This window comes from Pseudomonas sp. SJZ103 (assembly GCF_007828335.1).
Classification (GTDB): domain Bacteria; phylum Pseudomonadota; class Gammaproteobacteria; order Pseudomonadales; family Pseudomonadaceae; genus Aquipseudomonas.
On record NZ_VIUN01000017.1, the window covers coordinates 56,303 to 113,973 of the forward strand.

44 protein-coding genes (1 of these 44 cut by a window edge) are annotated in these 57,671 nt (G+C 60.5%); 12 read left to right on the plus strand and 32 right to left on the minus strand.

What is annotated here, in order from left to right; all coding sequences use genetic code 11:
- Window positions 1–33: 33 nt before the first annotated feature.
- The gene (locus FBY10_RS27215; RefSeq protein ID WP_256663595.1) at window positions 34–5,760 is read left to right on the plus strand and encodes a membrane-targeted effector domain-containing toxin; all 5,727 of its coding nucleotides are present in this window, start codon (window positions 34–36) and stop codon (window positions 5,758–5,760) included.
- A 94-nt stretch (window positions 5,761–5,854) separates the two neighbouring features.
- Here the strand turns inward: FBY10_RS27215 and FBY10_RS27220 are convergent, their stop codons facing one another.
- A complete protein-coding gene (locus tag FBY10_RS27220; RefSeq protein WP_145338400.1) occupies window positions 5,855–6,166 on the minus strand; it encodes an NGG1p interacting factor NIF3 in 312 nt (103 codons plus the stop codon).
- Between the two features lie 4 nt (window positions 6,167–6,170).
- On the minus strand, window positions 6,171–10,067 hold the full coding sequence (purL, locus tag FBY10_RS27225; RefSeq protein ID WP_145338399.1) for a phosphoribosylformylglycinamidine synthase: 3,897 nt from the start codon (window positions 10,065–10,067) through the stop codon (window positions 6,171–6,173).
- A gap of 286 nt (window positions 10,068–10,353) precedes the next feature.
- Here purL and mltF point away from each other — a divergent pair, with 286 nt between their 5' ends.
- The gene (mltF, locus tag FBY10_RS27230) at window positions 10,354–11,814 is read left to right on the plus strand and encodes a membrane-bound lytic murein transglycosylase MltF (protein WP_145338398.1); all 1,461 of its coding nucleotides are present in this window, start codon (window positions 10,354–10,356) and stop codon (window positions 11,812–11,814) included.
- A 49-nt stretch (window positions 11,815–11,863) separates the two neighbouring features.
- On the opposite strand, the gene FBY10_RS27235 is transcribed toward mltF, so the two are convergent.
- The 5 genes from FBY10_RS27235 to treP all read right to left on the minus strand — a co-directional run bounded on the left by FBY10_RS27235 (window position 11,864) and on the right by treP (window position 19,151).
- Complete coding sequence (locus FBY10_RS27235) at window positions 11,864–12,142, minus strand: PTS transporter subunit EIIB (protein ID WP_131697967.1); 279 nt, start codon at window positions 12,140–12,142, stop codon at window positions 11,864–11,866.
- Between the two features lie 2 nt (window positions 12,143–12,144).
- Window positions 12,145–14,670: a phosphoenolpyruvate--protein phosphotransferase gene (gene ptsP / locus FBY10_RS27240; RefSeq protein WP_145338397.1), complete on the minus strand. Its 2,526-nt coding sequence runs from the start codon at window positions 14,668–14,670 to the stop codon at window positions 12,145–12,147.
- A 61-nt stretch (window positions 14,671–14,731) separates the two neighbouring features.
- Window positions 14,732–15,952 carry a carbohydrate porin gene (locus FBY10_RS27245; RefSeq protein ID WP_145338396.1) on the minus strand — a complete coding sequence of 407 codons (1,221 nt, stop codon included), beginning with the start codon at window positions 15,950–15,952 and terminating at the stop codon, window positions 14,732–14,734.
- A 54-nt stretch (window positions 15,953–16,006) separates the two neighbouring features.
- Entirely contained in the window at window positions 16,007–17,653 is a 1,647-nt protein-coding gene (treC, locus tag FBY10_RS27250) for an alpha,alpha-phosphotrehalase (protein WP_131697970.1), read from the minus strand.
- A 55-nt stretch (window positions 17,654–17,708) separates the two neighbouring features.
- Window positions 17,709–19,151, minus strand: a complete 1,443-nt coding sequence (gene treP / locus FBY10_RS27255; RefSeq protein WP_131697971.1) for a PTS system trehalose-specific EIIBC component — start codon at window positions 19,149–19,151, stop codon at window positions 17,709–17,711.
- 239 nt (window positions 19,152–19,390) lie between these two features.
- Here treP and treR point away from each other — a divergent pair, with 239 nt between their 5' ends.
- From treR to FBY10_RS27285, 6 genes are all read left to right on the plus strand, one after another.
- Window positions 19,391–20,095 carry a trehalose operon repressor gene (gene treR, locus FBY10_RS27260; RefSeq protein ID WP_131697972.1) on the plus strand — a complete coding sequence of 235 codons (705 nt, stop codon included), beginning with the start codon at window positions 19,391–19,393 and terminating at the stop codon, window positions 20,093–20,095.
- Between the two features lie 65 nt (window positions 20,096–20,160).
- A complete protein-coding gene (locus FBY10_RS27265) occupies window positions 20,161–22,041 on the plus strand; it encodes a dermonecrotic toxin domain-containing protein (protein ID WP_145338395.1) in 1,881 nt (626 codons plus the stop codon).
- A gap of 53 nt (window positions 22,042–22,094) precedes the next feature.
- A complete protein-coding gene (locus FBY10_RS27270; protein WP_145622940.1) occupies window positions 22,095–23,216 on the plus strand; it encodes a membrane-targeted effector domain-containing toxin in 1,122 nt (373 codons plus the stop codon).
- Window positions 23,217–23,444: 228 nt separating this feature from the next.
- Window positions 23,445–25,517: a TerD family protein gene (locus FBY10_RS27275; RefSeq protein ID WP_145338393.1), complete on the plus strand. Its 2,073-nt coding sequence runs from the start codon at window positions 23,445–23,447 to the stop codon at window positions 25,515–25,517.
- Between the two features lie 198 nt (window positions 25,518–25,715).
- Window positions 25,716–26,495 carry an alpha/beta hydrolase gene (locus FBY10_RS27280; protein ID WP_131698012.1) on the plus strand — a complete coding sequence of 260 codons (780 nt, stop codon included), beginning with the start codon at window positions 25,716–25,718 and terminating at the stop codon, window positions 26,493–26,495.
- Window positions 26,496–26,825: 330 nt separating this feature from the next.
- The gene (locus FBY10_RS27285; protein WP_145338392.1) at window positions 26,826–29,129 is read left to right on the plus strand and encodes an autotransporter outer membrane beta-barrel domain-containing protein; all 2,304 of its coding nucleotides are present in this window, start codon (window positions 26,826–26,828) and stop codon (window positions 29,127–29,129) included.
- Between the two features lie 182 nt (window positions 29,130–29,311).
- On the opposite strand, the gene guaA is transcribed toward FBY10_RS27285, so the two are convergent.
- The 4 genes from guaA to FBY10_RS27305 form a co-directional block, all read right to left on the minus strand.
- Window positions 29,312–30,889: a glutamine-hydrolyzing GMP synthase gene (gene guaA / locus FBY10_RS27290; RefSeq protein WP_053257860.1), complete on the minus strand. Its 1,578-nt coding sequence runs from the start codon at window positions 30,887–30,889 to the stop codon at window positions 29,312–29,314.
- 81 nt (window positions 30,890–30,970) lie between these two features.
- Window positions 30,971–32,440, minus strand: coding sequence for an IMP dehydrogenase (gene guaB / locus FBY10_RS27295; RefSeq protein ID WP_131697981.1), 1,470 nt, complete (start codon window positions 32,438–32,440; stop codon window positions 30,971–30,973).
- Window positions 32,441–32,544: 104 nt separating this feature from the next.
- Window positions 32,545–33,093, minus strand: a complete 549-nt coding sequence (locus FBY10_RS27300; RefSeq protein WP_065924854.1) for a sugar ABC transporter ATPase — start codon at window positions 33,091–33,093, stop codon at window positions 32,545–32,547.
- 137 nt (window positions 33,094–33,230) lie between these two features.
- Window positions 33,231–33,998, minus strand: coding sequence for a sulfite exporter TauE/SafE family protein (locus FBY10_RS27305; protein ID WP_145338421.1), 768 nt, complete (start codon window positions 33,996–33,998; stop codon window positions 33,231–33,233).
- A gap of 99 nt (window positions 33,999–34,097) precedes the next feature.
- Here FBY10_RS27305 and FBY10_RS27310 point away from each other — a divergent pair, with 99 nt between their 5' ends.
- The 4 genes from FBY10_RS27310 to leuA all read left to right on the plus strand — a co-directional run bounded on the left by FBY10_RS27310 (window position 34,098) and on the right by leuA (window position 39,208).
- Window positions 34,098–34,988 (plus strand): LysR family transcriptional regulator, encoded by an 891-nt coding sequence (locus FBY10_RS27310; RefSeq protein WP_145338391.1) that lies wholly within the window; start codon window positions 34,098–34,100, stop codon window positions 34,986–34,988.
- A gap of 10 nt (window positions 34,989–34,998) precedes the next feature.
- The gene (xseA, locus tag FBY10_RS27315; RefSeq protein ID WP_131697984.1) at window positions 34,999–36,378 is read left to right on the plus strand and encodes an exodeoxyribonuclease VII large subunit; all 1,380 of its coding nucleotides are present in this window, start codon (window positions 34,999–35,001) and stop codon (window positions 36,376–36,378) included.
- A 3-nt stretch (window positions 36,379–36,381) separates the two neighbouring features.
- The gene (locus tag FBY10_RS27320; protein ID WP_145338390.1) at window positions 36,382–37,203 is read left to right on the plus strand and encodes a M23 family metallopeptidase; all 822 of its coding nucleotides are present in this window, start codon (window positions 36,382–36,384) and stop codon (window positions 37,201–37,203) included.
- Window positions 37,204–37,528: 325 nt separating this feature from the next.
- Window positions 37,529–39,208 carry a 2-isopropylmalate synthase gene (gene leuA / locus FBY10_RS27330; RefSeq protein ID WP_145338389.1) on the plus strand — a complete coding sequence of 560 codons (1,680 nt, stop codon included), beginning with the start codon at window positions 37,529–37,531 and terminating at the stop codon, window positions 39,206–39,208.
- A gap of 117 nt (window positions 39,209–39,325) precedes the next feature.
- Here leuA and FBY10_RS27335 read toward each other — a convergent pair whose 3' ends face one another.
- The 21 genes from FBY10_RS27335 to trmJ form a co-directional block, all read right to left on the minus strand.
- Entirely contained in the window at window positions 39,326–40,117 is a 792-nt protein-coding gene (locus FBY10_RS27335) for an amidohydrolase (RefSeq protein ID WP_131697987.1), read from the minus strand.
- Window positions 40,105–41,253 (minus strand): pyridoxal phosphate-dependent aminotransferase, encoded by a 1,149-nt coding sequence (locus FBY10_RS27340; RefSeq protein ID WP_145338388.1) that lies wholly within the window; start codon window positions 41,251–41,253, stop codon window positions 40,105–40,107. Before FBY10_RS27340 ends, FBY10_RS27335 begins: the two co-directional genes overlap by 13 nt.
- A gap of 135 nt (window positions 41,254–41,388) precedes the next feature.
- The gene (der, locus tag FBY10_RS27345) at window positions 41,389–42,858 is read right to left on the minus strand and encodes a ribosome biogenesis GTPase Der (protein WP_053135513.1); all 1,470 of its coding nucleotides are present in this window, start codon (window positions 42,856–42,858) and stop codon (window positions 41,389–41,391) included.
- A 139-nt stretch (window positions 42,859–42,997) separates the two neighbouring features.
- The gene (gene bamB / locus FBY10_RS27350; protein ID WP_131697989.1) at window positions 42,998–44,149 is read right to left on the minus strand and encodes an outer membrane protein assembly factor BamB; all 1,152 of its coding nucleotides are present in this window, start codon (window positions 44,147–44,149) and stop codon (window positions 42,998–43,000) included.
- Window positions 44,142–44,783 (minus strand): YfgM family protein, encoded by a 642-nt coding sequence (locus tag FBY10_RS27355; RefSeq protein WP_131697990.1) that lies wholly within the window; start codon window positions 44,781–44,783, stop codon window positions 44,142–44,144. The genes bamB and FBY10_RS27355 overlap by 8 nt, the downstream gene beginning before the upstream one ends.
- A gap of 41 nt (window positions 44,784–44,824) precedes the next feature.
- A complete protein-coding gene (gene hisS / locus FBY10_RS27360; RefSeq protein WP_053135507.1) occupies window positions 44,825–46,114 on the minus strand; it encodes a histidine--tRNA ligase in 1,290 nt (429 codons plus the stop codon).
- A 21-nt stretch (window positions 46,115–46,135) separates the two neighbouring features.
- Window positions 46,136–47,245 (minus strand): flavodoxin-dependent (E)-4-hydroxy-3-methylbut-2-enyl-diphosphate synthase, encoded by a 1,110-nt coding sequence (ispG, locus tag FBY10_RS27365; protein ID WP_034115889.1) that lies wholly within the window; start codon window positions 47,243–47,245, stop codon window positions 46,136–46,138.
- 2 nt (window positions 47,246–47,247) lie between these two features.
- Window positions 47,248–48,255, minus strand: coding sequence for a RodZ family helix-turn-helix domain-containing protein (locus FBY10_RS27370; RefSeq protein WP_145338387.1), 1,008 nt, complete (start codon window positions 48,253–48,255; stop codon window positions 47,248–47,250).
- Window positions 48,255–49,013 (minus strand): type IV pilus biogenesis/stability protein PilW, encoded by a 759-nt coding sequence (gene pilW / locus FBY10_RS27375; RefSeq protein WP_145338386.1) that lies wholly within the window; start codon window positions 49,011–49,013, stop codon window positions 48,255–48,257. The genes FBY10_RS27370 and pilW overlap by 1 nt, the downstream gene beginning before the upstream one ends.
- A gap of 12 nt (window positions 49,014–49,025) precedes the next feature.
- Window positions 49,026–50,174, minus strand: a complete 1,149-nt coding sequence (gene rlmN / locus FBY10_RS27380; protein WP_131697993.1) for a 23S rRNA (adenine(2503)-C(2))-methyltransferase RlmN — start codon at window positions 50,172–50,174, stop codon at window positions 49,026–49,028.
- Between the two features lie 29 nt (window positions 50,175–50,203).
- Window positions 50,204–50,629: a nucleoside-diphosphate kinase gene (ndk, locus tag FBY10_RS27385; RefSeq protein ID WP_017846179.1), complete on the minus strand. Its 426-nt coding sequence runs from the start codon at window positions 50,627–50,629 to the stop codon at window positions 50,204–50,206.
- Between the two features lie 91 nt (window positions 50,630–50,720).
- Window positions 50,721–50,921, minus strand: coding sequence for a Fe-S cluster assembly protein IscX (gene iscX / locus FBY10_RS27390; RefSeq protein ID WP_017846180.1), 201 nt, complete (start codon window positions 50,919–50,921; stop codon window positions 50,721–50,723).
- 14 nt (window positions 50,922–50,935) lie between these two features.
- Window positions 50,936–51,277: an ISC system 2Fe-2S type ferredoxin gene (fdx, locus tag FBY10_RS27395; RefSeq protein ID WP_003175958.1), complete on the minus strand. Its 342-nt coding sequence runs from the start codon at window positions 51,275–51,277 to the stop codon at window positions 50,936–50,938.
- 3 nt (window positions 51,278–51,280) lie between these two features.
- A complete protein-coding gene (gene hscA, locus FBY10_RS27400; protein WP_145338385.1) occupies window positions 51,281–53,143 on the minus strand; it encodes a Fe-S protein assembly chaperone HscA in 1,863 nt (620 codons plus the stop codon).
- Window positions 53,144–53,194: 51 nt separating this feature from the next.
- Complete coding sequence (gene hscB, locus FBY10_RS27405) at window positions 53,195–53,716, minus strand: co-chaperone HscB (protein ID WP_027605413.1); 522 nt, start codon at window positions 53,714–53,716, stop codon at window positions 53,195–53,197.
- 8 nt (window positions 53,717–53,724) lie between these two features.
- On the minus strand, window positions 53,725–54,048 hold the full coding sequence (gene iscA, locus FBY10_RS27410; RefSeq protein ID WP_048722793.1) for an iron-sulfur cluster assembly protein IscA: 324 nt from the start codon (window positions 54,046–54,048) through the stop codon (window positions 53,725–53,727).
- A 28-nt stretch (window positions 54,049–54,076) separates the two neighbouring features.
- On the minus strand, window positions 54,077–54,463 hold the full coding sequence (gene iscU, locus FBY10_RS27415; RefSeq protein ID WP_028617851.1) for a Fe-S cluster assembly scaffold IscU: 387 nt from the start codon (window positions 54,461–54,463) through the stop codon (window positions 54,077–54,079).
- Window positions 54,464–54,562: 99 nt separating this feature from the next.
- Window positions 54,563–55,777, minus strand: coding sequence for an IscS subfamily cysteine desulfurase (locus tag FBY10_RS27420; protein ID WP_017530022.1), 1,215 nt, complete (start codon window positions 55,775–55,777; stop codon window positions 54,563–54,565).
- Window positions 55,778–55,827: 50 nt separating this feature from the next.
- Complete coding sequence (gene iscR / locus FBY10_RS27425; protein WP_003194020.1) at window positions 55,828–56,319, minus strand: Fe-S cluster assembly transcriptional regulator IscR; 492 nt, start codon at window positions 56,317–56,319, stop codon at window positions 55,828–55,830.
- 307 nt (window positions 56,320–56,626) lie between these two features.
- A complete protein-coding gene (gene cysE / locus FBY10_RS27430) occupies window positions 56,627–57,409 on the minus strand; it encodes a serine O-acetyltransferase (RefSeq protein ID WP_131697995.1) in 783 nt (260 codons plus the stop codon).
- A gap of 2 nt (window positions 57,410–57,411) precedes the next feature.
- A protein-coding gene (trmJ, locus tag FBY10_RS27435) for a tRNA (cytosine(32)/uridine(32)-2'-O)-methyltransferase TrmJ (protein ID WP_003210307.1) crosses the window boundary here: on the minus strand, window positions 57,412–57,671 show its end. Its footprint extends 511 nt past the window's final position; the window shows 260 of its 771 coding nt (coding positions 512–771); its start codon lies off the right edge, out of view; the stop codon is at window positions 57,412–57,414.

Consider the following 57,671-nt stretch of genomic DNA (forward strand, 5'->3'; position numbering starts at 1 on the left):
CAAGGTTCTTATCCCCGCATGGAGAGCGTACCTGTGAGCACACCCCCCCAGACCTTTGAAGGTATCAAAGGTCACCTCAATCAGATCGGGCACCACCTGCTCCAGATCGAAAAGCCGCTAGTGCCCGAACACACACCGTCTACCGAACTGGCCTACCTGGAAAAAGCCAACGGCATCCTGGCGCGTTACCGCCAGCAGTTCCTGGCCAAGAGCCGCGCCCTCTATCAGGACATCACCCAGAGCAATTTGCTCGCCCGAGTCGAAGCACTCAAGACCACCTTGAATACGTATCTGCTGGCACTTGATCGCAACGAGCAAATCGATGGCAAGCCCCGCAAATCCTTCATGACCTTTGAAGCCGGCTACACGGCCCTGGCCAACGAAACGGCGGTCAGTGCCCAGGACCGCCTGCTGCATCCGCAACAACAGGCCATGCTTGAGCGCGTACCGCTGGGCGCTACGTTGCGTCCAGGCCTGTATGCACTGACCTTTCGTTATCAGGAGCAGACGGTTGAACTGGCCGGTGCCTTTGTCCTGACCGAAAATTCCAGCCCTGTGGTCGCTGATCTAAGCGCTGCGCCGACGGTAGGTGAAGTGATGCTGTTCACGCCCTCACACGGGATCGAGTCCTTCGGCTCGCTGGCGCAACTCAATACGCACGTGCTGCAAGGCATGGAGGATGCCGAGCGGCGACGCGACTTCATGGCGTTGTTGCCCGTGCGTTATCGCGCTGTGACGCCTGCCGCCATGTGGCCGCTGGAACTGACGCCCATCCAGGACAAGCCGCTGTTTGAGCACACCTACAACGCCTTGGTCGACAAGCGCACCCAGGACATCGAGCGCGCCTTGAGCCTGGTGGACAACCCCGCCCACGCGGCGGCTCAGTTGATCGACGCCCTGGACCGTGCCATAGCAGCGGCGTTGCCGGATTTCAGCGCACGCCTGCAATGGCGCAGCCGACGTCTATTGGAGCGGCACCTGCGCCACAGCGCTCCGGACTGGTATCGCAGCGCCACCGAAGCTCGCCGCGCCGCACTCGCCGCTCACCTGGCGAGCTATAACGAGGCCCGCCAGCAGCTTCTCGACGTGCTCGGCCCGGTCACCAGCCCTGAAGCCCTGGCCCATTATCGACTGCTGCAACACCTCAGCGATGAATTGGACATCCACGACCTGGCGCCGGAACACCTGGTGATCAACACGCGCCGCTACGTGGACCCCATCGGCGAATACGAACACGACCGCAACCTGGTTGAGCTGGCCCTGCGCGGGCTGCACGCCGGTGATGACGCGCCGGGTTCGGACTTCCTGACCAAAACCACGCTGACCTACCAGGAGGCACCGCTGCCCGAGGCCTACCAGGACCTGACTCCCGCCTGGCTGGCGCAGGTACTGACCACCTTGCAGCCGCGTATCGAGTTCGGTGAGTTGCAGCAACAGATACATGCCAAACCTGTGGTCAGCCGTGCGATCGAAGCAATGCTCGACCAGCGGATCAACGCACTGGCCTACACCGCGATGCTCCAGGGTCATCTCAGTGAAGAGGACTTTCAGTTGGTCCAGGACGTACGCCTGGGCACCAACACTCGCCTGAGCGCCGCCACCCTGTCATTGCACGAAGCCCAGTTGCAGGACATATGGGTACTGCGCCAACGCGACGCCAGCGGCGCGATCATCCGCCTGTTGCTGTGCACGCCCGAAGCGCCACGGGAACAGCAGTTCCAGGCTTTCGACAGTGAGGTCGCGTGCCAGAATCACATCCTCGGCTGGAGCCTGGACAACGGCGAAAAAAACCCGCAGGGCACCCTCACCGACTACCTGATCAAGCGGGTCGCCCTGCGTTTTCGCAGGGCCATGAAGCGCGTCCTGAGCGGCTTGAGCTTCAAGGTTCAGGACCGCGAGTACACAGCGATCAGCTTTGGCAATGTCGGCAGCCACGCCGACTGCCTCAAGGCCATGTCCGCCCATGTGCTGGCGACCCGCCTCGACGACTACGCGTTCAGCACCCCGACCTGGTACCGCGCGGCCCACCCCGACACCCGCCGCAAGTTGTTGAAACTGGCCGAGGACAGCGAAGGTGCGCTGCTCACCTACCAGGACTTTCCGCTGTCTGACGCGCAGTTTCCCAGCTTCGCTGACTACCTGCATGAACAGGCCAAAAAACGCCTTAACCTGCTGTTGGCACGCCCTCAGAACGATGTCGACCCCGACACCGTCTGGGCCTTCTCACCACCGGCGCTGCTCGGCTCATTAACCCCCGCGCCCATGACCTACACCCAGCTGTACCGCGACGGCTACGCCAACGGTGTGGGGTTTATCGACGAGAAGTTCTCGCGCGCCGCCCGGTTCAAAGGCCCCAAAGGGGTGGACCTGAGTGCGCTGACGGCAGAAAAAGTCGCCCGCTCGATCACCGGCACCTGGGTCGGCCAGCGTTACATCAACGAGGTCAGGCGCCGCCTGCTCAACGTTGGCAACGCGGACTATGACCTGCGGCGCAATGCGACGCTGAGCATCACCCAGCGCCAGATGCAGAGCGCCGCCCTGGAGTGCCGGCTTGAAGGCTACATCGCTGGTGTCGACTGGACCTGGTTGGAGCTCGCCATAGCCAGCATGGGTGACACCGCCACCGACACACGCAACACCTACGCCATTCATCGCCTGCTCATCGATGGCGAATGGGTGATGGGCAATTTCCTCTTCAGCCACGCCACTTTCCCGACGCTGCTCTACACCCCCAATGCCCCGGACGGCATCAGCTTTCGCGAGGCCAGGCAGTTCAACTACCTGCTGAAAAAGGTGCCCGGCATGGTCGGCTATTTCACCCTGCGGGTTGGCGCCCACTCCCAGGCCAAAGTGCGTACCTTTCTCGAAAATGCCAAGGCACAGCTGCCCGAGGACCTGAACAAAACCGACACCAGCCCGGCACGCTACGACACAATCCGTGCACAACCACCGCTGACGGATCTGCGTCGAGCACTGTACGACATGAAGCTGCAGCGCAAGATCGATGACGTTGAAGGCACCACGGCCAATCGCACCCAGATGATCACGGGCATCCTCTGGACCTGCGTGGAATGGGTCACTGCCATTGCTACCGCGCCGTTTCCCACCGTCAGCCTGAGCCTGGGCATGCTGCTGGCGTTCAAGGACGGCATGCTCGCCCTGAACGCGTATGAGCAAGGCGACACCGGAGCTGCCGTGGAACACTTGATCGGTTACGTGCTCAACAGCGCCGGCGCGGCTTTTACCGATCTGCGCCCGGCATTGGTTTCCCTTAGGCAACTGGCAAGACCGGCGCCGCGCGAGGCAGCCAAGAGCGCCGCCGCTGCCAGCGAGGCCGTGAAGCTGGTGCAACCCCTGCAAGCCCAGGCTCTTGCACCGGCAGACATGCAGGCGGTGCTGTTCGATGGCGAGTTGCTTTGGGCGAAGAACACCCCCGACCCGATCGGACGTTATTTGCTGTACCGACTCGATCCGCCTACCGGCAAATTGATCTCCACGACTCGCGTGGCTGCGCCTGATGCACAAGGTGTGTGGCGCCGCACCGGGGTCACGGGCGGCGCGCCCAAGTATGAAAAATTGCCGGACACACCGGAGCCGCTCAAGCCTTACGAGGTACCGGGGAAATACGCCGGCAAGCTGGAGTTGGCCCTTAACCCGCAGGTGCGAGCCGAAATCCTGTCACGTTCCGAATGGGAGTTCGGTACCGCAGACGTCGGTCGGGGAAGTGGCATCAGCGACCTGCGATCCCTGCGCACGGCTTACCTGCAACAGGCCAAACGCTTGGCGACTGACGCCGAGGACTTTTTCAAGCACCTCGACCCGTTGCCGCCCCGTACCGCGCCCCCGGCCCTGGAGGCCAACACATCGTTTGCACAGCTGATTGCCAGCGATGCCTTCAGCGGCAACAAGAACCTGGTCATTGGCGCACTACCGGGCTCCATCGCCAGCAAACAACTGTTGATCACCCAGATAGACGCCTTGATTGAGCGCGGCTTCAAACATGTGTACATCGAGTACCTGCCCACCGATGTATTCCGCCTAAAACTGGAAAAACTCAACAGCGGCAAATCCTGGCAGCATATCGAACGGCACCTCAGGGCCGTCGATAAAACCCTCGGTTTTGCCGAGGATGCCGAGTACTCCTACGTAGCATTGGTGCGCAAAGCCCAGGAAAAGGGCATGAAGGTCAAAGCCCTGGACGCCTCCACGTCCTACCTGCTGGACGATGTGCTGCAAATGGGCGATACCCCACCGACCACGCCACGGGGTAACAGCGTCAGGAACTTCTACTCCCATAAAGTCATTGAGGCCGATGCCCTCAGCGAACAGGATGAACGTTGGATTGCCCTGGTGGATCACTCCCGCCTGCGTACCTTCGAGAAAACGCCTGGCCTGGCGGACCTGCAGGATGCGGTTGCGCTGCGCGTGGTGGATGTGGGCGCGGACCAACCGGTGGGCGTGTGGGTCGACGCCCCCGGCGCCCTGGCGGGTGACGCGCTGGCCAGGGGCGATTACCAGTTGGCCCTGCGAACCTCGTACAAAGCGCCCGAGCCGATAGCATCGTCCAGCACAGTCACGGCGGCGGTGGCACATTACGACGAATACGACATTGCCCGCCCTCTCAGGGAAAGCATCGTCCGTCAGACCGATACCCGGCACGGGCTGGACACTCGCTACTTCCCACAGAACCCTGACCATACCGAGGCCTTCCTGGCGTTTCAAAACGCCAGGGCACGTCTGGTCACCGATGCAGATACCTACCTGGCCAGCCACGTACCACCCGCCAGGCCCGATCCCTCCGTCCTCGCCTCACCGAAAAGCCCGGAGGCGCTGCTGGAGAACGTCCGTCAAAGCGAGTTCTCGGGGCTGGTAATCGGTGAAGGACACAGCGCGCAGTCCAGCAAACGCTGGTTGCGCGACTACATGAAAAAACTCAAGGACCTGGAATTCAAGACCCTGTACATGGAGCACCTGCTGACCGATATCCACCAGGAAGAGCTGGATATTTTTCTGCGCACACAGCGGCTGCCGGACAACCTCAAGCGCTACCTCACCCAGTTGGATCGCGGCCATATGCCGGGCTACAAAGGTAACGATACCTACACTGAGGTGATCCAGGCGGCGGCCAAACAGGGCCTGCGCATCCGGGCCCTGGACTGCACCGCCAGTTATCACGTCAAGGGCCTGGGGGATGCGGACGTCTCGCGCAACCAGCTGTTCAGTTACTTCGCCAACCAGGTAATCACGGCCGACCAGGCGGCACAGGGATCTCACAAGTGGCTTGCCTTCATTGGCAGCACCCACACCAATACGCACCTGGGCGTGCAAGGCCTGGCGGAACTGCAAGGTGCGGTCAGCCTGCATGTCCGGGGCACCGCCCCCGCGCTGGCCCGGAATATTCGTCCGGGTGCCTGGGAGTCGTTTGCCGAAGGGATGAGTCCGTACAGGAAAGCCTTGCGCAGCGACTTCATCCTGGACGCCGGTGTTGCCGGTATCAACGCCCCCGCCCCGTTCGTTGCGGTGGACAGGGCACGACTGAACCGGCCCGGCCTGTTCCTGATCGAACGCCCGTCGCCGTCGCAGAACAACGTGCTGCATCGCTCGCGCAGCGGGGAGATCGTGTCGACGCCAATCAAGGTCGACAACAACGGCCTGTTTTATGTCGAACGCTGGGAGCCGATGCAGGGCAAGCGTTTCAGCTACGAAAACATCTTGATCGATGCGTTGAAGGCGGAAGTGGGGTTGGTTCCGGCCCCCTGAGCCACTGAGGCTTTGACCCGGGGTTCGTGACCGTCAACAAAAAACCCGCTGGCCAAACTGGCCCAGCGGGTTTCTTGTCTTTACCGTCGGCGGATCAGAAGTCCGCCAACTGCCACACGTCATAAGCCGGTGTTTCATAGGGGTGGCTGAGCTTCAACGCGGCGACCACCGTGCTGATCAACTCATCGGCCACTACCAGCTCAACCTTCCATTCTTCCACCACTTCAACCTGGCCAACCTGCCCGATAAACGGCTGGCTGCCGTCCAACGCGCGAAACTGGCCCTGGCCCAGCACTTGCCAGGCGCAGCTGTCGTAGTCGCCGATGCGCCCGCCGCCAACCGCGAAGACGGCGGTTTTCACCGCCTCCACATGGCTGTCGGGCACAAAGAAGGCAAGCTTGTACACGGCCTTAGTTCACCCACACGCGGGCGTTGCGGAACATGCGCATCCACGCACCGTCTTCGTTCCACTCTTCCGGGCGCCACGAGTTCTGCACGGCGCGGAATACACGCTCCGGGTGCGGCATCATGATGGTGACGCGACCGTCGCGGCTGGTGAGGCCGGTGATCCCGCGCGGCGAGCCGTTCGGGTTGGCCGGGTAGCTTTCGGTGACCTTGCCGTGGTTGTCGACGAAACGCATGGCCACGCAACCGGACAGGTCGGCTTCGAGCAAGGCTTCTTCGCTTTCGAACTCGGCATGACCTTCACCATGGGCGATGGCGATCGGCATGCGCGAACCGGCCATGCCTTGCAGGAAGATCGAGTTGGATTCCTGCACCTGCACCATGGCGACACGGGCTTCGAACTGCTCGGAACGGTTACGCACGAAGTGCGGCCAGAACTCGCTGCCCGGGATCAGTTCGTGGAGGTTGGACATCATCTGGCAACCGTTGCACACACCCAGGGTGAAGCTGTCGTTGCGTTCGAAGAAGCCCTGGAACGCATCGCGGGCACGGCTGTTGAACAGGGCCGATTTGGCCCAGCCTTCGCCGGCACCGAGCACGTCGCCGTAGGAGAAACCACCGCAGGCCACCAGGCCTTTGAACGCGTCGAGGTCAACGCGACCGGCGAGGATGTCGCTCATGTGCACGTCAATCGCATTGAAGCCGGCGCGGTCGAACGCGGCCGCCATTTCCACCTGGCCGTTGACGCCCTGCTCACGCAGTACGGCAACTTGTGGGCGGATGCCTTTCTTGATGTACGGCGCGGCGATGTCCTGGTTGACGTCGAAGCTGAGCTTGGTGCTCAGGCCCGGGTTGTCTTCTTCCAGGATCACGTCGAATTCCTGCTCGGCGCAGTCGGCGTTGTCACGCAGGCGTTGGATCTGGTAGCTGGTCTCGGACCACTGGCGTTGCAGCAAGCGGCGCTGGCCGGCAAACACGGTGTCGCCGTTGAACGAGATGTTGATCTCGCCGTTGTTGATCGGCTGGCCGATCACCGCGACGCAGTCGTCCAGGCCAGCGGCGCTGAACTGTGCGAGGACGTCCGGAGTAGCGTCCTGGCGAACCTGGATCACGGCGCCCAACTCTTCGTTGAAGAGGATGCCGTTGATTTCCGAGGCATCCTCGGCAACGCTGTCGAGCACGATGTTCAGGCCGCAGTGACCGGCAAACGCCATCTCGACCACGCTGGTCAGCAAACCACCGTCGGAACGGTCGTGGTAAGCCAGCAGGTGGCCGTCGGCGTTGAGGCCCTGGATCACGGCGAAGAAGGCTTTCAGGTCTTCGGCGTCATCCACGTCCGGCGCGTGTTTGCCGAGCTTGCCGTGGGTTTGCGCGAGGATCGAGGCGCCCATGCGGTTCTGGCCACGGCCCAGGTCGATCAGGATCAGGTCGGTGGTGCCCTTGTCCATGCGCAGTTGCGGGGTCAGGGTCTGGCGGATGTCGGTGACCGGCGCAAAGCCGGTGACGATCAGCGACAGCGGCGAGGTGACGCTCTTGTCCACGCCTTCATCGTTCCAGCGGGTGGCCATGGACATGGAGTCCTTGCCCACCGGAATGGTGATGCCCAGCTCCGGGCACAGCTCCATGCCGACCGCTTTTACCGTGTCGTACAGACGCGCATCTTCACCTGGGTGACCGGCGGCGGACATCCAGTTGGCCGACAGCTTGATGTCGGACAATTTACCGATACGCGACGCGGCGATGTTGGTGAGGGTTTCACCAATGGCCATGCGGCCCGACGCCGGGGCGTCCAGCAGGGCCAGCGGCGTACGCTCGCCCATGGCCATGGCTTCACCGGTGTAGACGTCGAAGCTGGTGGCGGTGACGGCAACGTCGGCCACCGGTACCTGCCATGGGCCGACCATTTGGTCACGGGCCACCAGGCCGGTGATGGTGCGGTCGCCGATGGTGATCAGGAAGCTTTTGCTCGCCACGGCCGGGTGGTGCAACACACGTTCGATGCTGTCGGCCAGGTCCAGGGCGCTTGGGTCGAAATCATCGCCCAATTCGGCTTCACGTACCGCCGAACGGTGCATGCGCGGGGCCTTGCCCAGCAGCACTTCGAGGGGCATGTCCACGGGGCTGTTGCCGAAGTGGCTGTCGGTGACCGTCAGTTGCGGCTCGGCAGTGGCTTCGCCGACCACGGCAAACGGGCAACGCTCGCGTTCGCAGATGGCCTGGAAGCGCGCGAAGTCTTCAGGGCCGACCGCCAGTACGTAACGTTCCTGGGATTCGTTGCTCCAGATTTCGTGCGGGGCCATGCCCGGCTCGTCGTTCGGAATGTTGCGCAGTTCGAAGCGGCCACCGCGGTCGCCATCGTTGACCAGCTCCGGGAAGGCGTTGGACAAACCGCCGGCGCCGACGTCGTGGATGAAGCTGATCGGGTTCTTGTCACCCAACTGCCAGCAACGGTCGATGACTTCCTGGCAGCGGCGTTCCATCTCAGGGTTTTCGCGCTGTACGGAAGCGAAGTCGAGGTCTGCCGAGCTGGTGCCGGTGGCCATGGAGGAAGCCGCGCCGCCGCCCAGGCCGATCAACATCGCCGGGCCGCCGAGGACGATCAGCTTGGAGCCGACCAGAATCTCGCCTTTCTTGACGTGTTCTTCACGGATGTTGCCCATGCCGCCAGCCAACATGATTGGCTTGTGGTAGCCGCGCACTTCATCGCCACGCGGGGTGGTGATGGACTGTTCGAAAGTACGGAAATAACCGGTCAGCGCCGGACGGCCGAACTCGTTGTTGAACGCGGCGCCGCCCAGCGGGCCTTCGATCATGATGTCCAGCGCAGTTACGATGCGCTCAGGCTTGCCGTACGGCACTTCCCATGGCTGTTCGAAGCCCGGGATCTGCAGGTTGGACACGGTGAAACCGGTCAGGCCGGCCTTTGGCTTGGCGCCACGGCCGGTGGCACCTTCGTCGCGGATCTCGCCGCCGGAACCGGTGGCTGCGCCCGGGAACGGGGCAATCGCGGTCGGGTGGTTGTGGGTCTCGACCTTCATCAGGATGTGCACCGGTTCCTGCACCGCGCCGTATTGGCGGGTTTCAGGGTCCGGGAAGAAACGGCCGGCAACCGAGCCGACGATCACCGAGGCGTTGTCCTTATAAGCCGACAGAACGCCTTCGCTGTGCATCACGTAGGTGTTCTTGATCATGCCGAACAGGCTTTTTTCCTGGCTCTCGCCGTCGATGTCCCAACTGGCGTTGAAGATCTTGTGACGGCAATGCTCGGAGTTGGCCTGGGCGAACATCATCAGTTCGATGTCGTGGGGGTTGCGCTTGAGACCGGTGAAGGCGTTGACCAGGTAGTCGATTTCGTCTTCGGCCAGGGCCAGGCCCAGTTCGGTGTTGGCCTTCTCGAGGGCGGCGCTGCCACCGCCAAGCACGTCAATCGCGGTCAGCGGCTTGGGCTCGGCGTGGCTGAACAGACCGGCAGCCTGTTCCAGCTGGCTGACGATGATCTGGGTCATGCGGTCGTGCAGGCTGCTGGCGATCAGCTCGGCCTCGGCATCGCTGAACTGGCCGGCAACGTAGAAGGCGATACCGCGCTCCAGACGCTGGATTTTTTCCAGGCCGCAGTTGCGGGCGATATCGCTGGCCTTGCTCGACCAGGGCGAGATGGTGCCGAACCGTGGCAGAACCAGGAACAAGCGGCCAGTCGGCTCTTGAACGGGAACGCTGGGGCCGTACTTCAGAAGGCGTGCGAGCACTTGCTGTTCGTCGGCGGTCAAGACGCCGGTAACGTCGGCGAAGTGAGCAAATTCAGCATACAGGCCTGTAACCGCTGGAACCTTCTGGCTCAGTTGCTCAAGGAGTTTGCTGTGGCGAAAGGCAGAAAGGGCAGGAGCGCCGCGCAGGATCAACATCTTCGGGACAGCCTCGGGAAGGGGTGTGCTTTGAGGCCGTGCATTCTAGCGTAAACCTGCGCCAACGGCACCCGAAACGGCACCGCTGGCTGCTGCCGAACGTCAGTTGGCACGGTTTGCACGCTATCGGGGCGTTATCTAAGGCATTCCGCGCAGTTATTTTAACCGTCACAATCGGGCGCCAAGCCACGTTTCTGCGGGCTGCAGCACAGTTTTGGCGGCGCTAGCAGACAAGTCCGCCGCTGTCGAGATATGGCGCCGTGGGCCGTTTGCGTATACTGCGCAGATGTTCTCCCCAACTGCTTTGCGCCCGCGATGCGCCAGATGGCTCATCGCAACCGGACTCTTCCTGATGCTCAGCGCCTGTGTTGATAAACCCAGCACGCTCGAGCGAATCAAGGAGGATGGCGTATTGCGGGTGATAACCCGAAACAGCCCGGCGACTTACTTCCAGGACCGCAACGGTGAAACCGGTTTCGAATACGAACTGGTCAAGCGTTTTGCCGATGACCTGGGCGTGAAGCTGGAGATCGAGACCGCCGACAACCTCGACGACCTGTTCGGCCAGTTGGGCAAACCCAACGGCCCGGTGCTCGCCGCCGCCGGCCTGGTCAGCAGCGAGCAGCGCCAGCAACAGGTGCGGTTCTCCCACCCTTATCTTGAAGTCACCCCGCAGATCATCTACCGCAACGGCCAGTCACGGCCGACGAACGCGGCAGACCTGGTGGGCAAGAAGATCATGGTGCTCAAGGGCAGCACCCACGCCGAACAACTGGCGGCGCTTAAAAAGCAGAACCCGGCCATCGAATACGAAGAATCCGACGCCGTTGAGGTGGTCGACCTGCTGCGCATGGTGGACGAGGGCCAAATCGACCTGACCCTGGTGGACTCCAACGAAGTGGCGATGAACCAGGTGTACTTCCCCAACGTACGGGTGGCGTTCGACCTCGGCAATGCCAGCAACCAGAGCTGGGCCGTGGCGGCCGGCGACGACAACAGCCTGCTCAACGAGATCAACAGCTACCTGGACAAGGTGGAAAAGAACGGCACCCTGCAACGCCTTAAAGACCGCTATTACGGGCATGTCGATGTCCTCGGCTATGTCGGCGCCTACACCTTCGCCCAGCATTTGCAGCAGCGACTGCCCAAATACGAGAAGCACTTTCGCGCCTACGCCAAGGAAGAAAAAGTCGACTGGCGCCTGCTCGCGGCGATCGGCTATCAGGAATCGCTGTGGCAACCGACGGTCACGTCAAAGACCGGCGTGCGCGGCCTGATGATGCTGACCCAGAACACCGCCCAGGCCATGGGCGTGTCCAATCGCCTGGATGCCAGGCAAAGCATCATGGGCGGCGCCAAGTACCTGGCCAAGATCAAGGACGAGCTGGACGACAAGATCGCCGAGCCCGACCGCACCTGGTTCGCCCTCGCCGCTTATAACGTCGGCACCGGCCATCTGGACGACGCGCGCATTCTGGCGAAGAAGGAAGGCCTGAACCCGAACAAGTGGCTGGACGTGAAGAAGATGCTGCCGCGCCTGTCGCAGAAGCAGTGGTACAGCAAGACCCGCTACGGCTACGCCCGAGGCGGCGAGCCGGTGCACTTTGTGGCGAACATCCGGCGTTATTACGACATCCTGACCTGGGTGACCCAGCCGCAGCTGGAAGGCAACCAGGTGGTGGAGGGCAACCTGCATGTGCCGGGTGTGGACAAGACCAAGCCGCCGGAAGACACCCCGCAGCTGTAAAACTGATCCTCCCAACACCGCCCCTCCCACATTTTGATCTCTACTTGGGTTAGAGGCCGGTGATCAGGTGGACCACTCCTCCCGCCAACACCATCACACCCGGCACACCCGCCGCTTTCAACGCCGCCTCATCCAGCCGGCCCGCATCCTGCAATTGCACCCTCACCCGCGTCAGCGCCACACGCTGTTGCGACTTGAGGTTATCCGCACCTCCCAACGCACTCAGCACCTCGGCCGACAACAGCCCCTGCGTCGGAGTCACCACCGTCTCGGCAATCAAATCCGGGGTCAGGGCTTTCCAGAACGCCCGCTGCAATTTCTCGAACATGCTCAGTGCTCCACGACAGGTGAGGTTTCAACGGTGGCCGCGTGATACAGGCGCAAGGCCTCGCGCACCTGGGCGGCTTCTTCCAGGCCCAGTACCTGACGGGCGATGGTCTGGCAGTCGACCAGGTCCAGCTCGCGCACGGTGGCCTTGATGGTGGGAATCAGCGGCACACTGACAGACAGCTCATCCACGCCCAGCCCGATCAACACCGGCACCGCCAGCGCTTCGGAGGCCAGTGCACCGCATACGCCCACCCACTTGCCATGGGCGTGGGCGGCCGTGACGGTGGTGGCGATCAGGCGCAGCACCGCCGGGTGAAAGCTGTCGGCCTGGCTGGCCAGGCGCGGGTGATCGCGGTCCATGGCCAGGGTGTACTGGGTCAGGTCGTTGGTGCCGATGGAGAAGAAATCCACATGGGGCGCAAACACATCCGCCATCAAGGCTGCCGACGGCACCTCGATCATGATGCCCAGTTTGGGCAACTCGCTGAGCCCGAGGGATTGCGCTTCTTCTTCCAGAATCTTGCGCGCCAGATGCAGCTCCGACAGCAGGCTGACCATCGGCAACATGATATGCAGGCGTGCCAGCCCGGCACTCGCAAGGATCGCGCGCAACTGTTCACGCAACAGCTCCGGGCGCTCCAGGCACAGGCGTATACCGCGCAGGCCCAGGAACGGGTTGGTTTCGCTGTCCATCGGCACATACGCCAGCGGTTTATCGCCGCCGACATCCAGGGTGCGCACCACCAGATTGCGCTCGGTGCCCAGGGCACGGGCGATGGCGCTGTAGGTTGCGGCCTGCTCATCCACGCTTGGGGCGCGATTGCGATCCAGGTACAGGAACTCCGAGCGCAGCAGGCCGACGCCTTCACCCCCGAGGGCCAGGGATTGCTCCACCTCCTGCAACGACGCGACGTTGGCGGTCACCTCGACGTGATGGCCGTCGCGGGTGATCGCAGGCACGGAGGCCTGCGCCACGTCACGCTGGCGTCGCAGTATTTGCTGTTGGCGCGCAGCCTCCAATTGTTCGATCTCGGCCAGGTTGGGGTCCAGGTGCAACTCGCCCTTGTCGGCGTCGAGCAGGACCTGTTTGCCGTTGGCCAGCGCCCGCACTTCAGGCCCGACCCCACACATGGCAGGCAGGCCCAGGGCACGCGCCAGGATCGCGACATGGCTGGTTGCCCCGCCGCCGACGGTGACAAACCCCAGCACCTTTTGGGTATCGAGGCTGGCGGTTTGCGAAGGCGTCAGTTGTTCGGCGATCAGGATCGCGCGGTCGGGCAGGTCCCAGGCGCGGTCTTGAATACCGAGGATCAGTTTCAGCACGCGTTGACCGACATCCGCCAGGTCCGCCGCACGTTCGGCCAACAGGGCATTGCCCAGGCCCTGGAACAGTTGGGCGGTGGCGACCGTGGCGCTGTTCCAGGCAAACGCGGCGCTCTTGCCTTCGGCCAGCAAGCCGTGGGCTTGTTCCAGCAGCGTCGGGTCTTCGAGCAATTCCTGATGGGCACGGAAAATCTCCGCCTGGGCACTGCCTGCCGCCTGGGTTTGCAAGGCTTGCAGCGCTTCGTTTGCAGCCAACAGGCCACGCGCCAACGCAGCGCGTTCGAAGGTTTCTCCCGCCCCCTGTTCAGTCACCTTTAACTCGGGCTCAGCGACCTGAACCACTTGGCCAAACGCCGACCCCGGCGATGCGCAAACGCCTCGCAGCAGCGTCGTCGACGATACCGGCACGCGCGCTTCGAGCTGTGCAGCCGGCGCCGCAATGGCCTCGCCGCAGCCTTCAGCCAACAGCGCAACCAGCACATTGATTGCTGCCTCGGCATCCTCCCCGGCTGCGCTGACTTGCAAGGTATCGCCCTGTACGGTTTGCAGCGCCATGATCGCCACCAGCGACTTGGCGTTGACACTCTGGGTTTGCTTGTGCAGGTAAATGCTCGCGTTAAAACCTTTCGCCGCCTGGGCAAATACCGCTGCCGGGCGCGCGTGCAAGCCATTGGCGTTGGGCAAGGTCAACGGCTTGGAGAAGCGTGCATCGCCCTCCTCCTCATCGGCCTCCTCTACCCGGTTGCCGGGCGATACCTGCAACACCGGTTGGCCCCGTTCCACCAGGCCGCTTGCCAACGGCGTGAACGGCTCGCCGCTGACCACCAGCATCAAGGTCAGCAAACTGCGCGCGTTGAGCGCCACGTAGTCGGCATCGAATTCGATCAGTGCTTGCCCGGCTTCCACCCGCTGGCCTTCCTCGACCAGGCGGGTGAAGCCCTTGCCCGCCAGGCTCACGGTGTCCAGGCCGATATGCATCAGCACCTGCACGCCGTTGTCGTCGGTGACGCTGACCGCATGCCCACTGTCCTGGATATTACTGATCACTCCGGCCAGCGGCGCACACAGGGTCTGCGAAGTGGGATCGATGCACAGGCCGTCGCCAATCATGCGGCTGGCGAACACCGGGTCAGGCACCTGGTCCAGTGCCAGCAGCACGCCGGATAAAGGCGCGAGCAATTCCAGGGGTTGAGTTGCGGTCATGACGTCACCTGCTGTTTTGTTCTGTAAAAATCCTTGGGTGGATGCCTATCCCACGGATGACTTATTTCCACCAGTATTCAACCTGCACGCCAACGTTCGACCCATGCCGCGCGGTGCCATAGGCGCCGGTGTCGGACAACGCCGAGCCCGCCGCCAGTTCATTCGCTGCACGCTTGGCCGCTTCGTTCCAGGTCGCATAGGTGTAGTACAACCGCACTTCCGGCCGCGCCCAGAAATCCGGCCCCTTGGGCGACCAGGTCGGGGCGAAGGTAAATTTGCTCAGTTTGCGCGTGCCGCCTGTGGCATCGACCTGATCGTGCCCGAGTTCGGTGACCAGTTTGAATTGTTCGCTGATCGCATACGCAGGGCGAACACCGATGGACATCCAGGTCTGGTCCTGGCTGCCGGGGCGAATATCCTTCTGGTACACCGCTTCGATCTGCCCACCAAAGCGCGGGGTCACTTGCCAGTCGAAGAACTCCACGGCGCGATAACTTTTGCTGCTGTTATCCAGGAAGGTATTGCCGGTGTAGCCCAGGCCGGTGCCGGGACCTTCGCCGTACTGCAGGGCGAATTTGTTCTTGCCGCCCAGAAAGGGTTTTTGCACATGCTGCGCGGTGAGCGCCCAACCGCTGTTGGTGTCGCGCCCGCCGGCCTTTTCGATATAGCTCAAGCCCAGCTCCAGCTCGCCGCCGGGGTTGGTCTTGAAGCCCGCCACGTTGAAGTCGTGACGGGTGGCGTATTCCTTCTGGTACAGGTTGTCCTTGCGCGAGAGCGCGTAGCTGTATTTCAGGTCGCCGATCAGCACGTCCTCAATACCGCCACCGGTGGCGCTCTGGTTCCAGTAGTAGAAGTCGGAAATATGGATGTCATTGCGTTTGTAGTAGCGCCGACCGGCCCACAGCGAACCGCCATTGAGGGCCGGCAGGTTCGACCACTGCGCATACATCTGCGGCATGCGCGCCGAACCGTTGTCTTCGCCCTGGAATTTAAGGGCGCGGTCGTATTTGTTGTAGAGGGATGCCATGGCGTCGACGCTGAGCACTGAGCCATCGTCGAGGGTCAGCAGGTCCTGACGCAGTTCCAGTTCGGCGTACTGCTCGCATTCGTTGCCCAATCGGTATTTGGTTTGCGCCCCCGGCAGTTGGAAACATTGCTGCTTGCCACTGCCCGTTGAAGTCCCCGCACCGCTGCGCAAGTAACCTGCAAATTCCAGGGCCTGCGCACCGAATGGCAGGCTCAGGCAGGAGGCAACGAGGCCCAGCTTTATTGTTGTTTTCATGAAGCACTCCGATATTTTTATTATGTTTTTTTTGAAGCACCCTGCGCCCGGGGTTTAGTCCTTCAGATACAGCACGAACGATTCGTAGGGACGCAAGACGACCGTGGCCGTGCGTTGCGGGCAGTCGGGGTAATTGCTGATCAGCAGGCGTTGCTCGGTCGCCGCGCCGATCACGTCGTCAGGCAGTTGGATCTCACAGGGCTGGCGGTAGAAATTATTCAGCACCAGCAAGCGCTCGCCGTGGCCTTCACGCAGGTACGCCCAGACCTGCAGATGGTCTTGCAGCAGTTGGCGGTAAACACCCGCTTGAATCAGCGGTTCATGACGACGCAAGGCGATCAGCGCACGGTAGTGATGCAGCACGGAGTCGGGATCATCGAGTTGGTGTTCAACGTTGATCTGCGCGGCATTCGCCGGGATGCCGATCCACGGCTCACCGGTGCTGAAGCCCGCATTGGGTTGCGCGCTCCACTGCATCGGCGTGCGGCCGTTGTCGCGCGACTTCTGCATGATCGCCGCCATGCTCGCCGCTTCGGATTCACCGGCATCGCGCTTGAGGCGGAAGATGTTCAGGGTCTCCACATCGCGGTACTGATCGATGCTGGCGAAGCCCGGATTGGTCATGCCCAGCTCTTCGCCCTGATACACAAACGGCGTGCCCTGGAGGAAGTGCAATGCGGTGGCGAGCATCTTGGCCGAGACCACGCGGTACTCACCGTCGTCACCAAACCGCGAGACCACCCGGGGCTGATCGTGGTTACACCAGAACAGCGCATTCCAGCCGCCACCGGCTTGCATACCCAGTTGCCAGTCGGAAAAAATCTGCTTGAGTTGCAGGAAGTCGAAGTCGGCCTTCACCCACTTTTGCAGGTTCGGGTAATCAACTTTCAGGTGATGAAAGTTGAAGGTCATCGACAGCTCTTTCGACTCCGGTCGCGAGTAGCGAATGCAATGCTCCAGGCTGGTGGACGACATCTCGCCGACGTTGATCAGGTCATGGCCTTCAAAGACTTCGCGGTGCATCTCCTGCAGGTATTCATGCACGTTCGGGCCGTCGGTGTAGAAGCGGCGGCCGTCACTGTTGTCTTCGGGGAAATCGGCGGGCTTGGAGATCAGGTTGATCACATCCAGACGGAAACCGCCCACGCCCTTGTCACGCCAGAAGCGCATCAACTTGAACACTTCGGCACGCACCTGGGGGTTGTCCCAATTGAGGTCAGCCTGGGTGTGGTCGAACAAGTGCAGGAAGTACTGGCCGGTTTGCGCCTCGTATTCCCAGGCCGAACCGCCGAACTTGGATTCCCAGTTGTTGGGCTGGTCGCGCCAGATGTAGAAGTCGCGGTAGGGGTTGTCGAGGCTGCTGCGCGCCTGCTGGAACCACTCATGCTCAATGGACGTGTGGTTGACCACAATGTCGAGCATCAGCTTGATGCCGCGCTTGGCCGCTTCGCTGATCAGCAGGTCGCAGTCGGCCATGGTTCCGTAGCTGGGGTCGATGGCGTAGTAGTCGCTGATGTCGTAGCCGTTGTCCCGTTGCGGCGAACGCAGGAACGGCGTGATCCACAGGCAATCCACGCCCAGCCACTTGAGGTAGTCGAGTTTGTCCACGATACCCAGCAGGTCACCGGTGGCGTTACCCGCGTGGCTGTGGAAGCTTTTGGGGTAGATCTGGTAGATCACCGAGTGTTGCCAGTCTTGCATGGTGGGTTCCTTCAATTAATGGTGCAACGGTTCAACTTGCCCCGATAGCGGTAGATCAGGCAACGCGATAACCGGGCCGAACAATCTTCATGCTCAACGCACAGGTCAGTACGAACGGCACGACAATCGCGATGACCATCCCGATCACAAACATCGAGATGGATTGCGGCACGATCGAGATAAACCCAGGCAAGCCCCCCACCCCAATGGCCGAGGCCTGCACCTTGTTCAGCGACAGGAAAATGCTGCCCAGCGCCGAGCCCACCAGGGCCGCATAAAACGGAAACTTGAAGCGCAGGTTCACCCCGAACATCGCCGGTTCAGTGATGCCGAAGTAAGCGGAAATCGCTGAGGTCGAGGCCATGCTTTTATCCCGCGCATTGCGGGTGGTGTAGAACACCGCGAGCGCGGCGCTGCCCTGGGCCAGGTTGGACATGACGATCATCGGCCAGATAAACGTGCCGCCTTGGGTGGAGATCAGTTGCAGGTCGACGGCGAGGAACATGTGGTGCATGCCGGTGATCACCAGCGGTGCGTACAGCAGGCCGAAAATCGCTCCGCCAACCATCGGCGCCAGGTCAAACAGGGTGACCACGCCTTCGGTGATCAGGATGCCGAGGTGACGGGTCACCGGGCCGATGATCGCCAACGCCAGCACGCCGGTGACGACGATGGTAGTGATCGGCACGACCAGCAGTTGAATGGCATTGGGCACGCGAGCGCGCAGCCATTTCTCGATGACGCTCATCACATACGCCGCCATCAGGATCGGCAGGATCTGCCCCTGGTAGCCGACTTTCTCGATCTTGAACCAGCCGAAAATATCGAAGTACGGCAGGCTCTGGCCGTCGAGCCCGGCAACCGCCTTGCCGTAGTTCCAGGCATTGAGCAGATCGGGATGCACCAGCATCAGGCCGAGCACAATGCCGAGGATTTCACTGCCGCCAAAACGCTTGGCCGCCGACCAGCCCACCAACGCCGGCAGGAACACAAATGAGGTATTGGCCATCAGGTTGATCAGGCTCCACAGGCCATCCAAGTTCGGATACGCCTCCAGCAGCGTCTGGCCCTCGATGAACATGCCCTTGGCGCCCATCAGGTTGTTGATGCCCATCAGCAGGCCAGCAATGATCAGCGCGGGCAGGATCGGCATGAACACATCGGAGAACACCCGCACCAGGCGCTGCATGGCATTGGTCTTGTCGGCGCCCTTCTTCTTGACGTCGGCGATGGTGGCGGCGGCGAGGCCGGTCTGTTCGCGCAGGGCGGCGTAGACCTTTTCCACTTCGCCGGGGCCGATCACCACCTGGAACAAACCGCCGGTGAAGAATGAGCCCTTGACCAGATCGACCTGGTTCAACGCGCTGTTGTTGACCAGGCTCGGATCCTTGAGCGCCAGGCGCAGGCGGGTCACGCAGTGGGCAGCTTGCTCAAGGTTGTCGCTGCCCCCGAGGTGCTCGAGGATCTCGCGGGCAATGTTCGAATAGTCGTGGCTCATGCTTGGTTTCCACTTTGATTTTTTTTATTGGGGGGCAGTCATTGGCAGCACGCCGAAGCCAAAAGTACTCGTACAGACGAGTTAAAGCAACAACTCGTCTGTACGAGTTTGGATTTGTTTATTCCGTGCAGTACATCCCGTCGCTGCAAGCCGCACAAATCCAAGGGTCTAATGGACAAAGCCCCTCTCTGCCTCTAAGGTTCCTGCCTTGAACGCCAACGCGGCACAGAGCCCTATCCATGAGCAAATACAACCAGATCTATACCGATCTGCTTGCCAGCATCACCACCGAACGCCTGCAACGCGGCACGCGCCTGCCCTCCGAAACCGAATTGATGGACAGCTACCAGGCCAGCCGAGGCACCGTGCGTCGGGCCATCGAGCAGTTGCAGGAACGTGGGTTTGCGCAAAAGATCCACGGCAAGGGCACCTTCGTGCTCTCGCCCAACCCGATTGAGTTCCAACTCGGCGGCATCGTCAGCTTCCACGAAACCCACGCCGACCTGGGCGATGACGTACGCACCGAAGTGGTCGAATTCACTCAACTCCCACTGGAAGGCCCGCTGTTGCAACACATCGAGGCCGAACCCGGCAGCCTCATCACACGCATCAAACGGGTACGGCGCATCGGCGGCAAACGGGTGATCCTCGACATCAACCACTTCGTCGCCGACCTGATCCCCGGCCTGGACCAGGCGATTGCCGAACAGTCGATCTACGCCTTCATCGAACAGACGCTGCAACTGCAGATCAGCTACGCCCAGCGCACCATCGAAGCCCTGCCCCGCAGCAAGGATGACCAGACCCACCTCGACCTTGATGGCCAAAGCCATGTGATCGTGGTGAGCAACCAGACGTTTCTGCAGGATGGGCGGCAGTTCGAGTACACCGAGTCACGGCATACGTTGGATAAGTTTTACTTCTCCGATATCGCCAGGCGCTAACTATCTACCCACCGCCCCTCTAAACGGCTTGGCATGCTCGGCTTTTCCCCCTTAAGGAGAGCAGCATGCCGCTGACCGACACATCCCCCGCAGCCCAGCAAAAACTTCGCGCCCTGGCCCCGGTGGTGCTGGATGCCTGCCCGAATATGCAGACGATGGCCATTGAGGCCGCCCGTGAAATTCTCGCCAGGCACGGCCTGGAGGGCCTGGATCCCGATCAGGTGTACTGGCACCGCTTCAACGGTGGTGTCGGTGACCCGGCAACCTTTACGGGCTGGAGCCACAATGAAAAACCCCAGGAGTCGATGACGCTGACGCAGTTGGTCATTCACCGCTTCGAGGTGCACGACCAGGACAATGCCGACCTGCTCGACGGTGATGGTGGTTTTTATCGCGAGGGTGCCGAGGCGCGGTTGTTCGATCAGCATAACCAAGTGCAGTTGTCCGCCAGCGCGGTGCTCAAGGACTTCTGGGCGATCAATTTCAGCGACCGCTACACCACACACATGGAGACATTCTGGAGCGTTCACTTCGACGACTTCCGCACCCTGGCCAAGGTCAACTGCCTGGCCCAGGCCCTGCAAGCGCGACAGGCCGGGCATCTCACCGAGTCGCAGTTGCACACAGTGCTTCAGGCCCTAGCCAGCAATCTGTCCTGGCCCCCAACCCTGTCCAACCTGCAAGCCGAGGTCACTTCAGCCAGCGGGCTGCGCGTGGCGGCGCTGGATATCGGCGGACATATCGCCACGGATATCCTGCGCATCGTCGACGGCGATGGACGGCAAATCCTTTATGTACCGGGCGAGTCTCAGGCCTTCCACTGCTTCGAGACCCCGGCCGACCTGCATTTCTGGCTGCTGAACCAGACCAGCCACCCGGATAACCGCGCCCGCTTCATGGCTCACTTTCCGCTGTCAGCGCAGATCCAGCAGGACGATACCGACGCCGTAACCTGGAAGCAGATGCTGCTCACCCCCGTGCTGATCTATCGCACCGCCCAGGCCCTGGCGGGTACCCTGCCGCCGGACTGGGTGGACAAGGGCCTGGGCCACCAACTCGACCAGCTGTTTATCGACTGGGGCACCTGGGATCACCACCTGATCAATCAAACCGACCAAACCATCGAACACGACGCCTTTACGTGGCTGGCACAATCGAGCCAGGCACGCATGCACAACGATGCAGACTTCTCCCTGCGCAGCAATGGCGACCTGCGCAAGAAACTCTGGATCGGCTACCTGAACGCCTTTGGCAAAACCTTCGGCCCGATGGCGGTGGCGGGCTGGCCGGTGGCCTTGGTGGTAGGCGCCAGCGTGGCCAATCTGGGCCTGAATATCGACCAGGCGATCAACGGCAAAACCCTGGCCGAACGCCGTGCCGGGGAGCTGGATGCGATTCTGAGTGCCATCGACACACTGTTTAACCTCGCACTGTTGAAAGCCGACGGGGTCGTGCACGATATCGCCGAAGCGGCCGACACCGTCGCGGTGGAGCCCATTGGGTCAATGCCGGCCACAGAGCCCACCAGCGCAGCGCCGATGCCTGCGCCGGCGGTACCCGCCGCCTACCAGACCAACCTGATACTGGAAGGAGAACACCTGGATACCGCCCCCGGAAAGTTCCAGCAGGTCTATAGCCTGCGGACTTCCGACGGCATGCCACAGCAAGCCATCCTGATGAATGATCAAGCCTATTACGTGCGCTACGAAGCCAACCCCAACGGCCGTGGTTATTGGACGATTGTCGACCCGAACAACCCCCATGGCTTTTCCGGCGCGCTGCCGGTGCGCCTGAACGAGTTCAACGAATGGGAGCGTGTGACCGACAGCAACGGCTTGAAAGGCGGCGGGGGAACTCCAGCAAAAGCGCCCGCATGCCGGCACCCTCGCGAGTCCCACCACCGCCGCAAGCGATGGCCACGCCATCTCACGCACTGCGCAGGGTGACCACCCCCTTCGATACCCCGCCATCAACCCGCCCGGAAGTGAAACGCTGGGCAATGGGCCTCACTGAAACCCATGTTCACAGCCGCTTCGGCCGCATTGACCGCTTCACCTACTACTTCGGCGAAACGCACCGCAAACTGCTGCAATCGGCGCAAGACTTCTACAAGGAACTGTCCTGGACCCGCCTGCCTCCTCGTCCGGACATTCCCGCGTTTGAACCGACAACGGCCTTCGAAGACGTCCTCGAACGCCTGCCCGAAGACCTACCGGGCTACGTCATCGGCGAAACCCTGGACCGCATCACCAGCACCCGCCTGGTGATCCACAACATGCCGCTCTTTGCGCGCAAGGGCGTGAAAACCCTGTATATGCGTCGCCTGCTCAACGACTTCGCACAGGATGATCTGAACCACTATTTCCAGACCGGCGAAATGTCCGACGACCTGGAAAGCTACCTTGGCAAGCTGGGCACCGATCCATCCGGGCAACTCAACGAACTGGAACTGGTCAAGACCGCCAGGGCCAACGGCATACGCGTGCAGGCTATCGACTGCGCAGCCCATTACAAATACCCCAACCCCATCGCCGATCTTACCGAGCAAGTGACGAGCAATTACCTCGCGCACACCCTTATCCAAGCCGATAGAACCTTGAACAGCGGCGGTAAATGGCTGGTCCTGACCAACGCGAGAAACATCAACACCTTCAATGGCTTCGCGGGTGTCAGTGAACTGGAAGGTGGCATCGGGCTGCGTATCGAAGAGGTGCTTCCCGGGCAAGGTAACGACGTGCGCCTTGACCCCGGCATCGACATTGATCGCGACAATGCCCCCTCCCCTGAAAGCGTCGGGGATAGCTTCGACACCTTGCATGCCGACCTGCGAGTACAAGTGGAAGCGCCGCCGGTGCTCAGGACGCTGGAGCAACAGCAGCGACTGCTGTTTCGCAAAGGCATGTACTTGATCGACGAGAACCAGGGCAACTACACCTTGCGGCATCACAGCAGAGACAAGGGCATCGTTGCGACACCCATCCATCGGCTGGCCGATGGCAGCTTTTACATCGACCGACCGGCCTGGGCAGGCGTGCATGACATAGGGTTCCCCACGCTGGAAAAGCTGTCCAGCGCCCTTACCAATATGGGCATGAGTCTGCAAAGCCGGCTTCCAGCTTGATAAGTCTGGCGAAGCAGCTTGTTACCGTTGAGCTACGCAGCGACCTGACAAACAGATTCAACCTTACGTAGAATGCCCCCCGTGGCTATGGAACACCTTCCTTCTAACCTCTGATGACCTAGGGGTTTCGCTCTCCACACCGCGCCTGCTTCTTGCAGGCGTTTTTACATCAGTTGTAGAACAATGCAGCAGCTCGTCCAAGACAGCGGCCCAGGGAGAAAATCAAGCATGAATCAGGCGCTGTTCCTGCGTCGCCGTAGCAAAGTTCACGTCCCGATGGGCACTGGCGGTGCCACGCGCGCTCAGGTCGCGTCGGCTGTTCGTGAAGTCACGGCGTTCCGATGCGTACTGTCAGAGCCTTTGATTGAACAAATCGGCCTGTTGTCAGCGACAGAGCTCAAGTACTGGCTGCGCGAAATTGTCGGAGTCCTTCGGCGGGAAACTGGCGCTCATGTACACCACAGGCCGTTTTATCCTGACTTTCCAGAACAGGTTCTGACGGCATCAGAAGCGGAGTTGTACCTTAACGCCGTCAGGCACTACCTCACGCTTCGGCGTTTACCACCGACTGATCACCCTCGACCTGCGATGCTTGAAGGCAACTTCATATCCCGCGTTATCGAACCGGGAAGCATCTCTGAGTTCGAGTCACTGCTCGAACCGCTGGTTTCATCGCGCACCTCGCTCTCTGAGGAGGAAACTGCCGACGTCGTCTGGTTTATCCGAAACTACAAAAGCGATGTGTTCCGTCTGCTGCCTGAGACCGTCCCGTTCCGGGAGATCCGTGCACAGGTTGGCGGCGCACTTATCCTGCATGTAGCCGGCGATGCTCGGGTGGACGCATTCCTGGAGCGAAACGTCGAAACGGCGACTGACGTGCTGCGACTCGCGGTCGCGCTGACGGGGGGAGACGTGTCACTGACGACAGCGTCGACACGTTTCACCGCGATGAAGCGCTCAATGCGCCGCCTGTTGTTGCGCCTGCTCGACCACATACCCAACGCTGCAGAAGACGTGATGCGGCATGCTGAGCGATGGAAACGCCTGGCTGAAGTACTTCATCCGGGCGACTACGCCGATAAGTACCCACGAGCGCTGGCCGCCATCACGGCAGCACGTCGCAACGAAGCGCCTGACTCATTTGGATCACGTGTCGAAACATTACTTGCCCAGCGTCACATCGCCACGCTTACGCCCATACTGCAGGGCCATCCTGGTGAATTCGCACGACGGCTGGACGCGACGCTGCGGCGCGCTACTGAACCAGAATCGGTTCTTGACGCGTTCGAGGCGGTAGCGACACAGGTGTCGTCACCCGTCCTGCTGCAGCTGCTGGCCCAGGTACGTGCGCCGCGCCCCCTCCCCCTGCGAGCCTTCACACCGAAAGGTGCATTCGCCAAAATCTATGGCATCAAGGATCGACGCGAACCTCTCGCTCACGACGTACTGACTCGTGCAGCCAGAATCTGCGAGGGCGCACTCGTAACGCGTTTTGCGTCGCTACCACCACTAGGCCGCTGTTTCATCGATCCAGCATTACGCGAATACAGAGTGCCGCTGGCACAGCGTGCCTCATCGAAGTCGCTACGTACGCTGGTGCGGGGCAGTCGCTTGCCGATGCCTGACACACGTTTCATTCGCCTGTTCCTGTGGTGGAAGAACGGCCGTGAACGCACGGACATCGACTTGTCCGCAGCATTTTTCGACGCCAACTTCGTGTTCAAACAAACGGTCGCGTACTACAACTTGAAGGGTTTCGGCGGCTACCACAGTGGCGACATCGTAGACGCGCCCGAAGGGGCTTCGGAGTTCATCGACCTAGACCTCGATGTCCTTGTCGAGAAGGGTGTGCGCTATATCGTCACCTCTATCAACTCATTCACCCAGCAACCGTACTGTGATCTTCCAGAATGCTTCGCCGGCTGGATGGCCCGCGTCGACGTGGCGTCGGGTGAAGTATTCGAGCCGCGCTCCGTATTCGACCGTATCGATATCGCATCCAACACAGGGATCTGCCTGCCATTCGTGATGGACTTGCAGGAACGACGCATGATTTGGGCCGATCTGGGGCTCACTTCAGTTCCTCGGTGGAACAACGTCCAGAACAACCTCAGTGGCGTATCGTTGATGCTGCGAGCTTTGGTACATACACCAAGGCCGGATCTGGAGACTCTGTTCGATTTACATGTTCGAGCACGGGGAGAACGAGTGACCTCACCGCAGCAGGCACAGGCGGTGTTTGCGCCTGATCAAGGGATAACACCGTTCGATACGGATTTGATTCGATCACAGTTTCTCTAATACCTATGCCAGCCTTTGCCGTTCATTGAAAACGACAGCTCTTGCTTCGAAACTTTCTACCCAAAAACAATTTGCCAGTCAGCATACTGATAAACAACCTACCGACGCCTCCATTGCCAAGCTGTGTTATGACACATGATGAGTAGACACTTTCCCTGTCGTCGGATATTGGCCGGCTTCTATAAGGCCTGCATGGTGATGATCAGTGCGCTTCTCATCGCCTGCCAATCGCCACGCGAAGCACTGCAACAACTGGCTGAAGAGCACGGCCGACAATTGGTGGTCCTGCCGGGACACGCCTTCCCCCTCGTCATACTTGCGCCGCGCACTGCAGACAAGATGACTCGACTGCGTGTCTACCTGGAAGGCGATGGCCATTCCTGGGCGACGGCCACTCAACCCAGCCTGGATCCGAGCCCGCACAATCTGTTAGTGCCACGGCTGGCGGTCGATGATCCGACACCGAATGCGTACCTGGCACGCCCCTGCCAGTTCATCATGACCGCAGCCTGTCAATCAGCACTCTGGACCAATCGACGATTCTCTCAGGAAGTGGTCACCCGCCTCGGCCAGGCGCTGGACCAATTAAAACAGCGATATGGCAATAGTGAGTTCGAACTGGTGGGGTATTCGGGAGGAGCCGCTCTCGCATTATTGTTAGCGGCGCAGCGCAATGATGTTACCCAGGTGCAAACCCTTGCTGGCAATCTCAGTCCACGTCTGTGGGCGAAGATGAAAGGACTGTCGCCACTCGACGGTTCACTGGATCCGCTGGACTATCGTAATCGACTCGCCTTATTACCCCAGCGTCATCTCATCGGAGAAGCAGACCTGATTATTCCAGGTGGATTAGCTGATAGGTACCAACAGGCACTTGGCTCGCCTCTCTCTCGATGTGTCCATGTACCAGGAGTGAGCCATGATAGGGGGTGGGAAGCGATATGGAGCCGATGGGTTAAAACACCGTTGGCACATTAGAATCCTGAAATTCAGGGCGGGCAGGTCCGTTTAAAAACACCCAAATACTATCCCCCCCTAGTGACTGATCCGGGCGCGACCGCAACGACCCCCCTAAAGTTCCGCTTATTGCTGAATAATCGAAAAAATCATCAAAAAACGTCTGTAACGTCGCATTTTTTAGCTTTTTTTTCGTCATTGGTTCTTTTTATGATGAATTGTCCTACAAGCATCGTGTAGATTTGCACGCGCTTGAATCAGCACTTCACTGACAAGCTGGCAGGGATGCCTAAAACAGACGCTGACGCGTGGGTTACTCCCTGTCAGTTTCTGCCTTGTAAGGATACTGCCTTGAACATTTCCCACCTGCGCCGCTCGTTGTTGGCGCTGTCCGTCGCGGCTACCACTGCCACGGTCCATGCTGCACCCGCACCCGACCTGAATCACGACCTGAGCACAGGGGCATACAGCAGCTCCGGTGATGTTTTCAATAACGCCACCTTCACCGGGACGTCGCAAAACGCAGGTGTAGATCTGATGAATGTGACCCTGGCGGGCAACCTGATCAACCAGGGCAACATCAACCTGACGGCTGCGACCCCCACCGACTTCCCGTCCGGTATCGCCATGACCCTCAGTTCCAACGTCGGTGGCGACTTGGTAAATAATGGCGACATTACGGTGAGCGGCAACGCCGTCCTCGGGCTGGACCTGTATCTGGCAAATATCGCAGGTGAAGTGAACAACAACGGCAACATCACTGTGACTGGCGCAAATTCCGAAGGCATGCTGATCACCTCAACCCAGGCGCGCATCAATAACTCGGGCACTATCACCGCGCGTGGCATCGACTCTGTGGGTATCGACATCGAGAAGGCACGCTTTACGGGTCAGATGACAGGCGCTCCATTCAAGAGTGATATCAACAACAGCGGGACTATCTCCGCTGACGGGGTCGGTATCCGCTTTCGTAGCCTCGATACCTCCGGCGGTTTCGACACCCTCTCCATCAGGCAAACAGGTGGCCTGATCGAAGGCGGCACCGCAGCCATTCTGGCGGACGACAATGCCTCCCCTTCGTATTTCTACTGGCAGGGTGGTCAGGTCAAGGGTGACCTGCTGGGCCTGAGTGGTGTGCTGGTGCAAGGGGACGCGATGTTCGATGGCTCGACCATCCGCGCCGGTTACGTCGATATCGACGGTGGCCGCCTGACTCTGCTTCGCCCGCAGACCACGATCTTGGGCGACCTCGACATGGACAGCGACACTGCGCGCCTGCGCCTGCTGCTGGATAACAACACGCAGCCCAACACGCCGATCCTGAAAGTCACCGGCAATACCTTCTTCTCTCCAGGCAGCCAGATCGAACTGCAGGCTCGCTCCGACGACTTCCGCACGTCGACCCAGGGCACCCGCTACACCCTCATTAACTCTGGCACGTGGGAAGACCCGCAGAACCTGTCCGTGGTTTCCTCCTCGGCGCTGCTTGAGGTAAGGAACTTCGGCATCGAAGGCCAGGACGTGAAAGCCCTGGTTGCCACCCGCAGTGATGAGGTGATCACGCAAGACCTGCTGGGTGCCCGCGGTTCGCGCAACGCGGTGAACGCCATCACGCCGCTCAAGAACACAGTCCTGGGCCAGATGGACGAAAGCGACCCGGTATTCCAGCGTTTCGCCAACGCCGCCACCAGTGAAGAGCTGGCCAAGCTTGCCGAAACCCTGACCCCGGACGTCAGCCGTGGGGCAATCAACGCCGCCACCAACAGCCAAAACCTGGTCGCAAGTGCCATCAACCGCCGTGCCAGCAAAGCGCGTAGCGGTCTGTCCTCCGGTGACGTCCTGGCAGAACAAGGCGTATGGCTGCAAGCGCTGTCCAGCGATGCCAACCAAGACAGCCGCCACGGTATCGACGGCTACGACGCCAACACCAATGGCATCGCCGTGGGTGCCGACGGCAAACTCAACACCGATACCACCGTGGGCCTGGCTTACAGCTACCTGACGAGCGACGTCAAATCCGACCTGGGCAACAAAACCGACGTCAGCGGCCATGCACTGACCCTGTACGGCAACTGGGCCCGTGACAACTTCTTTGTCGACACCTCGCTGATGTATGGCTGGAACGACAACGAGTCCAAACGCTATATCGCCGGCACCCGCGCCAAGGCCGACTACGACAGTGAGATCTTCGGCGTCAACGCACTGGCAGGCTACACGTTCCAGCTCGACAAGCAGTGGTTGCTGGAACCACAGGTCGGTGCGCGCTATGCCAACGTATCGATTGATTCGTACCGTGAAAAAGGCAGCTCAGCCGCCCTCAACGTCGGCAGCCAGCGTTATGAAATCGGCGAAATGGGCCTGGGCGCTCGCCTGGCGGCCGCTTTTGACGTAGGTGCGGGCAGCCTGGAACCGGAAGCCAAGCTGATGGCCTGGCACGATTTCATCGGCGACAAGGCCGGTACCACCTCCACCTTCGTGCTCGGCGGTACCCCGTTCACCACCACCGGCGCGACACCGGCGCGCGACAGCTACGAGCTGGGACTGGGCGCGAACTACCGCGTGGGCGCGTGGAGCGTGGGAGGGATGTACAACTACCTGACCAGCAGTGGTTTCGAAGCCGACACCTTCACCGCGAATGTGCGTTACGACTTCTGATCAACGTGTTCGTCTGAAACAACAAAGCCCGCTAATGCGGGCTTTGTTGTTTGAGGCTGATGGTAAAACCAATAAGCGTCTGGCGATGTCACCTGACTAACTGAATATCGGCAATACCATTGATGACGTGGAAAAGTCGCAAACACTCTGATTTTTTTAAAACAGATAGTTGCGGACCAATCCTACTCCCACTCAATCGTCGCCGGCGGCTTGCTCGACACGTCATAAGTAACGCGCGAAATACCTTCGATTTCATTGATGATACGGCCGCTGACGGTTTCCAGCAGTTCGTACGGCAGGTGCGCCCAACGGGCGGTCATGAAGTCGATGGTTTCCACGGCACGCAGGGCCACGACCCAGGCGTAACGACGGCCATCGCCGACCACGCCAACCGATTTCACCGGCTGGAACACCACGAAGGCCTGGCTGACCTTGTGGTACCAGTCGGCCTTGCGCAGTTCTTCGATGAAGATGTGGTCGGCACGACGCAGCAGGTCGGCGTATTCCTTCTTCACTTCACCGAGGATGCGCACGCCCAGGCCCGGGCCTGGGAATGGGTGGCGGTAGACCATGTCGTACGGCAGGCCGAGTTCCAGGCCAAGGCGGCGGACTTCGTCCTTGAACAGTTCGCGCAGTGGTTCTACCAGCTTGAGGTTCATTTCCTCAGGCAGGCCACCCACGTTGTGGTGGGACTTGATCACGTGGGCCTTGCCGCTCTTGGCGCCGGCCGACTCGATCACGTCGGGGTAGATGGTGCCTTGGGCGAGGTACTTGATGTTGTCCAGTTTGTTGGACTGGGCATCGAATACGTCGATGAAAGTGCGACCGATGATCTTGCGCTTCTTCTCCGGGTCGGACTCGCCGGCCAGGTTGTTCAGGAACTGCTCTTCGGCGTTGGCGCGGATCACCTTGACGCCCATGTTCTCGGCGAACATGGCCATCACTTGCTCGCCTTCGTGCAGGCGCAGCAGGCCGTTGTCGACGAAAACGCAGGTCAGTTGGTCGCCGATGGCCTTGTGCAGCAGTGCCGCGACCACGGAGGAGTCAACGCCGCCGGACAGGCCGAGCAGCACGTTGTCGGTGCCGACCTGGGCGCGCACGTTGGCGATGGCGTCTTCAGCGATTTTCGATGGGGTCCACAGGGCTTCACACTCGCAGATGTCGAGAATGAAGCGCGACAGAATGCGCCCGCCTTGCTTGGTGTGGGTCACTTCCGGGTGGAACTGCACGCCGTAGTAGCCGCGCTCATCGTTGAACATGCCGGCGATCGGGCAGCTTGGGGTGCTGGCCAGGATGTGGAAGTCTTCCGGCATCTTGGTGACCTTGTCACCGTGGCTCATCCATACATCGAGGCCGAACAGGCCGTCGGCGTCGATGTGGTCTTCGATGCCGTCCAGCAGACGGCTCTTGCCAACCACGTCGACACGGGCATAACCGAATTCACGCAGCTCGGAACCTTCAACCTTGCCGCCCAGTTGCTCGGCCATGGTCTGCATGCCGTAGCAGATACCGAAGACCGGCACGCCCAGATCGAACACGGCTTGCGGGCAACGCGGGCTGTTGGCTTCGTGCACGGACTCGGGGCCACCGGCGAGGATGACGCCTTTCGGTGCGAATTCGCGGATCGCTTCGTCATCCATGTCGAACGGGTGCAGTTCGCAGTACACGCCGATTTCACGCACGCGGCGGGCGATCAGCTGGGTGTACTGGGAACCGAAGTCGAGGATCAGGATGCGGTGGGCGTGAATGTCGAGGGCCATGAAGTCAGTCTCGTCTAATGAATCAGAAACAACTCGGGGCTGAAAGAACAGCCCCGGTTACTTAACGTTTTGCTGGAAGCCTCAACCTACGCGGTAGTTTGGCGCTTCCTTGGTGATCTGCACGTCGTGGACATGGGACTCAGCCATGCCGGCGCCGGTGATCCGTACGAACTCTGGCTTGGTGCGCATTTCTTCGATGTCGGCGCTGCCGGTGTAGCCCATCGAGGAACGCAGGCCGCCCATCAGTTGATGGATGATGGCGCTCAGGGTGCCCTTGTACGGCACACGGCCTTCGATGCCTTCCGGTACGAGCTTCTCGGCGCCTGCCGAGGAGTCCTGGAAGTAACGGTCGGAGGAGCCTTGTGCCTGGGACATGGCGCCCAGCGAACCCATGCCGCGGTAAGCCTTGTAGGAACGGCCCTGGAACAGTTCGATCTCGCCCGGCGCTTCTTCAGTACCGGCGAACATCGAGCCCATCATCACGCAGGAAGCACCGGCAACGATGGCCTTGGACAGGTCACCGGAGAAACGGATGCCGCCGTCGGCGATCAACGGCACGCCGGTGCCTTCAAGGGCTGCGGCGACGTTGGCGATGGCGCTGATTTGCGGCACGCCCACACCAGCAACGATACGCGTGGTGCAGATCGAGCCAGGGCCGATACCGACCTTGACCGCATCAGCGCCGGCTTCGGCCAGGGCCTTGGCGGCAGCGCCGGTAGCAATGTTGCCGCCGATCACCTGCACGTCAGGGAAGTTCTGCTTGACCCAGCGAACGCGGTCGATCACGCCTTTGGAGTGACCGTGGGCGGTGTCGACCACCACCACGTCAACACCGGCCGCAACCAGGGCAGCTACACGGTCACCGGTGTCTTTACCGGTACCGACCGCAGCGCCGACGCGCAGACGACCTTGATCGTCCTTACTGGCCAGCGGGTAAGCTTTGGCTTTTTCGATGTCGTTGACGGTCATCATGCCCTTGAGGGCGAATTTGTCGTCGACGATCAGCACGCGCTCGATGCGGTGCTTGTGCAGCAGTTCGCGCACATCGTTCTTGTCGGCGCCTTCCATGACAGTCACGAGGCGCTCTTTAGGCGTCATCACTTCGCGGACAGTGACTTCAAGACGGTTCTCGAAACGCACGTCACGGGAAGTGACAATGCCGACCAGGTCGCCATCGTGCAGTACCGGAACGCCGGAGATGTTGTGCAGGCGGGTCAGGTCGAACAGATCACGCACGGTAGCGTCGGCTTCGATGGTGATCGGATCTTTCACCACACCGGCTTCGTAACGCTTGACCTTGCGCACTTCGGCAGCTTGCTGCTCGATGGTCATGTTCTTGTGGATGATGCCGATGCCGCCTTCCTGAGCCATGGCGATTGCCAAACGGGCTTCAGTGACGGTGTCCATGGCAGCGGAAACCAGGGGAATATTCAGCTCGATGCCACGGGTTAGGCGGGTCTTGAGACTGACTTCGTTAGGAAGCACCTCGGAATAACCGGGCACTAGGAGAATGTCGTCGAATGTCAGAGCTTCTTGGCTGATACGCAGCATCGCGGGGGCTCCCGAGCGGGAAAATGGAAGCGCGCCATTATACTCAGACACCCCCCAGGTCTCAATGTAAAACTCTGACATATTTGGGAATAGTGATAGAAGGACTACAGCTCGACTTTGACCCAACTGATCTTCTGGTCCAGCCAATCGGCGAATTCGTCGATAAAGCTCTGCTTGAACCCCGCCTCCGCCCAGTTGTTGAAGATGAACCCCAGGTTGGAAAACCCGCACGCCTGCAGAAACAGGAAACCGTTGATGTCATCTTCATGCCCACACAGCGGGCAGGTGAAGTTGTCGGTGTGGCCGGGCATCCAGTCTTCCAGGCTTTCGAACAGCGCCTCGCCGACTTCCTTGAGGCATTCCGGGCACCCGGCTTCTTCGAGAAAACCCTTGGCCGGGGTGTAGATGCAGCGCTTGTAGATGATCTCCAAGCCGTTGACCGGCTCGTTGAACGGCAGCGCTTCGGGGTGCAGCACCACGGCGCGGGCGCCGTCGGCCAGGGCGTAGGCCATGCGGTTGCCGGTACGGCCACAGGTGGTCAGTTCTTCCTTGATGATGTTCTTGCGCACCAGCCAGCGCACGATGGCCCGGGCGCGGGGCTCGTGGACGGGCAAGGTGGAGATTTTCGGGACAAGGATGCTTTGGGAATTCATGGGAGTCCTGCGGTGTGGCTTCTGGCGTCATCGCGGGCAAGCCCGGCTCCCACATTGGAATGCACTCAACTGTGGGAGCCGGGCTCGCCCGCGATGACGCCCGGGAGGACGGCAGCTTAATCCCTGAAGAAATCAGGTCAAGTGCTCAAGTACCGCCCAATCAATGCAACGCCACTGGCCAATACCAGCCAGGTCACCAACCGGACGAAGGCCTCACGGGACATGCGCATCGTCAGCCTGCGCCCACACCACAGCCCCAGGGCCATCGCGGGCAGCAGGCACAGTGCCAACATCAGCAGCGGCCAATCAGCATACACCCCGGCGATCAGGAACAGGCTCAGGCGCACCACCGTGCTGCAACTGATCAACGCGCTTTGGGTGGCGCGTGCCGCGTCCTTGGGCAAACGGCTGTTCAGATAGATTGCATATAAAAAGCCACCACTGCCGAACAACGCCCCAAACAGCCCGCCCACGGTGCCCATCGGGATCGACCACCCCGCCGCCAATTGCGTGGGCCGGGTTTTCACCGCCAGGCTGTAAATCGCATAGGCGCTGATAAACAGCCCCATCAACAGCAGCAATAGATCCGAATGCAAATTGAGCAGAAACACCACACCCAGGGTGCAGCCAATCGCCATGCACGGCAGCAATCGCAGCAGCTCCGGCTTGTTCACGTCCCGTCGCGTTTGCAGCAGGCCGCCGAAGGCCGCGACAAAATCCAGCAGCACCAGCAACGGGATGATCTTCGACAGTGGCATAAACACAAGCAGGACCGGCCCCGCCACCAGCGCCGTGCCGAATCCCGCGATGCCAAACACGATATAGGCCACGACGATGCCCAGGCCGATCACCAGCCAATCGAAACCACTAAACGACCACTGATTCATCAGCTCAACCGGGCTCATGGGGTATTCCTTGTAGGAGATAGCCATCACTTTAGCCAGCGGCGAGGGTTGCGACTAATATCTTCAAAGTCCTCCACCCATCTCGAAAAGGCATGACGCGTGATTTCCACCCGCCAACTGCGTTACTTCGTCGAAATCGCCGACAGCGGCAGCTTCAGTGCTGCCGCCGAACGTTTGTTTGTCGCGCAATCGGCCCTGAGCCGGCAGATCAAGGAACTGGAAACCCAACTGCAAACCCCGCTGTTTGAACGCACCGCGCGCCAGCCCCGGCTGACCGCTGCCGGCGAAGCCTTTTATCCTCGGGCGCGCAACCTGCTGGGTGAGCTGCACAAGGCCAGTGAAATGGCGACACAGGTCGGCAATGGCCAACTCGGCACCCTGCGCCTGAGCCATTCGAGCACTGTGCCGATGAGCGGCGTGTTGCTGCAAGGCATCAGCACCTGGCTGGACCGCTGCCCCGGCGTGTCGATGGATATCGTCAAACTGTCGTCCGAAGCGCAACTGGAAGACATCGCCGACGGTCGCTTGGACGTCGGGGTGCTGCGTTTGCCCGTGTTGCGCCAGCGCGAAGGTGTGCGGGTCATGCCTTTATACAGCGAGCAATTGCTGCTGGCCGTGCCTGCGAACCATAAGCTGTCGCGCAGCCAGGCCCCCATCGAACTGGAGCAATTGAAGGATGAAGCGTTTATCTCTATCCCCCATCCCCAGCGTGGCGGCTTGAGTTATCTGTCAGCCGAGTTGTGCATGCGTGCGGGATTTTTCCCCAAGGCTGCGCGGGTGATGTCACGCAAGACCACCCAGTTGCAGTTGATTCAGGCCGGCTTCGGTATTGCCTTGTTACCAAAATCCATGCAGGACATCGCACCCGCCAACGTGCACTTTTTGCCCCTGGCCGACCCGGACTGCCTGAGCACCGTGGCCCTGGCCAGCCAGCAGTCACCGAGCGCGTTGGTGGAGCAATTCTGTCAAACGTTGCACGAATGCCTATAAACTGCCGCCCATGATTAAAGATCCTTTTGCCCGCTTGGGCCTGGACCGCGAAGTCCTGACCGTCAGCCAACTCAACGGCCGCGCGCGGGTGTTGCTGGAAGACGTGTTCACCAATATCTGGGTCGAAGGCGAGATCTCCAACCTCGCCCGCCCGGCCTCCGGCCATGTGTACTTCACCCTCAAGGACAGCGGCGCCCAGGTGCGTTGCGCGCTGTTTCGCAATAACGCCGCGCGGGTCCGCCAGGCGTTGAAGGATGGCCTGGCGGTCAAGGTACGCGGCAAGGTCTCGCTGTTCGAGGGCCGTGGCGACTACCAGTTGATCCTCGATACCGTCGAGCCCGCCGGTGATGGCGCACTGCGCCTGGCCTTCGATGCCCTGAAGGAAAAACTCAGCGCCGAAGGCCTGTTCAGTGCCGAACGCAAGGTGCCGCTGCCGGCACACCCTAGGCGCATTGGCATTATCAGCTCGCCTACCGGTGCGGTGATACGCGACATCATCAGTGTGTTCCGCCGTCGCGCGCCGAACGTCGAACTGACCTTGATCCCGACGGCCGTGCAAGGCCGCGAAGCCATCCCGCAGATTGTACGTGCGTTGAAACTCGCCGATGCCCGCGGCTTTGACGCGCTGATCCTGGCCCGTGGCGGCGGTTCGCTGGAAGACCTGTGGTGCTTCAACGAAGAGGCCGTGGCTCGCGCGGTTGACGCTTGTATCACGCCTATCGTCAGCGCCGTCGGCCATGAGACCGATGTGTCCATCAGCGACTTTGTTGCCGACGTGCGCGCGCCCACACCGTCCGCTGCCGCTGAACTGCTGGCACCGGACGCCAGCCATCTGGTGCGCCAGGTGGAAAACCTGCATCGCCGCCTGGTGATGCTGATGCGCAATCGCCTGACCCACGACCGCCTGCGCCTGGAAGGCATGGCCCGGCGCCTGCGGCACCCCGGCGAACGCCTGCGCCAGCAGGCCCAGCGCCTGGATGACCTGGATATGCGCCTGCGCCGCGCCTTCGAGCGCAGCCTCAATACCCGTCGCGAACGCCTGATCCGCCTGGAAACCCGCCTCGCCGGCCAGCATCCGGGCCGACAGTTGGCCCTGCTGCGCCAGCGCCTGGACAGCCTCGCCGAACGCCTGCCGCGTGCCATGCGCGAAGGCCTCAAGGCGCGTCGCCTGCAACTGCAAAGCCAGGTGCAGACGCTGCACGTGGTCAGCCCGCTGGCGACGCTGGGTCGTGGCTACAGCATCTTGCTCGACGAGCGCGGCCAGGCCATCCGCAACGCCGCGCAAACCCAAACCGGCCAACGCCTCACCGCGCGCCTCGGTGAAGGTCAATTGCAAGTGCGGGTGGAAGATAACCACCTGACACCCGTCACCCTTTCGTTATTGGATTGATTGATGCCTCGTCTCTTTAGTGTGTTGTTGCTGCTATGCCTCACCGTTAACGCCCATGCCGACAGCTATATCAGCCGTACCCTGAACAAGCCGGTGCCGGGCGGCGTTGCGGTGGTTGAGCTGGGCCCTTCGGCTGCCGCGCCGAAAGCCACGTACCAAGGCAAACCGGTGTTGGTGGTGAAGGAGCAGGACAACTGGCTGGCGATTGTCGGCATCCCGCTGACGGTCAAGCCGGGCAACGAGCGCATCAGCAGCGGCGGGCGCAACCTGCCGTTTATCGTTGGCTACAAGAAGTACCCCGAACAACGCATCACCTTGAAGAACAAAAGCCAGGTCAATCCCGACCCGGCGCAACTCAAGCGCATCGAGGGCGAGTTGGCCGTACAGCTCAAGGCCTATCGCAGTTTCAGCCCGAACCTGCCGAGCAACCTGGTGCTGGACAAACCGGTAAACGGGCCGCTGTCGAGCAAGTTTGGCGTGCGCCGCTTCTTCAACGGTGAAGAGCGCAATCCCCATTCGGGCCTGGACTTCGCGGTGCCGGCCGGTACGCCGATCAAGACGCCGGCAAACGGTAAGGTAATTCTGGTAGGCAACTATTTCTTCAACGGCAACACCGTGTTCGTCGACCACGGCCAGGGCTTTATCAGCATGTTCTGCCACATGTCGAAGATCGACGTGAAGGTCGGCCAGCAACTGGTGCGCGGCGCAGTAGTGGGCAAAGTCGGTTCGACCGGCCGCGCGACCGGGCCCCATATGCATTGGAATGTCAGCCTGAACGATGCGCGAGTCGACCCGGCGATTTTCATCGGGGCGTTCCAACCGTGAATGAAGCGATTGCGCGCCCGATAACGGTCGCGCAATTTAATCTAGCCTCGGCGTCATTCCCAACCATAAAATCCCGTTTCATACGCAGATAAAAGAACTTCTCTCAATTTTTAGCGACTGCTTGCCATCTTTCACCCCGACGGTTAGGGTTGAGCTTATGAAAACCTCTCACACCCTCATTCAGCTCCGCCAGCACCGCAGCCTGTGCCTCGTCAGCGCACGACTGCCAGGCTGAATCGATCTGCCTCGTCTTTAAAGCTGTATCCCAAATAACAGTTCTACGGCAGGCCGCCTTTTCTCGGCCCCTACAACAAAGGATTTCCCGATGAGCATGCTCAAAGACCCGTCTTCGAAGTACCGCGCGTTTCCGACCATCGATATTCCGGATCGCACCTGGCCTTCCAAAACCATCACCACCGCGCCGATCTGGTGCAGCTCCGACCTGCGTGATGGCAACCAGTCCCTGATCGAGCCAATGGACGCGGTGAAAAAGCTGCGCTTCTGGAAGACCCTGGTCGCCGTCGGCGTGAAGGAAATCGAGGCTTCGTTCCCTGCCGCGTCGCAAACCGACTTCGACTTCGTACGTACCCTGATCGAAGACAACCACATCCCCGAGGACACCACCATCCAGGTGCTGACCCAGGGCCGTGAAGACTTGATCGCACGCACCTTCGAATCCCTGCGCGGCGCCAAAAAGGCCATCGTTCACCTGTACAACGCCACGTCGCCGTCGTTCCGCCGCATCGTGTTCAACCAGGACAAGGACGGTATCAAGGCCATCGCGGTCAACGCGGCCAAGCTGTTCGTCAAATACGCCGCCCAGCAGCCGGAAACCCAGTGGACCTTTGAATACTCGCCGGAGACCTTCAGTGCCACTGAACTGGAGTTCGCCAAGGAAGTCTGTGACGCGGTGATCGAGGTCTGGAACCCGACGCCTGAGCACAAGATGATCCTCAACCTGCCGGCCACCGTCGAATGCGCCACGCCGAACATCTATGCCGACCAGATCGAGTGGTTCGGTCGCCATATCAACCGTCGCGACAGTGTGATCATCAGCCTGCACACTCACAACGACCGCGGCACCGGCGTAGCTGCCACCGAGCTGGGCCTGATGGCCGGCGCGGACCGCGTCGAAGGCTGCCTGTTCGGTAACGGCGAGCGTACCGGTAACGTCGACCTCGTCACCGTGGCGTTGAACATGTACACCCAGGGCCTCGATCCGCAGCTGGACTTCTCCGACATCGACGGCGTGCGTAAAGTAGTCGAGGAGTGCAACCAGATCCAGGTACACCCACGTCATCCGTACGTCGGCGATCTGGTGCATACCGCCTTCTCCGGTTCTCACCAGGACGCGATCCGTAAGGGCTTTACCCAGCAGAAAGATGATGCGCTGTGGGAAGTGCCGTACTTGCCGATCGACCCGGCCGATATCGGTCGCAGCTATGAGGCGGTGATCCGCGTGAACAGCCAGTCGGGCAAAGGCGGTATCGCCTACCTGCTGGAACAGGAATACGACATCAGCTTGCCACGCCGCATGCAGATCGAATTCAGCCAGGTGGTCCAGGCCGAAACCGACCGCGTGGGCCTGGAGATGACCGCACCGCAGATCTACGCCTTGCTGCAGCGTGAATACCTGCAAGCCAACACCCCGTACGCGCTGGTCAGCCATCGCCTGCAGGAAGAGAACGGCAACAGCTTTGTCGAAGTGGAAGTCTCGGGCAAGGGCCAGGGCGAAACCAACCTGCACTGGAAGGGCAAGGGCAACGGCGCACTGGAAGCCCTGGTGGCTGGTTTGCCGATTGGCGTGGAGATCATGGACTACAACGAACATGCGATCGGCGCGGGCACCAACGCCAAGGCAGCGGCCTATATCGAACTGCGTGTGAACGGTGAACGTCCGGTGCATGGCGTGGGCATTGATGAAAACATCACCACGGCGAGCTTCAAGGCGCTGTTCAGTGCGCTGAACCGGTCGCTGAGCCAGCAGGAAGCGAAAGCGGCGTAATCTTTATCGCCGCAATACAGAAGGCCCCCGGGTGAGAACCCAGGGGCCTTTTTATTGAGTTTCAGATTTGGGTTGCCTGTCAGGGACTCTTCGGGGCAGCCCCCCGATAGCGGTCCTTCAGACAAACTGAAAGCTATCGGCATCCAGGTTCGCCGGAAAACGCGTGCGATACGCCGCCAGTTCAGCCCCATCCAGGCACACTTGGAACACCCCGTCCGCCTCCCCCGCACTCAGCAGGCTCTCGCCCTGGAAATCCAGCACCTGGCTATCGCCGGTGTAGGCAAAGCCCTTGCCGTCGGTGCCTACTCGATTCACTGCAGCCACGTAGCACAGATTCTCGATAGCCCGCGCCGGCAATAACCGGTTCCAATGCTGGCGCCGCGCCCCCGGCCAATTGGCGGTGTACAGCAGCAAGTCAGTGTCCTGGGCATCCCGACTCCACACCGGAAAGCGCAGGTCGTAGCAAATCAGCGGCCGAACACGCCAGCCTTTCAACTCGAACTGCACCTGGCGCTCGCCGGGGGTGTAGTGATTGTGTTCACCGGCCATACGAAAAAGATGACGCTTGTCGTAGTGCAACACCTCGCCATCCGGCCGCGCCCACAACAGGCGGTTGCGGTGGCTGCCGTCGGCGGCCTGGATGATCACGCTGCCGGTGATCACCGCGTTGTACTTCGCAGCCTGGGCCTGGAGCCAATGATGGGTCGGGCCGTTTTCCGGCTCGGCGAGGGTTTGCGAGTCCATGGAGAAACCGGTGGTGAACATCTCCGGGAGCACGATCAGGTCGGCGCCGCGGGCCTGCTCCAGCAGCCCCTCGAAATGCTCGAGGTTGGCCTGGCGGTCGTGCCAGGCCAGGGTGGTCTGGACCAGGGCGATATTCAAGTCAGGCAATGCAGTCAGATCACGCATAGTTTTTCAGCCGCTTGTCGCAGCGTCTCCTCGCGCTTGGCAAAACACAGGCGCACCAGGCGCTGGCCTTGCGGTGGGCTCTGGTAGAACACCGAGACAGGGATGGTCGCCACCCCGTGTTCGCGGGTCATCCACAGGGACATGGCGACGTCATCCAGGTCCGGGCGTATTTGTGAGTAATCCACCAACTGGAAGTAGGTTCCGGCCACCCGGGTAGAGCTGAAGCGCGACGGCGCAAGCAGGTCGCAGAACAGATCGCGCTTGGCCTGGTAGAACGCCGGCAGTTCGTCGACGTGCTCCGGGTGTTCGGCCATGAAATCGGCCAAGGCGAACTGCAACGGGGTTACGCCACAGAAGTTGACGTATTGATGCACCTTGCGCAATTCAGCCGTCAGGGCCGGTGGCGCGACCACGTAGCCGGTTTTCCAGCCGGTGACGTGGTAGGTCTTGCCAAAGGAGCTGACCACGAACGCACGCGGGTAGAGCTCTTCATGGGCCAGCACGCTGACGTGGGGCACGCCGTCGAATACCAGGTGTTCGTAGACCTCGTCGCTGACCAGGTAGATATCGCGGTCGCGGATCAGTTCGGCCAACTGGTCCAGCTCGGCACGGCTGATCAGCGCGCCGGTGGGGTTGTGCGGGGTGTTAAGGATGATCATGCGCGTGCGTGGCGACAGCGCGGCCTTGATCTTCTCGAAGTCCAATGCAAAGCCTTGCAGGCTCAATTGCACATGCACGCAGCGGCCACCGGCCAACTCGACCGAGGGCTCATAGCTGTCGTAGCAGGGGTCAAACACAATGACTTCATCACCATTGCGAATCACTGCCTGGATCGCGCAGAAGATCGCCTCTGTGGCACCAGGAGTGATGGTCACTTCGCTGTCGGCATTCACCGTGGCGCCATAACTGCGAGCGATCTTAGCCGCCACTTGCTGACGCAGCACGGGCAGGCCGGTCATCGGCGCATATTGGTTATGACCGAGGGCGATATGTTTGCCCACCCCATCGAGCAAGCCCTGAGGCCCATTGAAGTCGGGAAACCCCTGGGACAGGTTAATCGCGCCGGTTTCGGCAGCGAGTTGCGACATGGTGGTGAAAATGGTCGTGCCGACATTTGGCAGCTTGCTGGTGATCATGGGAGCCCCCTTCGGGTGAGCTGCAAGTTTTAAGCTGCAAGCTGCAAGCAGGTCAAGCGACAAACCGCCAGGCACAAAAAAGGGCTCCAAAGGAGCCCTCTCTTGCAGCCTGTAGCTTACAACGTGAAGCGGCGGCTATTTCTTGTCGCGGCGCTTCTTGTCGGCCTTCTTGTGGTGAGTCATCAAACGACGCTTCTTGTTCACCTGACGGTCAGTCAGTGTGTTCTTGTTGCCTTCGTATGGGTTCTCGCCACCCTTGAACTCGATACGGATCGGCGTACCGACCAGTTTCAAGACACGGCGGTAGGTGTTTTCCAGGTAACGCACGTAGGACTTGGGCACCTTCTCGATCTGGTTACCGTGGATCACGATAATCGGCGGGTTGGCACCACCCAAGTGGGCGTAACGCAGTTTGATCCGGCGGTTGTTGACCATCGGCGGTGCGTGCTCGCCGACTGCGTCTTCGAGGATCTGGGTCAGACGGTTGGTCGGCCAGCGGGTGACCGCGGACTTGAACGAGTTCTGTACGGAAGCGTAGAGGTTACCCACACCCGTGCCGTGCAGGGCCGAGATGAAGTGAATATCGGCGAACTCGACGAAGAACAGGCGGCGCTGCAGCTCGATCTTGACGAAATCGCGCTCGCTCGGCGTCATGCCGTCCCACTTGTTGATCGCGATGACCAAGGCCCGACCGGCTTCAAGGGCAAAGCCCAGCAGGTTGAGGTCGTGGTCTACCACGCCTTCGCGGGCGTCCATCACGAAGATCACCACGTTGGCGTCTTTGATTGCCTGCAGGGTTTTCACCACGGAGAACTTTTCAACTTCCTCGTGGATCTTGCCGCGCTTACGCACACCGGCGGTGTCGATCAGCGTGTACTTCTCGTCGTTACGCTCGAACGGGATGTAGATACTGTCGCGGGTGGTGCCGGGCTGGTCGTAGACGATTACCCGGTCTTCACCGAGCATGCGGTTGACCAGGGTCGACTTGCCCACGTTCGGGCGACCGATGATCGCAATCTTGATACCGTCTTTTTCGCTTGGGCCAGGAATGCGCTTGGCTTCCTCGCCTTCGGCAACGATCTCTTCTTCGCCTTCTTCTTCCTCGGCGTCATCCTTGGGGAAGTCGCGCAGGGCGATTTCCAGCATCTGGGTGATACCACGACCGTGGGCACCGGCGACCGGGATCGCGTCGCCAAGGCCCATCGGACTGAATTCGGCACGGGCCGCCTCAGGATCGATGTTATCGATCTTGTTGGCGACCAGATAGGAACGCTTATTGCGCTTGCGCAGGTGCTCGCCAATCATCTGATCGGCAGCGGTGTAGCCCGCGCGGGCGTCCACCAGGAACAACACGACATCGGCTTCTTCAATGGCCAGCAGCGACTGCTCGGCCATCTTTTCGTCCATGCCATGCTCATCACCGGAGATACCACCGGTGTCGACAATAATGTAGGAGCGCCCTTGCCACTTTGCCTCACCGTATTGGCGATCACGGGTCAGACCGGACAAGTCGCCGACGATGGCGTCACGAGTCCTGGTCAGGCGGTTGAACAAGGTGGACTTGCCGACGTTAGGTCGGCCCACCAGGGCGATTACGGGAACCATGCGGCTCTCCACTTCGTTATTTCAGAAAATACAAAAGCCGCTGCAAGGCAGCGGCTGGTGCTCGGGGCAGCATATTCAAATGCCGCATGCCCCGCCGAAGCGGGGCCGCCTGGGTTTTACCCCAAGCATAGTCAAACCTTTACTTGATGGTCAGGGCTTCCAGCTTGCCGCTGTTACCAAACACATAAAGCATGTTGCCCACGACCAGCGGACGGGCACGCAGGCCATCGCTGTCGATACGCTCACGACCTACAAAACGACCATCCACCTGGCTCAGCAGGTGCAGGTAGCCTTCGAAGTCGCCGACCGCTACGTAGCTGGAGAACACTTCCGGGGCCGACAGTTGACGACGGGCCAGGGAGTCATTGCTCCACAGTGCAGTGGTGGAACGCTCGTCGACACTTTCAACGGTGCCGGACGACAGGCTTACGTAGACGCTGCCAAACCCCTGGGCGACACCGGCGTAGCTGGAAGCATCACGCTGCCAGTTAACACGGCCGCTCTGCAGGTCCAGCGCGGCAACGCGGCCCTGGTAAGTGGCAACGTAGAGGGTTTCACCCGACAGCAGCAAGCCACCGTCGATGTCCACTACGCGATCCAGCTCGGAACGACCTTGGGGGATGGCCACACGGGTTTCCCAGGCCGGCACTCCGTTCCTGGTGTCCAGGGCGACTACTTTACCGGTCGACAGGCCTGCAACGGCCAGATTGTTGGTCACAACCGGACCACTGGTACCGCGAAGGGTCAACACCGCCGGGGTGCTGTCGTACAGCCAACGCTGCTCGCCGGTGCTGGCGTCCAGGCCGATCACACGGTCGTCCTGGGTTTGCACCACGACGATATCGCCGTTGGTGGCAGGCGGTGCGAGGACTTCACTGGTCACGCGAGCGCGCCATTTCTCTTCACCGGTGCTGGAGTCCAGCGCCACGACTTCGCCCTTGAGCGTGCCGAGCATGACCATGCCGTAACCCACGCCTACGGCGCCGGACACGGGCAATTCGAGGTCTTTCTTCCACTTCACGTCGCCGTTCATGCGATCCATGGAGATCACCACGCCGGTCACGTCAGCGGCCACAATGTTGTCACCGTCGATTGCCGGCACCAGCATGTTGTAGGTCTCGCCCTGGCCGTCACCGATGGAGCGGCTCCATTGCTTTTGCAGGACGACTTCTTCCTTGAAGCTGGTCAGCTCGGCCGGAGGCAGTTCTTTTTTACTGTTGCTGCTGCAACCCGCGGCCAGAACGGCCAGAGCCAGCAATGCTGCATGTTTCCAACGGATCACGTCACGCATCCCCTTTGGCCAAGTCGTCCAGCTTGATTTGTAAGCCACCGACCGCCGCTTCATCAGACAGCGCCGCCTTGGCTTTCTTGTACGCAGCATTGGCTTCGTCGGTACGACCCAATTGGACCAACAGGTCGCCCTTGAGCTCTTCGCGAGTGGCTACAAATGCCTTGTCCGCATCGCCGTCGAGCAGTTTGAGTGCTTCGTCAGCCTTGTTCTGTGCCGCCAATACCTGGGCCAGGCGCTGACGTGCGATTTCACCCAGGGTCGGGTTGGTCGGCTTGTCGGCGATGGCCTTGAGTTCTGCGGCGGCGTCATCCAGCTTGCCGGTGTCGACCGCGACTTTCGCGACGAACAGGCTGCCGTATTGGGCGTAGGTGCTACCGCCGAATTCGCTCTTCAGCTTGCCGGCCAGGTCCGCCACTTGCGCTGGGTCGGGCTTGCCGTCCGGCGTCAGGGTGGTTTCCAGCAATTGCTGATAGAGGATCGAGGCGCCCTGGGATTGGTTGGCCTGATACTTTGTCCAGGCTTGCCAGCCGAACACCACCACTAAAGCCAGCAGACCGCCAGTAACCAGGGGCTTGCCGTTACGCTGCCACCAGTCCTTGAACTCGGCCAACTGCTCATCATCAGTACTCGACACCCCAATACTCCTTAATCGCTAAATTCGGCTGTTCGACAGCTTCAACCCTGCACGACGCAGGTGGCCAAGTGCGCGGCGAGCGCATCAAAGGCAATGTTCTGTTGCTCGCCCTGGCCACGCAGGGGTTTGAAACCTATCACTTGCTGGGCCAACTCGTCATCGCCAAGGATCAGTGCGTACAGTGCACCGCTCTTGTCGGCCTTCTTGAACTGGCTCTTGAAGCTGCCGGCGCCGGCATTGATCTGCAGGCGCAGGTTCGGCAACTGGTCACGTACTTTTTCGCTCAAGGCCAGGGCGGCCAGTTCGGCGGCCTCGCCAAAGGCGCACAGGTACACGTCCACCTGTCGGGATATTTCTTCCGGAACCTGTTCCAGGGTTTCCAGCAGCAGGATCAGCCGCTCGATGCCCATGGCAAAACCTACGCCGGTGGTCGGCTTGCCGCCCATCTGCTCGACCAGGCCGTCATAACGGCCGCCCGCACACACGGTGCCCTGGGCGCCGAGCTTGTCGGTGACCCACTCGAACACGGTCTTGCTGTAGTAATCGAGGCCACGCACCAGCTTCGGGTTGATCACGTAGGGAATACCGGCCGCATCCAGACGAGCCTTGAGGCCCTCGAAGTGCGTGCGGGACTCGTCGTCCAGGTAGTCGGCCATTTTCGGCGCGTCGACCAGTACGGCTTGCGTGTCGGCGTTCTTGGTGTCCAACACACGCAACGGGTTGGTTTTCAGACGGCGCTGGCTGTCTTCGTCCAACTTGTCCAGGTGGGCGGACAGGAATTCCACCAGGGCTTCGCGGTAGCGGCCCCGGGATTCGCTGGTGCCCAGGCTGTTGAGCTCAAGCTTGACCGCATCGCGGATACCCAGCATGCCCCACAGGCGCCAGGTCAGCACGATCAGCTCGGCATCGATGTCCGGGCCGTCGAGATTGAAGACTTCCAGGCCGATCTGGTGGAACTGGCGATAACGGCCTTTCTGTGGGCGCTCGTGGCGGAACATCGGACCGATGTACCACAGCTTCTGCGGCTGGCCGCCACCGGTGAGGCCATGTTCGAGCACGGCGCGCACGCACGCGGCGGTACCTTCCGGACGCAAAGTCAGGGAGTCGCCGTTACGGTCTTCAAAGGTGTACATCTCTTTTTCGACGATGTCGGTCACTTCACCGATGGAGCGCTTGAACAGCTCGGTGAACTCAACGATCGGCATGCGGATCTGCTTGTAACCGTAGTTATCCAGCAGGCGCGCGACAGTGCTCTCGAAGTAGCGCCACAGCGGCGTTTGCTCCGGCAGGATGTCGTTCATGCCACGAATGGCTTGCAGAGACTTGCTCACATCAAATCCTTAAATTCGTTCTTAGCCGCGTGCGATCAGCGCTGCGTCAGCGGCGACCTTTTCGGCCGCTTTCTCGCGGATCAACTTTTCCAGCTGATCCACCAGATTGTCATTCGTTAACTTCTGCGACGGCTTGCCGTCGATGTAAATCAGGTTCGGTGTGCCGCCGGTCAAGCCCACATGGGCTTCCTTGGCTTCACCCGGGCCGTTGACCACACAACCGATCACTGCAACATCCAGCGGGACCAGCAGGTCTTCGAGGCGCAACTCCAGGTCGTTCATGGTTTTCACCACGTCGAAGTTCTGCCGCGAGCAGCTCGGGCAGGCAATGAAGTTGATGCCGCGGGAACGCAAACGCAGGGATTTGAGAATGTCGTAGCCGACTTTCACTTCCTCTACCGGGTCTGCCGCCAACGAGATGCGGATAGTATCGCCAATCCCTTCGGCGAGCAGCATACCGAGACCCACCGCAGATTTCACTGTGCCTGAGCGCAAACCGCCGGCTTCGGTGATGCCCAGGTGCAACGGTTGCACGATTTCCTTGGCCAGCAGGCGATAGGCTTCGACCGCCATGAACACGTCGGAGGCCTTTACGCTGACCTTGAAGTCCTGGAAGTTCAGGCGTTCCAGGTGTTCAACGTGGCGCAGCGCCGACTCAACCAGCGCTGCCGGAGTGGGTTCGCCGTACTTCTTTTGCAGGTCTTTTTCCAGGGAACCGGCGTTGACGCCGATACGGATCGGGATCCCGCGATCACGGGCCGCATCCACCACGGCGCGCACACGGTCTTCACGACCGATGTTGCCCGGGTTGATGCGCAGGCAATCGACGCCCAACTCAGCCACGCGCAGGGCGATCTTGTAGTCAAAGTGAATGTCGGCAACCAGCGGCACCTTGACCAGTTGCTTGATGCGACCGAACGCCTCGGCAGCATCCATGTCCGGGACGGATACCCGCACGATGTCTACCCCGGCCGCTTCCAGACGGTTGATCTGGGCAACGGTGGCGGCAACATCATTGGTGTCGCTGTTGGTCATGCTCTGTACCGCGATGGGGGCATCGCCACCCACTGGCACCGAGCCAACCCAGATCTTGCGCGATACGCGACGTTTGATTGGAGATTCGCCGTGCATGACTATTGTCCCAACTTCAGGCGAGCGGTCTCGCCAGTGGTGAACGGCGCTACGTCTACAGGCTGGCCGTTGTAGGCCACTTGCGCGCCACGGGCAAAGCCCAGACGCAGCGTCAAAGGAGGCTTGCCGCCAAGGTCGAGCGTATCTCCCTTACGCTTGAGACCACTGGCCAGCACTTTGCCATTGCCGTCGGTGACTTGCGTCCAGCAGTCAGCAACGAAGGTAATTTGTACACGCCCGTCACCGGCGATCAACGCTGGGGTGGTGGGTGGTGAAATCGCCGGGGCTGCCGGAGCGGCTGGCGCCGTAGTCGCTGGCGCCTGGGCTGGAGCGGCCGGTGTATGGGCCTGGGCAACCGGGGCTGCTGGCGTGTGAGCTGGCTCGGCCGGTGTGACTGGGGTCGGTACGGCAACTGTCGGGGCCTGGGCAGTTTCCGGTTCGGACTGCTCGACGGTGGCCGGGGTTTCAGGGGCAGCCTGGCCTTGGGCAACGGCCTGGTCTTCCGGCTCATCCAGCGGATGAATCTGGGTGGTGCCGTCGGCGCTCTCGACTTCGACGTGCTCCATGGCGTTGCTGGTCATGTCTTTGCTGCGCTGGGACGCCTGGTCTTGCCACCAGACAAAACCGCCGCCGATCACGGCGATCAGCAACAACAGGCTGACAATTCGCAAAATCGTGTGGGAAACCCGCACCGGCTCTTCGATGCGACCCAAGCCATGCACATTGCTGCCCTGGGAGTCGGTACCGGTGAATTGATCGAATTGCTGGACCAATACGGCCTGGTCAATGCCCAACAGCTTGGCATAGGCGCGGATATAGCCGCGGGCGAAGGTATGCCCAGGCAGCTTGTCGAATGCGCCGGCCTCAAGGTTCCCCAGGGAGGTGGTGGTCAAATTGAGCTTGAGGGCCACTTCCGCCAGCGACCAACCATTGCTTTCGCGGGCCTGACGCAAAGTGTCGCCTGGGTTTACGCGATTAGCTGCTACAACTTCCGGGTGCGCCGCTTTCATCATTGCTCCGACAGGTATTGCTGATATTCCGGCGTACCGGGATAGAGTCGTTCGAGTTGCTGGCCAAAACGTGCGGCCGTGTCGCGTTCTTCATGAACCGTCGCCAGGCGCACACCGAGCAATAGACTACGTGCATTTTGCCCGCTGAGCAGGCTAAAACGCTCGTAATAGTCACGTGCCGGCACATAATGCCTGTCTTCGTAAGACAACTCAGCCATTTCGAGCAGCGCTCGTGGCTGATGGCCGTTCAAGTGCAGGGCTTTTTTCAACTGCTGGCGTGCGCTGTCGCGCTGGCCGAGGCGCATTGAGGTCACCCCAAGGTTCTCGAACACCCGCGAGCGCTCAGGATAGAGGGTATCAGTACTGGCTTGCTGGAAATAAAGGGCTGCCTGGTCATACCGCTTTTGCTCGAACAGGAAGCTGCCGTAATTGTTCAGCAGCCGCGGGTCGGCAGGCCTTGCGGCCAGGGCTTTGTTGAAATACCGGTCAGCCAGTTCAGGCTCGGCCTGGGCCTGGAACACCAGGGCCAGTGCGGCATTGGCATCGGCATCGTCGCTGTCCAGCTCAAGGGCCTTTTTCAACGGCACCTTGGCCTGTTCGCTCATGCCTTGTCTCAGATAACCCAACCCCAGTTGCACATAGGCAACTCGCGCCTCGTCACGGCCCTTGCCGGTTTGCAACGGGCTGTCATGGCCCGATGAAACACAACCGGCCACGAGGCCGGTAACAAGCAGAAGCAGCGCAAGGCGCAAGGGCATAGAGATCCTCTCTCAGGTTCGATTCACAGCGCTTTGCGGCATATCGTCGGCAGCGCTCAGTTCGCGCACCGCAATATAACGTTCGCTGCGACGGGTGCGGTCCAGCACCTGTCCTACCAATTGGCCACAGGCGGCGTCGATGTCTTCACCACGGGTGGTGCGAACGGTCACGTTGTAGCCAGCCTGGTGCAGTTGATCCTGGAAACGGCGGATGGCGTTGTTGCTCGGCCGCTCGTAACCAGAATGTGGAAACGGGTTGAACGGAATCAGGTTGATCTTGCACGGGGTGTTCTTGAGCAGTTCGATCATCTCGACCGCGTGCTCGACCTTGTCGTTGATGTCCTTGAGCATGGTGTACTCAATGGTCAGAACGCGCTTCTCGCCCAAGGTCGCCATATAACGCTGGCAAGATTCGAGCAGCATCTTAAGCGGATACTTCTTGTTGATCGGCACCAATTGGTTACGCAATGCGTCATTGGGTGCGTGCAGCGACAACGCCAGGGAGACGTCGATGTGCTTGGCCAGCTCATCGATCATCGGTACCACGCCGGAGGTCGACAGGGTCACGCGGCGCTTGGAGATGCCGTAGCCCAGGTCGTCCATCATCAGGTGCATGGCCGAAATGACGTTGTCGAAGTTCAGCAGCGGCTCACCCATGCCCATCATCACCACGTTGGTGATGGCACGGTCGACGGTCGCCGGGACGCTGCCAAAGGATTTGTTGGCAATCCACACCTGGCCGATCACTTCGGCGGCGGTGAGGTTGCTATTGAAGCCTTGCTTGCCGGTGGAGCAGAAACTGCAATCCAGGGCACAGCCTGCCTGGGACGAAACGCACAAGGTGCCGCGCTTGCCCTGGGGAATGTACACGGTCTCGACGCAGCTGCCGGACGCCACGCGCACCACCCATTTACGGGTGCCGTCGCTGGAGATGTCCTCGCTGACCACTTCGGGGCCACGCACTTCAGCAATGGTCTTGAGCTTGTCGCGCAAGGCCTTGCTGACGTTCGTCATGGCGTCGAAATCGTCGACGCCAAAGTGGTGAATCCATTTCATTACCTGACCGGCACGGAAACGCTTCTCCCCGATTGAGTCGAAGAATTTTTCCATTTCCTGTTGAGTCAGCCCCAGCAGGTTGGTTTTTACAGTCGATGTCGTCATGGATTCACCCTCACTCTTTAAGCCGTTGCTTAGCGAGTGGTTACTTCAGTAGCTGCGAAGAAGTACGAGATTTCGCGAGCAGCAGCGGCTTCGGAGTCCGAACCGTGTACAGCGTTGGCGTCGATGGAGTCAGCGAAATCAGCACGGATGGTGCCGGCAGCTGCTTCTTTAGGGTTGGTAGCGCCCATCAGCTCACGGTTCAGAGCGATGGCGTTTTCGCCTTCCAGAACCTGAACAACAACAGGACCGGAGATCATGAAGGCAACCAGGTCACCGAAGAAACCACGAGCGCTGTGCTCAGCGTAGAAGCCTTCAGCTTCTGCCTTGGACAGTTGCTTGAGTTTCGAAGCTACAACCTTCAGGCCGGCTTTTTCGAAACGAGTGGTGATCTCGCCGATGACGTTTTTTGCAACAGCGTCAGGCTTGATGATGGAGAAAGTACGTTGAACAGCCATGGTGTAACTCCAGAAACGGTAATTTACGAAAAATTAAACCCGCGAATTATACGCGGGTTCTTAGGCATTGCCTAACTGCGTAAGGGAGGCGTCAGTCCTGTTCTTCTTTCCAGGCCGTCTGGATAGCTTCCAGAACCTTTTCGCCACCGCGATCGCGCTCATCATCAAAGCCTGGCAAGGCCATGACCATGTCACGCAAAGCAACAAAATTCAGGGAATAGGGATCCATATCCGGGTTGCCGTCGGCCAACAGGATAGCGATCTCTTGTACATCAACCCATTTAAGACTCATGACACTTCCTTGAATCAGTGCGGCGCTTCGGCAGCATGATTGAGCGAATATTTCGGAATTTCGACGGTGATGTCTTCAGTCCCAACCTTAGCCTGACAGCTTAGGCGAGAAGTGGCTTCCAGGCCCCAGGCGCGATCAAGAAAGTCCTCTTCCAGCTCATCGGCCTCTTCCAGGCTATTGAAGCCTTCGCGAATGATGCAGTGGCAGGTGGTGCAGGCGCACACACCACCACAGGCACTTTCGATCTCGATGTGGTTGTCATGAGCTACTTCGAGGATGGACTTGCCGGTCTCAGCCTCAACAACCATACCGTCCGGGCAATGCTCGGCGTGTGGCAGAAAAATGACCTGCGGCATTAATTATTCCTCGATTTCATTCAGGTTGCGCCCGGCCAGTGCGGCTTTCACCGTCTGATCCATGCGGCGGGCGGCAAAGGCGTCAGTGACCTGCGACAAGCGCTTGGTCTGTTGCTCGATGGCGTAACCATCGTTGCCTTTCATCAGTTCGGCCAGTTCCTGCATCTGCAGGTCGATGACCATGCGCTCTTCGGCATCCAGCAGGCGCTCACCGTCGGCGTCAAGGGCGCCCTGCACTGCTTCGAGCAGGCGTTGGGCATCCACTTGTTGCTCACGCAGTACGCGCGCGACCTTGTCGTCACCGGCGTATTGGAACGAGTCCTTGAGCATCTTGGCGATTTCGCCGTCAGTCAGGCCGTAGGACGGCTTTACCTGGATGCTCGCTTCAACGCCCGAACCCAACTCACGCGCGGCTACGCTGAGCAGGCCGTCGGCATCGACCTGGAAGGTCACGCGAATCTTCGCCGCACCCGCAACCATGGCCGGGATGCCGCGCAATTCAAAGCGTGCCAGGGAGCGGCAGTCGCTGATCAGTTCGCGCTCGCCTTGCAGCACATGAATCATCATGGCCGTCTGGCCATCTTTGTAGGTGGTGAAGTCCTGGGCACGGGCGACGGGGATGGTGGTGTTCCGTGGAATCACCTTCTCCATCAGCCCGCCCATGGTTTCCAGCCCCAGGGACAGCGGGATCACGTCAAGCAGCAGCAGTTCGCCGCCATCGCGCTTATTGCCGGCCAGGGTATCGGCCTGGATGGCGGCACCAATGGCAACCACCTGGTCCGGGTCGATCTCTGTCAGCGGCTGGCGGCCAAAGGCTTCGGCAACGGCTTCGCGAACCCTTGGCACACGGGTGGAACCGCCGACCATGACCACGGCACCGACATCTTCCAGCTCGATACCGGAGTCACGCACGGCGCGACGGCAGGCTTTCAAGCTACGAGCGACCATCGGTTCGATCAACGAATCGAAGGCTTCGCGAGTCAGCTTGGCGCACCAACTGCCGTAGGAAACGTCAACAGAAGCAGCATCAGTCAGCGCCTCTTTAGCGGCACAGGCAGTTTGCAGCAAGTTTCGCTGCTCGCCCGGATCCAGGTCAGCGGACAAGCCGGCGCTACTGATGATCCAACCCGCGATGGCGTGGTCGAAGTCATCGCCACCCAGTGCTGTATCGCCACCGGTTGCCAGTACTTCGAACACACCGCCAGTCAGGCGCAGAATCGAAATATCAAAAGTGCCACCACCCAGGTCGTAAATAGCGACCAGGCCTTCAGCGTGCTGGTCCAGGCCATAGGCCACGGCCGCAGCAGTCGGCTCGTTGAGCAGGCGCAATACATTCAGGCCAGCGAGCTTCGCCGCGTCCTTGGTGGCTTGGCGCTGCGCATCGTCGAAATAGGCCGGAACCGTAATCACCGCACCGACCAGCTCGCCGCCTAACGTGGTTTCCGCGCGCTGGCGCAACACCTTGAGGATATCCGCCGACACTTCCACCGGGCTTTTCAGACCCTGGACGGTGTCGATGAACGGCATATGGGATTCGCCACCGACAAAGCGGTACGGCAGTTGGTCGCCCAATTGCTTGACGTCGGACAGACCACGACCCATCAAGCGCTTGACTGACAGCACGGTGTTCAAAGGGTCGGTAGACGCCGCCAGCTTGGCCGATTCGCCCACTTCGGTGCGATCAGCGTGATAGCGCACGGCGGACGGCAGGATCACCTGGCCATCAGCGTCGGGCAGCGGCTCGGACAGGCCGCTGCGCAAGGCAGCAACCAGGGAATTGGTGGTGCCCAAGTCAATCCCCACCGCCAGGCGACGCTGGTGCGGTTGAGGGCTTAGACCGGGTTCGGCGATTTGCAGTAGGGCCATGGTAATCAGGTCTTATCTGTCTATCAGGCGTGCATCACGGACAGCACTGGGTTAATCGTCGAGGCGCTCTTCTAGCTGGCGCACTTCGTAGGTGAGCTTGTCGAGGAACTGCATGCGCCGCATCAGGCGTTCGGCCTGTTCACGTTGCGCTGCATCATCCCAACAGGCTGCGAAGCTTTCGTTGAGCTCATCCTGGGCAACTTTCAGACGACGCTTGAAGACCGCAACACCCGCCACATCGGCTTCGTCCTGCAAGTCTTCTAGCTCTTCACGCCACTGCATCTGCTGCATCAGGAAGTCCGGGTCGTGCACGGTCACTTCCAGCGGCAACTCGCCACCATTCATCGCGAGCAAGTAACGCGCGCGTTTAGGAGGACTCTTGAGCGTCTGATAGGCTTCGTTGAGGCTGGCCGATTGCTCCAGCGCCAGGCGTTGCTCACGCTCGGAAGCGTCAGCGAAGCGGTCCGGATGCACCCCACGCGCCAATTCTCGATAGCGCGTGGCAAGCTGCTCGAGGTCCAGCCGAAAGCTCGGCTGCAGCTCGAATAAAGCGAAATGACAAGGAGTGCCCACAAATAGCCTCAGATGTTGAAGCTTTCGCCGCAGCCACATTCACCGCGTACGTTGGGGTTGTTGAACTTGAAGCCTTCGTTCAACCCTTCCTTGACGAAATCAAGCTCGGTGCCGTCCAGGTAGGTCAGGCTTTTAGGGTCGATGATCACTTTCTCGCCGTGACTTTCGAACACCTGGTCTTCCTCAACCACCTCGTCGACGAACTCCAGCACATAGGCAAGGCCGGAACAGCCCGTGGTGCGAACACCCAGACGAATCCCCTCACCTTTACCGCGCCCATCCAGGGAGCGTCGCACGTGCCGCGCAGCCGCTTCTGTCATGCTGATAGCCATCGTTGACTCCTTACTCGTCGCCAAATGCTTAGATCAAGCCTTTCTTCTGCTTGTAGTCGCGAACGGCCGCCTTGATGGCGTCTTCAGCAAGCACGGAGCAGTGGATTTTCACTGGCGGCAGGGCCAGTTCTTCGGCCAGTTGGGTGTTGCTGATAGTCACAGCCTCATCCAGGGTCTTGCCTTTCATCCATTCGGTCGCCAGGGAGCTGGAGGCGATGGCCGAACCGCAGCCGTAAGTCTTGAACTTGGCGTCTTCGATAACGCCAGCGTCGTTGACCTTGATCTGCAGGCGCATCACATCGCCGCACGCCGGAGCGCCAACCATGCCGGTGCCGACATCAGGGTCTTCCGCGTCCATCTTGCCGACGTTGCGCGGGTTTTCGTAGTGGTCGATGACCTTTTCGCTGTAAGCCATGGTACTGAATCCTCACTCATCAGGGCCGCTCTGGAACCCTGTAGAAACGCCTGCGTTTTCCGCCACGTTCCTACAGAGCTTGGGTGGCGGCTTCTATAGTTAGTGTGCCGCCCACTCGATCTTGGAAATATCGACACCGTCTTTGTACATGTCCCACAGCGGCGACAGGACGCGCAGCTTGTTGACGGCTTCGCAGACTTTCTGCGCGGCGTAGTCGACTTGCTCTTCGGTGGTGAAGCGGCCGAACGTAAAGCGGATCGAGCTGTGCGCCAGTTCGTCGTTGCGGCCCAGGGCGCGCAGTACATACGAAGGCTCAAGGGATGCCGAGGTGCAGGCCGAACCGGACGAAACCGCCAGGTCCTTGAGCGCCATGATCAGCGACTCGCCTTCGACGTAGTTGAAGCTCAAATTCAGGTTGTGCGGTACACGGGCGGTCATGCTGCCGTTGATGTACAGCTCTTCAAGGTTCTCGACCTGCTTGTAGAAGCGATCGCTCAGGGCCTTGATACGTACGTTTTCGGCAGCCATGTCTTCCTTGGCTACGCGGAAGGCTTCGCCCATGCCGACGATCTGATGAGTCGCCAGGGTGCCCGAACGCATGCCGCGCTCGTGACCGCCGCCGTGCATGGTCGCTTCGATGCGCACACGTGGCTTGCGGCTCACGTACAGGGCGCCGATGCCTTTAGGGCCGTAGGTCTTGTGGGCCGAGAACGACATCAGGTCGACTTTCAGTTTCGACAGGTCGATATCAACCTTGCCGGTGGACTGAGCAGCGTCGACGTGCAGCAGGATACCCTTGGAGCGAGTCAGCTCGCCGATGGCCGCGATGTCGTTGATGGTGCCGATTTCGTTGTTCACGTGGATCACGGAAACCAGGATGGTGTCTTCACGCAGCGCGGCTTCGATCATGGCCGGGGTGACGATACCGTCGGTGGTTGGCTCGAGGTAAGTGACCTCGAAACCTTCACGCTCCAGTTGGCGCATGGTGTCGAGGACAGCCTTGTGCTCAATCTTGGTGGTGATCAGGTGCTTGCCTTTGGTCGCGTAGAAATGCGCCGCGCCCTTGATAGCCAGGTTGTCGGATTCGGTAGCACCGGAAGTCCAGACGATTTCACGCGGGTCAGCGCCAACCAAGTCAGCGACCTGGCGACGAGCGTTCTCGACCGCTTCCTCGGCTTTCCAGCCGAACACATGGGAACGGGAGGCCGGGTTGCCGAAGTTTCCGTCGACCAACAGGCATTCGCTCATCTTTTGCGCGACACGCGGATCAACCGGGGTGGTCGCTGAGTAATCAAGGTAAATCGGCAATTTCATGGACTTTCTCCTAAATCAGGCTGGCTGGCGTGCCGTTAGCTCTTCGGCTGTCACTCGACGGCGGACGCTTCGATCTTGTCCAGACGCGGCGCCTTGGTATTGCAACGGCGCTGGTCCTGACGCTGGGCTACTTCTTGCACCTCACGGCGAGTCACAAGATCAGCCAAGCTGATACCACTCAAAAACTCATGGATCTGCAGGCTCAAGTCACACCACAAGTGGTGCGTCAGGCAGGTGTCGCCAGCGTGGCAATCACCCAGGCCCTGGCATTTGGTCGCATCGACGGACTCGTTGACCGCGTCGATCACCTGGGCTACCTGGATGCCCTGCATGTCGCGGGACAGCTGATAGCCGCCGCCCGGCCCACGTACGCTGGAGACCAGATTGCTGCGGCGCAATTTGGCGAACAACTGCTCAAGGTAGGACAGGGAAATGCCTTGGCGCTCGGAGATATCGGCCAGGGACACCGGCCCAGTTTGCGCGTGCAAGGCCAGGTCAAGCATGGCGGTCACCGCGTATCGGCCTTTTGTAGTCAGTCTCATGGACAAGTACCAAGGTGTTTCAGAATGGGAGCAAGTATGCGATTCCCGAGTATTTAAGTCAACTATAAGACCTAGTACTTTAGTCAGGATTACCCGCAAAAAGGGCGCGCGAATCATAGCAGGATGGGGTGGGGACGAACAGCGGGAACAAGGCCGAGCAGGAATTCCGAGACCAATGGAGATCAAAATGTGGGAGGGGGCTTGCCCCCGATAGCGGTGGATCAGTCAATATATTGGGTGACTGACAGATGGCCATCGGGGGGGGGCAACCCCCCTTCCACATGGGCTTTGCAGCGAATGTAAGATCTCAGCCAGCTTTGGTGGCGGGCTCACTCTTGATCTCGGCAAAGTCCTCTTCGCGCAGCTCAGGCAAATCTTTCGCACAGTAGCTGCTGCCCAGCTCCTTCAGCGCGCCGCACATACCGTCCAACTTGCCATCCACCGCCTGCAGGTGGTCAAGCAACTGGCCGATGGCGCGCGCCACAGGGTCGGGCATGTCTTCGCTGACACCGTAGGCATCGAAGCCGATTTTCTCGGCCATGGCCTTGCGCTTGGCTTCCTGCTCATCGCCCACTTCCGGCTTGACGATGATCCGCCCCGGAATACCCACCACGGTGGCGCCGGCCGGCACGGCCTTGGTCACCACGGCGTTGGAGCCGACTTTGGCGCCAGCGCCTACCGTGAACGGACCAAGCACCTTGGCACCCGCGCCCACCACCACGCCATTCTCCAGCGTCGGGTGGCGCTTCCCCTTGTTCCAGCTGGTACCACCCAGGGTCACACCCTGGTACAGGGTCACGTCATCACCAATTTCGGCAGTCTCGCCAATGACGATGCCCATGCCGTGATCGATAAAGAAGCGACGCCCCACCTTGGCACCCGGATGAATCTCGATCCCGGTCAACCAGCGACCGAAGTTCGACACCAGCCGCGCCAGCCATTTCCAGCCCATATTCCACAAGGCACCAGACAGGCGATGGATCCAGATCGCATGCATGCCCGGGTAGCAGGTCAGCACTTCAAAGGCGTTGCGCGCCGCCGGGTCACGATGGAAAACACTCTGGATATCTTCTCGCAAACGCTCGAACATTTTTAATCCTTCCGCTTAAGAAGCTCGCCACGGGCCGCTTTCTGGGTTTCCGTGAGGATGCCACGCAATATATTCATTTCCGCCCGGCTGACCGAGCTGCGCCCGTACAGGCGGCGCAGGCGCGCCATCAAGTGCCGCGGTTTTTCCGGATCGAGGAATTCGATGGCCACCAGGGTTTGCTCCAGGTGCTCATAGAACCGCTCCAGCTCGTCCATGGTGGCCAACTCACCACTTTTGGTCGACGCCACTTCATCCTTCTCTA

Coding starts and splice junctions, on each gene's coding strand:
- purL (WP_145338399.1), bottom strand. CDS start 10,067: ATGTTGATCCTGCGCGGCGCTCCTGCCCTTTCTGCCTTTCGCCACAGC.
- mltF (WP_145338398.1), top strand. CDS start 10,354: ATGTTCTCCCCAACTGCTTTGCGCCCGCGATGCGCCAGATGGCTCATC.
- FBY10_RS27235 (WP_131697967.1), bottom strand. CDS start 12,142: ATGTTCGAGAAATTGCAGCGGGCGTTCTGGAAAGCCCTGACCCCGGAT.
- ptsP (WP_145338397.1), bottom strand. CDS start 14,670: ATGACCGCAACTCAACCCCTGGAATTGCTCGCGCCTTTATCCGGCGTG.
- FBY10_RS27245 (WP_145338396.1), bottom strand. CDS start 15,952: ATGAAAACAACAATAAAGCTGGGCCTCGTTGCCTCCTGCCTGAGCCTG.
- treC (WP_131697970.1), bottom strand. CDS start 17,653: ATGCAAGACTGGCAACACTCGGTGATCTACCAGATCTACCCCAAAAGC.
- treP (WP_131697971.1), bottom strand. CDS start 19,151: ATGAGCCACGACTATTCGAACATTGCCCGCGAGATCCTCGAGCACCTC.
- treR (WP_131697972.1), top strand. CDS start 19,391: ATGAGCAAATACAACCAGATCTATACCGATCTGCTTGCCAGCATCACC.
- FBY10_RS27265 (WP_145338395.1), top strand. CDS start 20,161: ATGCCGCTGACCGACACATCCCCCGCAGCCCAGCAAAAACTTCGCGCC.
- FBY10_RS27270 (WP_145622940.1), top strand. CDS start 22,095: ATGGGCCTCACTGAAACCCATGTTCACAGCCGCTTCGGCCGCATTGAC.
- FBY10_RS27275 (WP_145338393.1), top strand. CDS start 23,445: ATGAATCAGGCGCTGTTCCTGCGTCGCCGTAGCAAAGTTCACGTCCCG.
- FBY10_RS27280 (WP_131698012.1), top strand. CDS start 25,716: ATGATCAGTGCGCTTCTCATCGCCTGCCAATCGCCACGCGAAGCACTG.
- guaA (WP_053257860.1), bottom strand. CDS start 30,889: ATGGCCCTCGACATTCACGCCCACCGCATCCTGATCCTCGACTTCGGT.
- guaB (WP_131697981.1), bottom strand. CDS start 32,440: ATGCTGCGTATCAGCCAAGAAGCTCTGACATTCGACGACATTCTCCTA.
- FBY10_RS27300 (WP_065924854.1), bottom strand. CDS start 33,093: ATGAATTCCCAAAGCATCCTTGTCCCGAAAATCTCCACCTTGCCCGTC.
- FBY10_RS27305 (WP_145338421.1), bottom strand. CDS start 33,998: ATGAGCCCGGTTGAGCTGATGAATCAGTGGTCGTTTAGTGGTTTCGAT.
- xseA (WP_131697984.1), top strand. CDS start 34,999: ATGATTAAAGATCCTTTTGCCCGCTTGGGCCTGGACCGCGAAGTCCTG.
- FBY10_RS27320 (WP_145338390.1), top strand. CDS start 36,382: ATGCCTCGTCTCTTTAGTGTGTTGTTGCTGCTATGCCTCACCGTTAAC.
- leuA (WP_145338389.1), top strand. CDS start 37,529: ATGAGCATGCTCAAAGACCCGTCTTCGAAGTACCGCGCGTTTCCGACC.
- FBY10_RS27335 (WP_131697987.1), bottom strand. CDS start 40,117: ATGCGTGATCTGACTGCATTGCCTGACTTGAATATCGCCCTGGTCCAG.
- FBY10_RS27340 (WP_145338388.1), bottom strand. CDS start 41,253: ATGATCACCAGCAAGCTGCCAAATGTCGGCACGACCATTTTCACCACC.
- der (WP_053135513.1), bottom strand. CDS start 42,858: ATGGTTCCCGTAATCGCCCTGGTGGGCCGACCTAACGTCGGCAAGTCC.
- bamB (WP_131697989.1), bottom strand. CDS start 44,149: ATGCGTGACGTGATCCGTTGGAAACATGCAGCATTGCTGGCTCTGGCC.
- ispG (WP_034115889.1), bottom strand. CDS start 47,245: ATGCACGGCGAATCTCCAATCAAACGTCGCGTATCGCGCAAGATCTGG.
- FBY10_RS27370 (WP_145338387.1), bottom strand. CDS start 48,255: ATGAAAGCGGCGCACCCGGAAGTTGTAGCAGCTAATCGCGTAAACCCA.
- pilW (WP_145338386.1), bottom strand. CDS start 49,013: ATGCCCTTGCGCCTTGCGCTGCTTCTGCTTGTTACCGGCCTCGTGGCC.
- rlmN (WP_131697993.1), bottom strand. CDS start 50,174: ATGACGACATCGACTGTAAAAACCAACCTGCTGGGGCTGACTCAACAG.
- ndk (WP_017846179.1), bottom strand. CDS start 50,629: ATGGCTGTTCAACGTACTTTCTCCATCATCAAGCCTGACGCTGTTGCA.
- iscX (WP_017846180.1), bottom strand. CDS start 50,921: ATGAGTCTTAAATGGGTTGATGTACAAGAGATCGCTATCCTGTTGGCC.
- fdx (WP_003175958.1), bottom strand. CDS start 51,277: ATGCCGCAGGTCATTTTTCTGCCACACGCCGAGCATTGCCCGGACGGT.
- hscA (WP_145338385.1), bottom strand. CDS start 53,143: ATGGCCCTACTGCAAATCGCCGAACCCGGTCTAAGCCCTCAACCGCAC.
- iscA (WP_048722793.1), bottom strand. CDS start 54,048: ATGGCTATCAGCATGACAGAAGCGGCTGCGCGGCACGTGCGACGCTCC.
- iscU (WP_028617851.1), bottom strand. CDS start 54,463: ATGGCTTACAGCGAAAAGGTCATCGACCACTACGAAAACCCGCGCAAC.
- FBY10_RS27420 (WP_017530022.1), bottom strand. CDS start 55,777: ATGAAATTGCCGATTTACCTTGATTACTCAGCGACCACCCCGGTTGAT.
- iscR (WP_003194020.1), bottom strand. CDS start 56,319: ATGAGACTGACTACAAAAGGCCGATACGCGGTGACCGCCATGCTTGAC.
- cysE (WP_131697995.1), bottom strand. CDS start 57,409: ATGTTCGAGCGTTTGCGAGAAGATATCCAGAGTGTTTTCCATCGTGAC.